General features: G+C 72.9%; 44 protein-coding genes and 4 pseudogenes. 31 read left to right on the top strand and 17 right to left on the bottom strand.

Translation table 11 applies throughout. The features are described 5' to 3' along the window. Positions 1–320 precede the first annotated feature (320 nt). The 3 genes from JNW91_RS09915 (at position 321) to JNW91_RS09925 (ending at position 3,052) form a co-directional block, all read left to right on the top strand. On the top strand, positions 321–1,298 hold the full coding sequence (locus JNW91_RS09915; RefSeq protein WP_238424694.1) for a hypothetical protein: 978 nt from the start codon (positions 321–323) through the stop codon (positions 1,296–1,298). A 73-nt stretch (positions 1,299–1,371) separates the two neighbouring features. Next, a complete protein-coding gene (locus JNW91_RS09920) occupies positions 1,372–2,343 on the top strand; it encodes a pirin family protein (RefSeq protein WP_203174589.1) in 972 nt (323 codons plus the stop codon). 40 nt (positions 2,344–2,383) lie between these two features. After that, positions 2,384–3,052: a hypothetical protein gene (locus JNW91_RS09925; protein ID WP_203174590.1), complete on the top strand. Its 669-nt coding sequence runs from the start codon at positions 2,384–2,386 to the stop codon at positions 3,050–3,052. 208 nt (positions 3,053–3,260) lie between these two features. Here the strand turns inward: JNW91_RS09925 and JNW91_RS09930 are convergent, their stop codons facing one another. The 3 genes and pseudogenes from JNW91_RS09930 to JNW91_RS34165 all read right to left on the bottom strand — a co-directional run. Beyond that, entirely contained in the window at positions 3,261–3,929 is a 669-nt protein-coding gene (locus JNW91_RS09930; protein WP_203174591.1) for a DUF1345 domain-containing protein, read from the bottom strand. A 7-nt stretch (positions 3,930–3,936) separates the two neighbouring features. Then, positions 3,937–4,074: a hypothetical protein gene (locus JNW91_RS32090; RefSeq protein WP_238424695.1), complete on the bottom strand. Its 138-nt coding sequence runs from the start codon at positions 4,072–4,074 to the stop codon at positions 3,937–3,939. Positions 4,075–4,104: 30 nt separating this feature from the next. Beyond that, positions 4,105–4,229 (bottom strand): annotated as a pseudogene (locus JNW91_RS34165) (DUF2795 domain-containing protein); the annotation flags it as partial. Positions 4,230–4,363: 134 nt separating this feature from the next. On the opposite strand from JNW91_RS34165, the gene JNW91_RS09940 reads away from it, so the two are divergent. The 5 genes from JNW91_RS09940 (at position 4,364) to JNW91_RS09960 (ending at position 7,793) form a co-directional block, all read left to right on the top strand. Next, a complete protein-coding gene (locus tag JNW91_RS09940) occupies positions 4,364–4,774 on the top strand; it encodes a DUF2267 domain-containing protein (RefSeq protein WP_203174592.1) in 411 nt (136 codons plus the stop codon). 218 nt (positions 4,775–4,992) lie between these two features. Further along, a complete protein-coding gene (locus tag JNW91_RS09945; protein ID WP_203174593.1) occupies positions 4,993–6,015 on the top strand; it encodes a TerC/Alx family metal homeostasis membrane protein in 1,023 nt (340 codons plus the stop codon). 75 nt (positions 6,016–6,090) lie between these two features. Next, the gene (locus JNW91_RS09950; RefSeq protein WP_203174594.1) at positions 6,091–6,690 is read left to right on the top strand and encodes a sulfite oxidase-like oxidoreductase; all 600 of its coding nucleotides are present in this window, start codon (positions 6,091–6,093) and stop codon (positions 6,688–6,690) included. A gap of 7 nt (positions 6,691–6,697) precedes the next feature. Then, positions 6,698–7,462 carry a ferredoxin reductase gene (locus JNW91_RS09955; protein WP_203174623.1) on the top strand — a complete coding sequence of 255 codons (765 nt, stop codon included), beginning with the start codon at positions 6,698–6,700 and terminating at the stop codon, positions 7,460–7,462. A gap of 37 nt (positions 7,463–7,499) precedes the next feature. Then, a complete protein-coding gene (locus JNW91_RS09960) occupies positions 7,500–7,793 on the top strand; it encodes a DUF6510 family protein (protein WP_203174595.1) in 294 nt (97 codons plus the stop codon). A 30-nt stretch (positions 7,794–7,823) separates the two neighbouring features. Here the strand turns inward: JNW91_RS09960 and JNW91_RS09965 are convergent, their stop codons facing one another. Beyond that, positions 7,824–8,852: a hypothetical protein gene (locus JNW91_RS09965; protein WP_203174596.1), complete on the bottom strand. Its 1,029-nt coding sequence runs from the start codon at positions 8,850–8,852 to the stop codon at positions 7,824–7,826. Positions 8,853–8,875: 23 nt separating this feature from the next. Here JNW91_RS09965 and JNW91_RS09970 point away from each other — a divergent pair, with 23 nt between their 5' ends. Both JNW91_RS09970 and JNW91_RS09975 read left to right on the top strand, forming a co-directional pair. Then, complete coding sequence (locus tag JNW91_RS09970; protein WP_309244304.1) at positions 8,876–9,628, top strand: TetR/AcrR family transcriptional regulator; 753 nt, start codon at positions 8,876–8,878, stop codon at positions 9,626–9,628. A gap of 240 nt (positions 9,629–9,868) precedes the next feature. Beyond that, the gene (locus JNW91_RS09975) at positions 9,869–10,597 is read left to right on the top strand and encodes a VOC family protein (RefSeq protein ID WP_407664299.1); all 729 of its coding nucleotides are present in this window, start codon (positions 9,869–9,871) and stop codon (positions 10,595–10,597) included. A gap of 14 nt (positions 10,598–10,611) precedes the next feature. On the opposite strand, the gene JNW91_RS09980 is transcribed toward JNW91_RS09975, so the two are convergent. Then, positions 10,612–11,181 carry a CGNR zinc finger domain-containing protein gene (locus tag JNW91_RS09980; protein WP_238424696.1) on the bottom strand — a complete coding sequence of 190 codons (570 nt, stop codon included), beginning with the start codon at positions 11,179–11,181 and terminating at the stop codon, positions 10,612–10,614. A 115-nt stretch (positions 11,182–11,296) separates the two neighbouring features. On the opposite strand from JNW91_RS09980, the gene JNW91_RS32095 reads away from it, so the two are divergent. From JNW91_RS32095 to JNW91_RS10020, 9 genes are all read left to right on the top strand, one after another. Continuing rightward, complete coding sequence (locus tag JNW91_RS32095) at positions 11,297–11,914, top strand: LacI family DNA-binding transcriptional regulator (protein WP_309244305.1); 618 nt, start codon at positions 11,297–11,299, stop codon at positions 11,912–11,914. After that, the gene (locus JNW91_RS09985) at positions 11,830–12,300 is read left to right on the top strand and encodes a LacI family DNA-binding transcriptional regulator (protein ID WP_309244307.1); all 471 of its coding nucleotides are present in this window, start codon (positions 11,830–11,832) and stop codon (positions 12,298–12,300) included. Before JNW91_RS32095 ends, JNW91_RS09985 begins: the two co-directional genes overlap by 85 nt. 463 nt (positions 12,301–12,763) lie before the next feature. Next, complete coding sequence (locus JNW91_RS09990; protein WP_203174598.1) at positions 12,764–14,443, top strand: S1 family peptidase; 1,680 nt, start codon at positions 12,764–12,766, stop codon at positions 14,441–14,443. Further along, entirely contained in the window at positions 14,440–16,668 is a 2,229-nt protein-coding gene (locus tag JNW91_RS09995; protein WP_203174599.1) for a serine/threonine-protein kinase, read from the top strand. The genes JNW91_RS09990 and JNW91_RS09995 overlap by 4 nt, the downstream gene beginning before the upstream one ends. Positions 16,669–16,713: 45 nt before the next feature. After that, complete coding sequence (locus JNW91_RS10000) at positions 16,714–18,144, top strand: vWA domain-containing protein (protein WP_203174600.1); 1,431 nt, start codon at positions 16,714–16,716, stop codon at positions 18,142–18,144. Next, complete coding sequence (locus JNW91_RS10005) at positions 18,141–19,256, top strand: hypothetical protein (RefSeq protein WP_203174601.1); 1,116 nt, start codon at positions 18,141–18,143, stop codon at positions 19,254–19,256. The genes JNW91_RS10000 and JNW91_RS10005 overlap by 4 nt, the downstream gene beginning before the upstream one ends. Further along, on the top strand, positions 19,253–20,593 hold the full coding sequence (locus JNW91_RS10010; protein WP_203174602.1) for an ABC transporter substrate-binding protein: 1,341 nt from the start codon (positions 19,253–19,255) through the stop codon (positions 20,591–20,593). Before JNW91_RS10005 ends, JNW91_RS10010 begins: the two co-directional genes overlap by 4 nt. 13 nt (positions 20,594–20,606) lie before the next feature. Beyond that, on the top strand, positions 20,607–20,939 hold the full coding sequence (locus tag JNW91_RS10015) for a CU044_2847 family protein (protein ID WP_203174603.1): 333 nt from the start codon (positions 20,607–20,609) through the stop codon (positions 20,937–20,939). A 59-nt stretch (positions 20,940–20,998) separates the two neighbouring features. After that, positions 20,999–22,300, top strand: coding sequence for an NAD(P)/FAD-dependent oxidoreductase (locus JNW91_RS10020; protein WP_203174604.1), 1,302 nt, complete (start codon positions 20,999–21,001; stop codon positions 22,298–22,300). Here JNW91_RS10020 and JNW91_RS10025 read toward each other — a convergent pair. From JNW91_RS10025 to JNW91_RS10035, 3 genes are all read right to left on the bottom strand, one after another. Beyond that, complete coding sequence (locus JNW91_RS10025; RefSeq protein ID WP_309244306.1) at positions 22,271–23,443, bottom strand: AI-2E family transporter; 1,173 nt, start codon at positions 23,441–23,443, stop codon at positions 22,271–22,273. The genes JNW91_RS10020 and JNW91_RS10025 overlap by 30 nt on opposite strands. Before the next feature lie 69 nt (positions 23,444–23,512). Then, positions 23,513–24,301: a spermidine synthase gene (locus tag JNW91_RS10030; protein WP_203174605.1), complete on the bottom strand. Its 789-nt coding sequence runs from the start codon at positions 24,299–24,301 to the stop codon at positions 23,513–23,515. 80 nt (positions 24,302–24,381) lie between these two features. After that, entirely contained in the window at positions 24,382–25,356 is a 975-nt protein-coding gene (locus JNW91_RS10035; protein ID WP_203174606.1) for a DUF2267 domain-containing protein, read from the bottom strand. A 201-nt stretch (positions 25,357–25,557) separates the two neighbouring features. On the opposite strand from JNW91_RS10035, the gene JNW91_RS10040 reads away from it, so the two are divergent. The 4 genes from JNW91_RS10040 (at position 25,558) to JNW91_RS10055 (ending at position 27,586) form a co-directional block, all read left to right on the top strand. Next, positions 25,558–25,872 carry a hypothetical protein gene (locus JNW91_RS10040; protein WP_203174607.1) on the top strand — a complete coding sequence of 105 codons (315 nt, stop codon included), beginning with the start codon at positions 25,558–25,560 and terminating at the stop codon, positions 25,870–25,872. 238 nt (positions 25,873–26,110) lie between these two features. Next, entirely contained in the window at positions 26,111–26,458 is a 348-nt protein-coding gene (locus JNW91_RS10045; protein ID WP_203174608.1) for an STAS domain-containing protein, read from the top strand. A gap of 68 nt (positions 26,459–26,526) precedes the next feature. Next, positions 26,527–26,973: a response regulator gene (locus tag JNW91_RS10050; protein WP_203174609.1), complete on the top strand. Its 447-nt coding sequence runs from the start codon at positions 26,527–26,529 to the stop codon at positions 26,971–26,973. A 118-nt stretch (positions 26,974–27,091) separates the two neighbouring features. Next, positions 27,092–27,586 carry an ATPase gene (locus tag JNW91_RS10055; RefSeq protein ID WP_203174610.1) on the top strand — a complete coding sequence of 165 codons (495 nt, stop codon included), beginning with the start codon at positions 27,092–27,094 and terminating at the stop codon, positions 27,584–27,586. Positions 27,587–27,607: 21 nt separating this feature from the next. Here the strand turns inward: JNW91_RS10055 and JNW91_RS10060 are convergent, their stop codons facing one another. The 3 genes from JNW91_RS10060 to JNW91_RS10070 all read right to left on the bottom strand — a co-directional run bounded on the left by JNW91_RS10060 (position 27,608) and on the right by JNW91_RS10070 (position 30,199). Further along, on the bottom strand, positions 27,608–28,456 hold the full coding sequence (locus JNW91_RS10060; RefSeq protein WP_203174611.1) for a hypothetical protein: 849 nt from the start codon (positions 28,454–28,456) through the stop codon (positions 27,608–27,610). Between the two features lie 309 nt (positions 28,457–28,765). Then, entirely contained in the window at positions 28,766–29,191 is a 426-nt protein-coding gene (locus tag JNW91_RS10065; RefSeq protein WP_203174612.1) for an OsmC family protein, read from the bottom strand. 69 nt (positions 29,192–29,260) lie between these two features. Further along, a complete protein-coding gene (locus JNW91_RS10070) occupies positions 29,261–30,199 on the bottom strand; it encodes a serine/threonine-protein kinase (protein WP_203174613.1) in 939 nt (312 codons plus the stop codon). A gap of 199 nt (positions 30,200–30,398) precedes the next feature. Between JNW91_RS10070 and JNW91_RS10075 the strand changes: the two genes are divergently transcribed. From JNW91_RS10075 to JNW91_RS10085, 4 genes and pseudogenes are all read left to right on the top strand, one after another. After that, positions 30,399–30,629, top strand: coding sequence for a hypothetical protein (locus JNW91_RS10075; RefSeq protein ID WP_203174614.1), 231 nt, complete (start codon positions 30,399–30,401; stop codon positions 30,627–30,629). Between the two features lie 103 nt (positions 30,630–30,732). After that, complete coding sequence (locus JNW91_RS10080) at positions 30,733–31,473, top strand: response regulator transcription factor (protein WP_407664302.1); 741 nt, start codon at positions 30,733–30,735, stop codon at positions 31,471–31,473. After that, positions 31,451–31,640, top strand: a pseudogene (locus tag JNW91_RS33915) (two-component sensor histidine kinase); the annotation flags it as partial. The gene JNW91_RS10080 and the pseudogene JNW91_RS33915, both read left to right, overlap by 23 nt. Before the next feature lie 232 nt (positions 31,641–31,872). Continuing rightward, positions 31,873–32,955 (top strand): annotated as a pseudogene (locus JNW91_RS10085) (sensor histidine kinase); the annotation flags it as partial. Between the two features lie 16 nt (positions 32,956–32,971). On the opposite strand, the gene JNW91_RS10090 reads toward JNW91_RS10085, so the two are convergent. Beyond that, positions 32,972–33,838 carry an arginase family protein gene (locus JNW91_RS10090; RefSeq protein ID WP_203174616.1) on the bottom strand — a complete coding sequence of 289 codons (867 nt, stop codon included), beginning with the start codon at positions 33,836–33,838 and terminating at the stop codon, positions 32,972–32,974. Between the two features lie 193 nt (positions 33,839–34,031). Between JNW91_RS10090 and JNW91_RS10095 the strand changes: the two genes are divergently transcribed. The 4 genes and pseudogenes from JNW91_RS10095 (at position 34,032) to JNW91_RS10110 (ending at position 39,085) form a co-directional block, all read left to right on the top strand. Then, positions 34,032–34,181: a hypothetical protein gene (locus JNW91_RS10095; RefSeq protein ID WP_167517342.1), complete on the top strand. Its 150-nt coding sequence runs from the start codon at positions 34,032–34,034 to the stop codon at positions 34,179–34,181. Positions 34,182–34,198: 17 nt separating this feature from the next. Beyond that, complete coding sequence (locus JNW91_RS10100; protein ID WP_203174617.1) at positions 34,199–35,623, top strand: methyltransferase; 1,425 nt, start codon at positions 34,199–34,201, stop codon at positions 35,621–35,623. After that, positions 35,616–37,627, top strand: a pseudogene (locus tag JNW91_RS10105) (sulfatase-like hydrolase/transferase). The gene JNW91_RS10100 and the pseudogene JNW91_RS10105 overlap by 8 nt, the downstream one beginning before the upstream one ends. 174 nt (positions 37,628–37,801) lie before the next feature. Further along, a complete protein-coding gene (locus tag JNW91_RS10110; RefSeq protein WP_203174618.1) occupies positions 37,802–39,085 on the top strand; it encodes a citrate synthase in 1,284 nt (427 codons plus the stop codon). 563 nt (positions 39,086–39,648) lie between these two features. On the opposite strand, the gene JNW91_RS10115 is transcribed toward JNW91_RS10110, so the two are convergent. The 5 genes from JNW91_RS10115 to JNW91_RS10130 all read right to left on the bottom strand — a co-directional run. Next, a complete protein-coding gene (locus JNW91_RS10115; RefSeq protein ID WP_203174619.1) occupies positions 39,649–40,293 on the bottom strand; it encodes a maleylpyruvate isomerase N-terminal domain-containing protein in 645 nt (214 codons plus the stop codon). Positions 40,294–40,345: 52 nt separating this feature from the next. Then, entirely contained in the window at positions 40,346–40,702 is a 357-nt protein-coding gene (locus tag JNW91_RS32100; RefSeq protein ID WP_238424699.1) for a nuclear transport factor 2 family protein, read from the bottom strand. Between the two features lie 11 nt (positions 40,703–40,713). After that, positions 40,714–41,160, bottom strand: a complete 447-nt coding sequence (locus tag JNW91_RS32105) for an SRPBCC family protein (protein WP_238424700.1) — start codon at positions 41,158–41,160, stop codon at positions 40,714–40,716. Next, positions 41,157–41,504, bottom strand: a complete 348-nt coding sequence (locus tag JNW91_RS10125) for an ArsR/SmtB family transcription factor (protein ID WP_203174620.1) — start codon at positions 41,502–41,504, stop codon at positions 41,157–41,159. Before JNW91_RS10125 ends, JNW91_RS32105 begins: the two co-directional genes overlap by 4 nt. 111 nt (positions 41,505–41,615) lie before the next feature. Continuing rightward, positions 41,616–42,469 (bottom strand): glycosyltransferase family 4 protein (locus tag JNW91_RS10130; protein ID WP_203174621.1); only part of this gene is annotated, 854 nt, incomplete at its 5' end.

The raw sequence follows: 42,469 nt of genomic DNA on the forward strand, positions 1-42,469 counted from the left end.
GACGGGTGGCAGGACATGCCGCTGACCGACGCCGCGCAGACGGTGCAGGTGTCGGCCTACCCGGACGCCTACGCCCAGTGGGAGCAGCAGGCCACCGACCTCGTCACCCAGCACTGGAACAGCTGACCACAGCAGCACAGCGATGGCCGGCACCCCGCAACCTCGGGGGCGCCGGCCATCGGCATGCCAGGCAAAAGCCGGCCGGCGGCACTGTCCACGGTGCGCGGACGCGACGTAGTGGAGTGGCGTGGTCGGCGCGGAGTGATCCGATCAGGGGGCGGGTACGTACCTTCCGGCGGGGACCGGCGGAGGGACGAGGCATGGCCGCAGTGGGGAACGGCGCCGAGCACGAAGCGGAGCGGCAACCGGAGGCGGAACCGCGACCGGCGGATGCCGAAGCGACACCCGGGCGCTGGTCGGTCGGCGCGCGCATGCTGTTGGCCGCTGCCGCGGTCGTGCTGGTCCTCGGTGCCGCGGCCGTGGCGGTCATCGTCGCGGACCCGCACCGCCTCGGCGTGGCCTACACGGGTGCACCCGACGGCACCGCACCCGACGGCCACGCACCCGACGGCACCCGACCCGACGCCACCGCACCCGACGGCACCCGGCCTGACGCCACCGCACCCGACGCCACCGCACCTGACGGCGCCCGGCCCGACGGGTCGGGTACCGCCGCGGCTGCCGAGCAGACGACGACCACGCCGCTGGCGGGTCGGCAGCGGGCCACCTTCGTGCTCGTGGACGGGCTGTCGTCGTTCGACCTGCGGGTCGCCGATCTGGGCGACGACCTCTACCAAATCAACACTCCGGCGGGCTCGGGCGTGGCGGCCCGGCCGGAGGTGCGGGGCGACACCGTGCGGCTTGGCCTGGCGGACACCGGTGCGTCCGGGGCGAAGGCGGCGCGGGTGCTGCTCAACGAGCGGGTCGCCTGGCGTCTCCACCTGATCGGCGGTGTGAGTGGTCAGGTGGTGGATCTGACCCGGGCCCGGCTGCTGGGCGTGGAACTCGCCGGCGGGTCGAGCCGTACGGAGGTCCTTCTGCCGGTGATCGACGGCACGATGACCGTACGGCTGACCGGCGGTACGAGTCAGCTCGACGTGCGGGTGCCCGGCCAACCTCCGGTACGGGTGCGGGTGGGCGCGGGTGCCGGCTCGGTCGTCGTGGGTGACGAGCGGTGGAACGGGGTGGGCGCGGGTTCGCTGCTGGGCGCGCCGGGCTGGGACCGGTCGACGGACCGCCTCTACCTCGACCTGGTGGCGGGGGCCAACAGCGTGACGGTGGACACCGGTCCCCGCTGAACTCCCGCCCGCGGGCGGGAGCGCCGGCGAGAAGCGCCGCAGCCGCGGGTGGGCGTGCGCGTACAGTCGGGCGGTGGAGCGTACTGAATCGATGCTGGCGCAGACCCGACCGCCCGGCGTGGCCGAAGCCGATCCCGGCAGCGTGCTGCTGCCTGGCCACGACGTGCCGCTCGGCCGCTACACGACCGTGCGGAGGCTGTTGCCGCAGCGCCCCCGCCGGATGGTCGGCGCGTGGTGTTTCGTCGACCATTTCGGCCCGGACGACGTGGCGCAGCGGCCCGGTATGGAGGTGCCGCCGCATCCGCACACCGGCCTGCAGACGGTGACGTGGCTGCTCGACGGCGAGATCATCCACCGGGACAGCCTCGGTAGCGTGCAGGCGATCCGACCCGGTCAGTTGAACGTGATGACGTCGGGGCACGGCATCGCCCACTCCGAGCGCTCGCCGGCCACTCATCCGCCGGTGATGCACGGCGTGCAGCTGTGGGTGGCGCTGCCGGATCCGGCGCGGGCCGGTGCGGCGGCCTTCGCCCACCACGCCGACCTGCCGCACTGGCGCGACGGGGAGTTGGACGTCACCCTGCTGGTCGGTGAGCTGGCCGGCGAGCGGTCGCCGGCGATGGTGCACACCCCGCTGATGGGCGCGCAGCTGGAGTTGGCCGGTACGTCGCCGACCACGCTGCCGTTGCGACCCGATTTCGAGTACGCCCTGCTGGCGATGTCCGGGTCGGCGGAGGCGGCGGGGGTGGGGTTCGAACCGGGGGCGCTGCTCTACCTCGGGTCGGGTCGGCGGGAGGTGACCGTGCGCGGCGGGGCGGGGGCGCGCCTGCTGCTGTTGGGCGGTACGCCGTTCGACGAGCCGCTGGTGATGTGGTGGAACTTCGTGGGCCGTTCGCACGAGGAGGTGGCCGCCGCCCGGGAGGACTGGATGGCGGGGCGGCGCTTCGGGGTGGTCGCCGACGATCCGGCGCCGCCGCTGCCGGCGCCGGCGCTGCCCACCACCCGTTTGAAGGCCCGTGACCGCACCGGGGGTCTGCACGGCTGAGGTGGGCGTGTGACCGGCGGTCGCGCGGGTAGTCGCGGGCATGCCGACCACTCTGATCACGCCCGTGGAGGACCGGAAACGCCTGGCCCGCCGGCTCGCCGGCAGCGGGCGGGGCTTCGCCGAGCAGTACGGCTTCCGGGTCACCAACAACCCGGCGAGCCTGTTCCAGGTGCTCTACCTCGCGGTGCTGCTGGCCCGCCGGGGCGACTTCCGCCGGGCGCTGGATGGCGCGCGGGCGCTGCGCGACGAGGGGTGGGACAGCGCCGCCCGGCTGGCCCGTTCGCTGCACGAGGACCGGGTGCGGGTGTTGCGCGACAGCGGTCAGCGTGGCGACGTGGGCGCGCTGGCCGTCGCGTTGGGTGATTTGGCCCGGACGGTCGTCGAGCGGTACCGGGGCGACCTGCGCCGGTTGCGGTCGGTGGCGCATCACGATCCGGCCCGGGAGCGGGCGTTGCTGGCCGAGCTGCCCGGCGTCGACGACCAGGTTGTCGACCTGTTCCTGCGGGAGGCGCAGGCGCTGTGGCGGGAGGTCGCCCCGGTGGCCGACCGGCGGGCCCTCGCCGCGGCCCGGCGGCTCGGGCTGGGGCGTTCCGCTGCTGACCTGGCTGGGCTGGCCAGCGGTGAGTCGGAGCGGTTGGCGTGGCTGGTGGGGGCGCTGGCGCGGGTCGACCTGGAGCACCGGTACGGGGAGCTGACCGGTCGGCCGTAACGTGCCCTGGCCCACAGTTCGGCAAAAACTGACCGTACGGAGGATGTTCTGTCGTAGGGTTGTACCCGGCAGTGCTGGCCGCTCGGTTCGAGCGAGCATCCACCGCCTGGTGGCCGCGACCCGGTTCGGGCGCGGTTCACCGCTTGGGCAGGTTTGGCGCCCCCCGGTCGCGGTTCGTGACCCGGGGGCGCCCGCCTGTCCCGGCCGTTCAGCGGGCCAGGCCCGCGATCAGGTTCACCGTGACGGCGATGATGAACGCGCCGAACAGGTACGACAGCATCGAGTGCCGCAGCACGGTGCGCCGCATCTCGTTGCTCGTCAGGTTCGTGTCGGAGACCTGGAACGTCGTCCCGATGGTGAACGCGACGTACGCGAAGTCGGAGTAGCGCGGCGGTTCGGGTTGGTTGAAGTTCACCCCGCCGTCCGGGCCGGTGTAGTAGATCCTGGCGTACCGGGCGGCGAACACGGTGTGCACCACCAGCCAGGAGAGCAGCACGCTGAGCACGCCCAGGCCGCCGTACAGGTCGCGGGCAAGGCCGGTTGGCGCCGCGTGTGCGCTGGCCACCACCAGCGCCACGGCCAGGAGGCTGGCGGAGCAGGCGACGAGCAGCAGCACGTCGCGGATGGCCCGGTTGGGGTCCTCGTGCACGGCGAGCGCGGCGGTGCGGTCGGAGTCCAGCGGCCAGATCTTGCGCCAGACCAGCACCAGCCAACTCAGCGCGGCCGCGTCCCAGCCGGCGAGGGGTGCGAGCGTCGGCGGCAGCACCAGAGCGAGGACGGCGCCCACGACGATGCCGACGACCCCCACCAGGGCGAGTTGCCCGGCGGCCGGAGTGTGCCCGTCCGGCGGGCGGGACAGCGGGCCGGTGCGGGTCACCGCCGGGTCAGATGCCGCGCAGGTGCTGCGAGACCCGGTTGTGCGTCTTGTCCCGGGCCTGCGCGGCCCGCTGCGACGGGCCCACCTCGGGGGCGGCCTCGATGCCGGCCGACCGGGCCACCTCGGTGCCGTTGGCGTAGTCCACCGGCGGCAGGGCACGCAACGCCTTCAGGACGTCCGGCGGGGCGCCTTCGCGTTCGCCTCGCGGACGACGTCGTCCTTCTCGGCCGGGTAGTCCAGGCTCGACAGGTACTGCAGGACGTCGGCGTAGCTCGCCATGGCAGCGGCTCCCTCGGGCATCGATGTGGTCACGACCGGCGGCGGTTACCCGTCCGCCGTCGCGTCACGCCCGCCCCGGTGGGAAATCCGGCGCGGTTTCCACCCGGCCGGCGCGGGTACCCGCAGGCGCCGACGCGAGCCCGAGGGAGTACGTGATGAACTACGACACCTTCATCGACCAGGTTTCCCAGCGCACGTCGACGTCGTCCGAGCGGGCGGTCGAGCTGACCCGGGCCGTGTTGGAGACGTTCGGGGAGCGGCTGACCGGCGGCGAGGTGCTGGACCTGGCCGCGCAGCTGCCGCAGCCGCTGCAACTGGTGCTCAAGCCGAGCCCGAGCACCGAGCAGGCGCAACGGTTCGGGGCGGCCGAGTTCGTGGCACGGGTGGCGCTGCGCGCCGGTGCGGAGGAGCCCGCTGCCCGGGACGCCGTACGGGCGGTCTTCACGACGCTGCGCGAGGCGATCACCGGTGGCGAGTTCGACGACGTGGCCACCCAGCTGCCGCGTGACTACCGGGGTCTGGTGGAGCAGGCGATGGCCCCGGGCGCGACGCTGCGCCGGTCCTGACAGCGACCGTCCCGGCCTTCCACAGCGGTTTACCAGGGCAACCATCGATGTCCCGCTTGGCGCGGCGATTCAGCCTGGCCTAACCTTGTGCGTGCGAGGGGAGTACTTCCCACGAATCATTCCGGTCAGTACGGCGCGCCCGGCGCGCCTCGGGTGATTGCCCATCATGTGGTGGGTGAAGGAGACCTCGAACATGACACGGTGTTCGAGGAGGCCCCATGACCGAAGTGTCGTACCTGTCCGCCGCCAGTGAGCTGTCGTCGGTGGGCACCCCCACCCTGTGGGCGGTGACCATCGTCGGGGTGCTGCTCCTGCTGGTGCTGGATTTCCTGGTCACGCGCCGCCCGCACGAGGTGTCCATGCGGGAGGCGATCGGCTGGTCGGCGTTCTACATAGCCCTGCCGCTGGCGTTCGGCGGCTGGATCTGGGCGCGCTACGGCTCTCAACAGGGCGTGGAGTACCTCACCGGCTACCTGGTGGAGAAGTCGCTCTCGGTCGACAACCTCTTCGTCTTCATGCTGCTGCTGGCCGCGTTCGCGGTGCCGGCCGTGCTCGCCCAGCGGGTGCTGCTCTACGGCATCGCCGGCGCGCTGGTGCTGCGGGCGGTCTTCATCGCCCTCGGTGCGGCGGCGTTGCAGACCCTCGACTTCGCGTTTCTGCTCTTCGCGATCATCCTCATCGCCACCGCGGTGAAGCTGCTGCGCGACGCCCTGTCCGGGCACCAGCAGGAAGTCGACATCAACAAGATGCGCTCGGTGAAGCTGCTGCGCAAGATCATGCCGGTGGTCGACGAGTACCACGGCACGCGGATGACCGTCCGGCAGGGCGCGAAGCGGGCGCTCACCCCGCTCGCCCTGGTCGTGGTCGCGGTGCTGGCCACCGACGTGGTCTTCGCCGTCGACTCGGTGCCGGCGGTCTACGGCATCACCGAGGACCCGTACCTGGTGTTCGCCACCAACGCGTTCGCCCTGCTCGGCCTGCGGGCGCTCTACTTCGTCCTGCACGCGGCGTTGAGCCGGCTGGTGCACCTCAGCTACGGCCTGGCGATCATCCTGGCGTTCATCGGCCTCAAGCTGGGTCTGCACTGGGCGCACGGGATCTGGGAGAGCGTTCCGCAGATCCCCACCCTGGCCTCGCTCGGCGTGATCATCGGGGTGTTGCTGGTGGTCACCCTGACCAGCCTGCGTGCCACCCGCGGCGGTGTGCCCGAGGAGCGCGAGGTCGTCACCGAGCGGCACTGACCGCGCCGCGCCGGGGGGACGAGGGGGTACGCGGGAAAGCTCCCGCCCCGGCCGGCGCGATGGTACGACTGTGCAATGGGAATCGTGTCACCGGGCTTTCAGGGCCGCCCCCGATCACAGGAGCCGGCCCTGCCACCCGGTCAGTACCTGACTGAGGACTTTCCGGTGCTGTCGGCCGGCCCGACGCCCCGGGTGTCGCTGGACACCTGGGAGTTCGTCATCGCCGCCGAGAACGGCAACGAGTTCCGGTGGTCGTGGCAGGAGCTGATGGCGCTTCCGCAGGAGACGCCGACGGTCGACATCCACTGCGTCACCCACTGGTCCAAGCTGGGCACCACCTGGCAGGGCGTCTCCCTGGACACCCTGCTCGACGGTGTGGACACCGGCGCGCACTTCGCCCTCGCGCACTCCTACGGCGGGTACACGACCAACCTGCCGTTGGACGACCTGCGCGGCGGGCGCGCGTGGGTGGTGCACACCTTCGACGGTGCGCCGCTGCCCGCCGAGCACGGTGGCCCGGCGCGGCTGCTGGTGCCGCACCTGTACTTCTGGAAGTCCGCCAAGTGGGTGCGCGGGATCCGGCTCAAGACGATGGACGAGCCGGGTTTCTGGGAGACCGCCGGCTACCACGACTACGGCGACCCGTGGCGCGAGCAGCGGTACCAGGGTGACTGAGCGCGCCGTGGCGACGGGCGTCCCGGCCCGTGCGCCGATCCGCTGGCAGGTCGCCCGACTGGTGGAGCGCCGGGTGGAGACACCGACGGCGCAGACGCTGGTGCTGGAGGTGCCGGACTGGCCGGGGCACCTCCCCGGGCAGCACGTCGACGTGCGGTTGACCGCGCCGGACGGCTACCAGGCCGCCCGGTCGTACTCCATCGCCGGGCCGGTTGTGGACGGCCCGGGCGGCCCGCGGATCGAGGTGACCGTCCAGCGGGTGCACGACGGCGAGGTGTCTCCGTACCTGATCGATGTCTTCGGCGACGGCGACCCGGTGGAGGTTCGCGGACCGCTCGGTGGCTGGTTCATCTGGCGGCCGGAGGAGACCGCGCCGGTGCAGCTGGTCGCCGGCGGCTCCGGCATCGTGCCGCTGATGGCGATGATCCGGTCGCGCCGGGCGACCGGCAGCAAGGTGCCGTTCCGGCTGATCTACTCGGTGCGCACCCCCACGGATGTGATCTACGCCGACGAGCTGCGCCGCCGGGTCCGCGACGACTTCGGCCTGGATGTGGCGTACGTGTACACGCGCGAGGCGCCCGAGGGCTGGCGCGGTGAGCCGCACCGGGTCGGGCTGGCCGACGTGAACACCCACGGCTGGCCGCCGGACCTGCAGCCGCTCACCTACGTCTGTGGCCCGACCGGGTTCGTGGAGGCCGTGGCCGACCTGCTGGTGGGGCTGGGGCACCCGTCGCGGCGGATCAAGACCGAACGCTTCGGCCCGACCGGCTGATCGCCCCGCTCGCTCACTGCAACGTCGAGGAGACCCGATGACCGAGATGTCGTACCTGGACGGCAACATGCTCGACGGCCCGATGCGCGAGCTGTTCACCGTCGACCTGAGCACCGCGATGGGCCGCTGCGAGAACTGCGGGACGACCGGCTCGATGGCCAGCCTGCGCGTCTACTCGCACGCCCCGGGCCTGGTCGCGCGCTGCCCGTCCTGCGACGAGGTGATGATGCGGCTGGTCCGCGGGCCCGATCGGGCCTGGCTGGACATGCGCGGCACCACCTTCCTGCAGGTGCCGATGCCGATGGAGCAGACCCTCCCCGGGCCGCTCTGACGCGGGGCTGACCTCCGCGACGGCCGTGGCTCAGCCGGCGTAGCGGGCGGCGACCGTGGCGAAGGCGGCCTTCGGCTCCCAGGGCATGTCCGGGTAGGTGTCGCCGTTGCGGCCGTCGAGGACCTTGACGATCCCGAGACTGGCGAGGTCGAGGTCGTCGCGGGGGTCACCGTCGGGGCGGTGGGGCAGGTTGGAGAGCGCGAAGAGGTGTACGAAGGCGCTGTCGACGCCCTCGCTGTCGAAGATGTCGAGCAGCTCCCCGAGGTACGCCGCCTGGCCGGCCTCGTCGCGCTCGTACTGGCCGTTCAGTCGCCGTGGCAGGCCGGTGGTCTCGTCGTACTCGATGATTTCCATGCTGCGGGGGGCGACGTCGCCGGCCCCACGCCAGGTCGCGGTGCCGAAGCCCGTGACGGCGACGGGCTTGGGGTGTGCCGCGACGAGATCGCGTACGCCGTCCCGGAATCGATCGGCGACCTGCGCGGACCGGATGAGTTCGAGGGTCACGACGTCGAACAGTTCCCAGTCGACGCCCTCGAACGGTATGGCGGCGTAGGTGACCTTTCCGTGGAAGCGTTCGCGGATCGCCGTCACGGCGGTGCGGAGGAAGCGGTCGAGCCGAGCGCGGACGTCGGCGATTCGGTCGGCCCGGCCGCCGGGTTCGGCCAACAGGTGGTTGAGGCGCTCGTCGATGCGGTCGCCGTCGATGAAATTCCGGTTCATGATGCTCAGCTCGACTCCGGCGACGAACACGACCTCGGCCCCCGCCGTACGTAGTCGCTCGGCCCGCTCGGCGCAGTCGAGGAACAACGCGAGGATGTCGTCGGGGGACAGGTCCAGCGGGTACGGCGAAAACCAGACCTCGAGTCCGAGGTCGGCGGCGGCGCGGGCGGCGAGTTCCAGGCGCTGCGGGTCCCCACCGACGATCTGAACGGCGGTGCAGTGCAGGTCGTCGCGGATGATGCCCAACTCCCGCCGGAGCACATCCGGATCTAAGCGGTCCAACGAGTTGTGGCCGTCCCGAACAAAGCCGGTGTCGTAGGTCATGCCCTTGGCGCGCATGTGGTCGTCCTTCCGGTAGGCGAGTGGGGTGTGGCTGCGGCGACGCTACCAAAAAATTGCGTGCACGCAATTTTGCGCTGCCGCACCATGTGTGTGACAGTGGCGACGTGACAGCTCGGCCGACGCTTCGGGAACGAAAGAAACAGGCCACCAGGGAGGCGCTCCAGGCGGCGGCGCTGCGCTTGGCGCTGGAGCATGGGCCGGACAATGTCCGCGTCGACGACATCGCCGAGGCGGCCGGTGTGTCGCCGAGGACGTACAACAACTACTTCCCCAGCCGGGAGCAGGCGATCGTCGCGGCGGTCACCGCAGAGCGGGCATCACGAGTCGCGGCGGCCGTGGCCGGCCGTCCCGCCGATGTTGGCCTCGCCGACGCCGTGATCGACGCCGTCGTCGGGCAGTACGCGGATTCGGACGACCACGCGCCCGAGGCGCTGCTGATGATCACGACGAGTTCCGCTCTGCGCGCCTGCTATGTGGACACTGTCACCACGATCGAGGGTCCACTCGCCGGTGCCCTCACCGAACGCTGTCCAGACCTGGATCGGCTGACCGCCCAGGTGTTGTCCGCCAGTGTCGGCGCGGGTGCCAGGGTCGCGCTTCGACAGTGGTTGGAGGCGGCGCGCGTGGCGCCATCGATGCCGGGCTTCGTCGTACCGTCCGGATCACTGCCGGACCTGATGCGAACCGCGTTGACGCCGCTCGTGCCGGCTCTCGACGCGGCCGCGACACGTGCGCGACGCGGAAGCCCGGCCCGCACCGAGGTCGACCACTGAGGCTCGGCGCTGAAGTGGGCTCGCGGCGCGTTCGACACCTCGGACAATCGACTCCGTTTCGCGGAAGTGGCAGTGTCCGAGCGCTCGTGACATCCCGATTTTGGCGAGGTCGAGTCGATCAACGCGCCGCCGGACGGCGACGGCGGATGGCGGCCGTCGAATACCCGGGTGCGGGCGATCCGGTTCGTCCGTAGGCTTCCGATCCCCGGGCCGGCCGGGCCTGCCGTCGACGGATCGGAGATGAGCGCAGAGATGACCAGCCGCCTGTTCGCGGTGTGTTTCGCCGCGAACGAACCCCTTCGTGTAGCGCGATTCTGGTCCGCGATCCTGGGTCGGGAGGTGGTGGACGACCCGCAGCACGGGGTCATGCTGCTGCCCAGGGACGAGACCGATTTCCGGCTCCGCTTTCCGTCGACCTCCGAGCCGAAGGTCGTCCAGAACCGGGCGCACATCGAGCTGACGAGCGACTCGCTGGAGCACCAGCGGCAGACGGTGGCCAGGGCGCTGGAGTTGGGCGCACGGCACGTCGACGTCGGTCAGCTCCCCGAAGAGAGTCATGTGGTGCTCGGCGATCCCGATGGCAACGAGTTCTGCGTCCTCGGTCCGGGCAACACGTTCCTCGCCGGCTGCGGCTTCCTCGGCGACCTGGCCTGCGACGGTTCCCAGGCCGTCGGGTACTTCTGGAGCCAGGCGCTCGGGTGGCCGCTGGTCTGGGACCAGGACCAGGAGACCGCGATCCAGTCACCACGGGGTGGTCCGAAGATCGCCTGGGGTGGTCCGCCGTTGATGCCGAACGGGGGCAGGGACCGGGTGACGTTCGATGTCGCTCCCGGAGTCGGCGACGAGCCGCGGGCGGAGGTCGACCGCCTGCTCTCCCTCGGGGCGACAAGGGTCGGCGAGGGCCACGACGGCACGGTGGTGCTGGCCGACCCCGACGGCACCGAGTTCCGGGTGTTGACACCCCGGTAGGGCGGCCCGGGTCTCTAGGAGGGTGCGCGGCCCGTACGGACCGCGTACGCCCGCTTCATCTTCACGAAGTTGCCGCAGCCGGCCATGGAACACCAACGGCGGGCCTGGTTGCGGGAGGCGTCGTAGTACGCCCACCGGCAGGTGTCCCGGGCGCAGACCTTGAGTCGCCGCCAGGACCCGTCCTCACCGCACCGGCGGACGGCGTCGACCAGCCCGGCCACCGCCTGGTCCAACGGCGTGCCGCCGACAGCGACCAACCGGTGGCCGTCGTCGGTGAAGCGGGGCGCGACCGGCATCCCCGCCAGGGCGTGATTGAGGCGATCGAGCGCGGCAGGGTCGGCCCGGTGACCGGCATGGCCGAGCAGCACCGCCCGCAGCCCCTCCCGGACCGCCACGGCCGCGTCCAGGTCGAGCGGCCCGAGGTGTACGCCGGCCGGCACCAGGCGCCGCTCGACGAACCAGTCGCGCAGCCGGTCCGGGCTGGTCAGCGTCTCGTCGTCGACCTGCGGCTCGAAGGTGTTCACGAAGTCCCGAATGAGTCGGGCAGCGGCCGGCACCGCCGCGTCGTCGTCCACTGCGGCCATCCTCTCACTTTCACACCACCGTACCGCCTTGACAGGTGTGAAACCGCCTGCGAGGGTCGGAACTACACCGGTGAGGCCGTTTTGCTGGTGTGACATCGGTCGGGGAGGGCGGGTCGTGGCTTCCACGCTCAAGGACGTGGCGCGGCTCGCCGGGGTGTCGGTGAAGACCGTCTCCAACGTGATCAACGACTACCCGCACGTCAGCGCCGACGTCCGTCGCCGGGTCGAGGTCGCCGTCGCCCAGCTCGGCTACCGGCCGAACGCGTTCGCCCGGACCCTGCGTACCGGGCGCACCGGCGTGCTCGCCCTCGTGCTGCCCGACGCCGACCTCCCGTACGCCGACGACCTCACCCGCGAGGTCGTCCACGCGGCCGGACGTCGGGGTTACCGGGTCGTCGTCGAGCGGGGGCCCGACGAGGAACGCAACCCGTCGGGCCTGGACGACGCCCGCCCGATGCCCGTGGACGGCGTCCTGGTCGGTGCGCCCGGCGAGCTGGCCCCGGCGCTGACCGCGGCCGGTCGTCCCGTCGTGCTGATCGGGGGCAGAGCCTCCGACTCGCGGTGCGACCGGGTCGGCGTGGACATCGCCGGGGCGCCGAGGACGCCACCACCCACCTGCTGCGCACCGGCCGTCGACGGATCGCCGCGATCGGTGCGTACCACCCGGGACCCGCCGGTGCGCCGCAAGCGGGCACGGTCGGCTACCACCGTGCGCTGCGCGGGGCCGGGTTGACGCCGGTGCCCGGGCACCTGCTGCCCGCCCGGCCCCACCGCAGGGCCGACGGATACCGCGCGGCCCGCGACCTGTTCGCGGGCCCGGACCGCCCGGATGCGATCTTCTGCTTCTCCGACCCTCTCGCGATCGGCGCGATGCGGGCCGCCTTCGACGTCGGGCTGCGCGTCCCCGCCGACGTCGCCGTGATCGGCGTCGGCGACATCGAGGAGGGCCGCTACTCGCGGCCCACCCTGAGCACCGTCGCCGTCGACACCGGGTTTCTCGCCCGGGAGGCCGTGGCCCGCCTCACCGCCCGGATCGGCCAGCCCGACGCCGCCATCGCCGAGGTCGTCGCGCCGCACACCGTGCTTCCCCGGGAGAGCACCGACGTTCCGGCGCGCTGACCGATGCCACCACATCCTCGTCCGCGCACGATCAGGCCGGGGTCGGAGAGGCACGGCGGCGGCCGGCTGGACAACCGTCCCGGGGGTCGTTCAGAGTGGTCCGCCGTGAGATACCTGCGTACCGGTGGTCCCGCCGCGATCCGGCGGCCCAGGCCCACCGACGCCGACGAGTTCGTCGCCGCCGCGCGACGCAGTCGGGACCTGCACCACCCGTGGTTGGTCGCGCCGGCGAGCCCCGAGGAGTACGACCGCTACCTGGCCCGGATCCGTCGCCGGGACAATGCCGCCGTCTCAAGATCCGCGCAACGTCGGGGAAACTGCTGCCTCGCGAGCCGGTGGGACAGCAGGATCGGTGACGTTGCGCGGATCTTGGCACCGTCGGTGTCGGCAACACGACCGGACAGCGGCGCCCGTCGATCAGTCGGGGCACTGGAAGTTATGCGCCTCGATTACTCTCGGACAGGTGACGGCAACGGTCGACCATGGCAACGAGCCGTGGCCGGTGCGCATCCGTGGCCGTGGCCCCCAGGGCGAGGTCCTGGGCGCGGGGATGCTGGTCGACGAGCGTCGCGTCCTGACCTGCGCCCACGTCGTCGCCGGTGCGTCGGATCAACCCCACACCGCCCCGGCGGGGCCGGTCGACGTCGACCTGATCGGTCAGCCCGGCTCCCCGCGTGTGTCGGCGCGGGTCGTGCCGGGCTGCTGGGTGCCACCGACCGACGGGGGAGGCGGCGACGTCGCCCTGCTGGAGCTGGCGCGACCGCTGCCGCCCGGTGCGTACGCGCCGCTGCGCCGGATGCGTCTGTGGGACCGGCACGTGGTCGTCCGGGGATTTCCGGACACTCTGGAGCACGGCCTGTACGTCCGGGCGCGGCTCGCCGGCCCGTCGGGCACGCGACGGGAACGGGTCCAGATGGACGCGGCGACCACCGGCCCCCAGATCAGCCCCGGCTTCAGCGGCGCAGCGGTGGTCGACGACATCACCAGGATGGTCGTCGGGATGGTGGTCAGCACCTACCTGGACAGCGACGACGCGCCTCCCGTGGGCGCCGGCAACTCCCCGGGCAGCGGCCTGTCCTGGATGATCCCGGTCGAGACGATCCTGCACCACCTTCCTGTGCTCGGCGACCTGGTCCCCGGGACGCCGTCGGTCGACCGGGGCTTCCTGGTGGCCAACCACCTTCCGGTGGACCCGTCGGTCGCCCGGCGGATCACGGACCTGTTCACCCAGCAGCTCGACGCCAACGTGCTGATCGTCGTCACCGTCCACCCCGGGTCCGCCTCGGCGGCGGCGGTGCGTCAGGCCGCCGTGCGCTCCAGCCGGGAGCTTCGCCCCACCGCAGGCCCCACCGTCGGGGACGACCGCGCCGACGTGCCGCCGGTGGGCAGCATCGACCTGGCCGTGGACGTCACGGGTCGGCAGACCGAGGCGGTGTCCCAGCGGATCGCCGAGTGGACCGGCGCGGCCGACGACGCCGCCGAGGGCCACGCCACCGCGCTGCCCCCACGATCGTCGATCATCGACAACATCGACGAGGCGAGCGACCCCGAGACGCTGCTCTCCGACGTCGTGATGCCCCTGGTCGACCAGGCCGCCACCCGTGACCTGCGCGTCCTGCTGACCTTTCGCGGCGAGGCCGTCGGGTTGCGCCTCGCCCTGCTCGCGCGCCGAGTCGCCACCCTCGCGGCCACCGAGGCCGCCGCCGAGAGGGCGTACCGCTCGGTGGCCACGCTGGTCGCCGGCCCGCCGCGGGTGCCGTCGCGGTCGACCAGGCTGCGGATACGGCTCACCGCGCTGCGCGCCATGGCCGACTCGGCCGACCAGGGCGCGCTGGCCGCCCGGCTCGCGTCGACCGAGCGGGCCACCGACCGTGCGGTACGCGAGGCCGAAGCGGTCCGGCGACGGCTCGTCGCGCTGGAAGCCGACTGGTCCGAGCTGCGCGGCCGCCTGGACGGCTTCCTCGCCATGGCCGTCGACCACGGGCTCGACGAGGACGCCGGGCTGAGCCCGCTCTACCGCCGGGCGTACGAGCAGCTCACCGGCGGGGGCTGCGACCTGGTGGCCGCCGCGGCGGCGGTGCGCCGGTACTCCGACGCGGTCCTGTACGAGGTCGACGCCCGCAGCGGCAGGGGTGTGTCGTGACGCCGTGCACCCGGACGCCGGGCTGCGCCGGCACCGTCGACGACACCGGCTACTGCGACGTCTGCGGGCTCGCGCCCCTGCCCGCCTCCGTACCGGGCGGAGCCACGGCGGCGGTGGTGACACCCCTCGCGAGCACCCGGGACAACTGGACGGTCGCCAGCCTCGTCTCCCTGCCGGTGCTGGCCTTCTCGACCGACGGCGACGCGACCCAACCGCCGCGGGTGCCGGAGGAGGCCCGTTTCTGCCCCGGTCCGGGTCGCCACCCGGTCGGTCGCGGCCGGGGCGGCCGGCCCGGCCTGGAGAAGGGCTTCTGCCCCCGCTGCCGGACGCCGTTCAGTTTCCTGCCCAGCCTCGGCGCCGGTGACCTCGTCGCCGACCGGTACGAGGTGGTCCGCTGCCTGGCGCGCGGCGGCCAGGGGTGGGTCTACCTCGCCCGGGACACCCATCAGGACGACCTTGAGGTCGCGCTGAAGGGCGTGCTGCACGCCAACGACGAGGCCGCCCTCGCGGCGGCGATCCAGGAACGGCAGTTCCTCAACACGCTGGACCACCCGAACATCGTGCGCAGCACCGACTTCGCCACCCACGACGATCCGGTGGCCGGGCCGACCGGCTACATCGTGATGGACTATCTCGACGGCATGTCGCTGCGCCGGCTGCTGGTCGCCGCTGGCGACGTCCGGCAGCCGGACGTCTCGCTCCCGCTGGACCACATCCTCGCCTACGGCCACGAGATCCTCGCGGCACTGGACTACCTGCACCGGCGCGGGCTGCTCTACACCGACATGAAGCCCGACAACGTGATGCGCACGGCCGACCGCATCAAGGTGATCGACCTGGGTGGGGTCCGCCGCAGCGACGGCACGTACGAGAATCTCGTCGGGTCCGCCGACTTCCTGGTCAGCATCGAGGAGCTCCGGGCGCGGGGTGCGACGCCCCGCTCCGACCTCTTCGCGCTCGGCCGGACACTGGCGGAGCTGTTCGAGCACCGTACGCCCGGGCCGGACACGCCGGGGGCGGCGGCCGGCGCGCTCGGCGTCGAGTCATTCCGTCGTCTCGTCGCCCGGGCCGTCCACCCGCAGTGGGACCGGCGGTTCGCCTCGGCGACCGAGATGTCGGAGCAGCTGCTCGGGGTGCTGCGGGAGATCCTGGCCGGCCAACCGGACCGGCGGCAGCCCGAACCGGTGTCGCTGTTCCAGCCGTCCGCGCAACTGCTCGACGCCGGCCTCGGGCTGGTGCCGCCGTTGCACACCTGGATCGACGCCTCCGACACCACACTGCTCGACGATGGCCGTCCCGTCGCGCACGTGGTGGCTCTCGGCCTGCCGACACCCCGCCCCGACCCGGACGATCCGGCCGCCGACGACCTCGCCGCCGTCGGCGCACCGGACGCCCGCAGCCTGCTCGCCAAGCTCGCCACGGTGGGTCAGGTGTCGGTGGAGGTCGAACTCGGTCGCTGCCGGGCGTACCTCGCGCTGGACGATCGCCGGTCGGCGGCGGAGGCGTTGGCCGAGGCCCGGATGATTCTCGGCGAACGGGCCGACGCGGACTGGCGGATCGCCTGGCACCAGGCGCTGCTGGCGCTCACCGACGACCGGATCGCCGAGGCGCGGCGACAGTTCGACGCGGTGTACGGCGACATCCCGGGGGAGATCGCCCCGAAACTCGGGCTCGGCTACTGCGCCGAACGCGCCGGCGACACCGTGCTGGCGTCCCGCTTCTACGCGGCGGTGTGGCGGCGCGACCCGTTCCAGGCCAGTGCGGCGTTCGGGTTGGCGCGGCTGCGGCTCGCGGCGACCGACCGCGTCGGGGCGGTCGCCATCCTCGACGAGGTCCCGGCGCTGTCCCGACACCACGACGCCGCCCGGATCGCCGCGGTGCGCGTGCTCTCCTCCCGGCTGGCCGGTGGGCCGCCCACGGTGGCCGAGCTGGAGCAGGCCGTCGGGCGGCTGGCGACGCTGCACCTCGACGGCGGCGAGCGGCAGGGCGAGTCACGCGACCGGCTGACCACGGCGATCCGGGAGATGGCACTCGACCTGTTGCGCTCCGGCGCCGCCGATTCCCTGGCCGGGAGCCCGGTGCTGGGCGAGCCGCCGACCGAGCGCGCGGTGCGCGTGTTGCTGGAGCGCTCGTACCGGGCTCTGGGGCAGCAGGCGCACCGCCCGGACGACCACGACGTGCTGATCGACCGGGCGAACGCGGTGCGGCCCCGTACCCGATGGTGACCGAGACGACGACCCGGAACGGAGCGTGAATCGGTGGACGCCGGCATGGAATTCAGCCTGCAGCTCAGCCAGAACAAGTACCTGCCGGCGAACGGCCGCGAGATGCACGCCATCCTCTCGGTCGTCGGGGAGCCGTTGGGGGCAGAGAGCGCCGGGCCGGTCCGTGCGGATCCGCAGCGGCTGGTCGAGGTGCTGGTGATCGACTGCTCGGGATCGATGGCGAACCCCCCGACCAAGATCGCGGCGGCTCGGCGAGCCACCGCCGCGGCCATCGACGTGCTGCCCGACGGCGTCCGGTTCGCGGTGATCGAGGGGACGCAGCAGGCCCGCATGGTCTTCCCGTCGGCGTCGACCCTGACGACCGCCTCGGCGCAGACCAGGGAGCAGGCCAAGTCCGTGGTGTCCCGGCTCAGTCCCGGCGGTGGCACGGCGATGGGCAGCTGGCTGGCGGCCGCCCGGGACCTGCTGCCGGACGACCCGTCGGCGATCTGCCACGTGCTGCTGCTGACCGACGGCATCAACCAGCACGAGACCCCGGAGGAACTGGACCGGGTCCTCGAGACATGCGCCGGCCGGTTCGTCTGCGACGCCCGGGGCATCGGCGACGGGTGGCATCCCCGGGAGCTTCTGCGGATCGCCGGCGCGTTGCGCGGCACCGCCGAGGCGGTCCGCCGCCCGGCCGAGCTGGAGGCGGGTTTCCGGGAGACCATCGACGCCGCGCTGGGCAAGCTGCTGCCCGACCTGCGGATCCGGGTGCAGACCATGCCGTACTCGGCGGTGGCCTTCTTCAAACAGGCCAGCCCCACCCTGACCGACCTCACCGGGTACGCCGGCAGGATCGACGGCCGGACGGTGGAGTTCGCCACCGGTTCCTGGGGTGCGGAGCGACGGGACTACCACCTCTGCCTGACCGTCGACCCCGCGGTGGCACAGCTGGAGGAGGACCAGATGGCCGCCCGGGTCAACCTGCTCGTCGACGGGGAGGTGCGGGCCGGCCCTGCCCCCGTCCTGGTGCACTGGACCGACGACCTGGTCAAGTCGTCCCGGCTCGACCCCCGCGTCTCGCACGTGACCGGGCAGGAGGAGGTGCGTGAGGCCATCAACGCGGGCTGCGACGCGTACGACCGGGGTGACCGGGTCGAGGCCCACGCACAGTGGACGCGTGCGGTCGAGCTGGCCCGGCTGGCGCACGACGAGAAGGCGCTGGAGCAACTGCGCTACCTGGTCGACCTGGAGCCCGACGGCCTGGTCCGGCTCAAGCCCAACCTGAGCAGGGTCGACGTCAACGTCAGCCTGCTCTTCTCCAGCCAGACCGTGCACGCGAAGGGCACACCCGAGCCGGTTCTCGACACGCCGGTGGGCGAGGACCGGCGCTGCGCCGCGTGCGGCCACCTGTCGCCCCCCGACGCGGTGTACTGCGAGCAGTGCGACGCCGTCCTGGACGACCCGGGCGAGAGCGGGGAGGGGGCGACGTGACGGTGGCGGACCCCGGCGGTCGTCCGTCGCGGCAGGTCAGCACCACCCGCCGTACCCTGCTGCGGCTGCGGGCGGCCCTGCTCGCGGCCACGGCCGTCGCCCTGGTCGCCTGCCTGGCGGTCTTCCTCGGCGTCGCCCGCACCGCCGACGCGGCGGCCGACCGGTCCGTGCCGGCGATCCTCGCCGTGTACGACGCGCAGCACGCGCTGCGCAGCGCGCACGCGGCGGCGGTGCGCAACCTGGCCGACGGTGGACTGGTCCTGGGTGGCCCGGGGGTGGACTACCAACGCCAGATCGCCGGCGCCGGGCAGTACCTGACCCTGGTGGCCGAGAACAACGCCGCCGGTGACGACGGCACCCGCGACATCCAGACGGTCGAGGCGCTGCTGGTCACGTACACCGGTCTGATCGAGCAGGCCGACGCGCGGTACCGCGACGCCAGCCTGCGGGCCCTCGGCGTCGCCGCACTGCGGGACGCGGCGAGCCTGATGGACGACATCCTGGGTCTGCTCGACGAGCTGCTGGCCAAGCAGGTGTCCGTCCTGGACGAGCAGCGGGACAACGGCTGGACGCACCGGCTGACCCCGGCCGTGTGGCTGCTGCCGCTCGTCGTCCTCGGCGCGCTGCTGGTGCCGACGCAGATCTACCTGTCCCGCCGCTTCCGCCGGGCTCTGAACCTGCCTCTCCTGCTGGCCACCGCGGCGACGGTGGGGATGGTCGCGCTGACCTCGCTGAGCCTGCGCTCGGCGGCGGACCTCGACCAGATCCGCCGCGATGTCGCGGCCGTGAACGAGAGCCGGCAGGGACAGTTCCACCAGGTGCGCCACGAGGCCGCCGACGGGCTCGCCGACGAGGTGCAGAAGCAGTGCCCGGAGGCCTGCGCCCGTACGGTGGCGGGTCTGCGTGCCAGCGCCCCACCGCCGTCGCCGCCCGCGTCGGCGGCTTCCACACCGGCGCGCGGCGCGGAGACCGAAACCCTGACCCACGCAGCCCGCGCCGCCGACAGCAACTCCGTCGAGTTCGTCCTGCCCCTGTTGGCGTTCGGCATCGGGGTGCTCATTCTCGCGGGGTTCCAGCCCCGCCTGGCCGAATACGGATACCGGTCGACATGAGACACCGCGGACGCCCCTCGTGGCCGGCGCTGGCGTTGGTCACCGTGCTGCTGGCCGGCGCCGGCCTCAGTGGATGCTCCGGCGACGAACCGGCCGGTGAGGTGACCATCCTCGCCTCGTGGACCGGCGCGGAGAGGGCCGCGTTCGACGCCGTCCTGCGCGGCTTCGAGGCCGAAACCGGCATCCACGTCGACTATCAGGGCCACCGGGACGTCAGCCAGGTGCTCCAGGCGGGCATCGAGCGTGGCCGCCCGCCCGACATCGCCGTCCTGCCCCGCCTCAACGACCTGCAACGCTACGTCAACGAGGGCCAGCTGCAGCCGCTCGACGAGATCGTCGACGGTGACGCGGGCGCCGCCGCGCAGGTGATCCGCCTCGCCCGCAAGACCGAACCGGCCGGCGAGCAGCGGGCCTACGCGGTCGCCGTCGCCACGCACCTCAAGAGCCTGTTCTGGTACGAGCCGGGCGAGCTGGCCGCCCTCGGCTATCGGCAGCCCCCGACGACCTGGGCCGAGCTGGTCACCCGGAGTCGGGGCGTCGCCGCCGGTGGCCGGGTGCCCTGGTGCCTGGGGATGAGTTCCCCGCCGGTCTCCGGCTGGCCCGGCACGGACTGGATCGAGGACATCCTGCTGCACCAGTCCGGTCAGGCGTCGTACGAGCAGTGGACCCGGGGCGAGCTGCCCTGGCGCACGGGACCGGTCCGCGACGCCTGGACGACGTGGGGTGACCTGCTCGGCGTGTCGTCCGCCGGGACGGCCCGGGCGGGCCTCTTTACCACCTGGGCGGACGCGGGCAGCGGCCTGCTCACCGCACCGCCCGGGTGCTACCTCGACCACCAGGCCTCGTTCGTGCTGCGCACCTACCGCGACGCGATGCCCGACGGAGGCGGCCCGGTCGACTTCTTCCCCACCCCGCCGGTCGGTCCGTCGGACACGTCGTCGCTACAGGAGGTGTCCGACGACATCGCGGCCATGTTCCGGGCCACCACGCCCGCCCGCGAACTCATGGCGTACCTCGCGTCCGAGCCGGCGCAGCGGATCTGGCGCGAGTCCAGCGACGAGCTGTTCTTCAGCCGCCGCGCACAGTCGGGCGACTACGCCGACCCCGTCGTCGGCAGGGTCGCGAGCCGGCTACGCACCGGGACGCTGTGCCGCGACGGATCGGACCTGCTGCCGACGGCGATGGCCACCGCCTTCGAGCGGGCGGTCCTGGTCTACCTACAGGACCCGGGCCGCCTGGACGCGCTGCTGGCCGAACTCGACGCCGTCCACAGCTCGGTGCCGCCGGCGGAGTACATGGACCTGGGCTGCGAACCGGCAGCGCCCCCGACCAACTGACAAGGGACGAAGGATGACCGAACTGCGCAGGTTCGACCTCGACGGTGGCGGCTCGGTGGTGGTCGAGGTCGACGGTAGGCCCGGTGTGACGCACGCGGGTACCGCCGGCAAGGTGGTCCGGGAGGCGCGGGAGACGTTCGACCGGGCGCTCACCGAGGTTCGCGACGCCGCCTCCGTCGCTCTGGGCCAGTTCCAGTCGATGGCGCACCGACCCGACGAGGTCGAGATCACCTTCGGGGTGCAGTTGACCGCCGAGGCCGGTGCGGTCATCGCCCGGACCGGTGTGCAGGGCCAACTCACGGTCACGGTCCGCTGGCACCGGTCACCGGACACACCGCAGACCTGACCGTCAACGGCCACGACTGTTGGACGTTTGTCCCGGGCCTCGACGGGAAACGGCCCGCAATGACGAAACCTCGTGTGGTGATCGTGGGGGCCGGGTTCGCCGGTTACCACGCGGCGAAGACGTTGAGCCGGATCGCCAAGGATCGGGCCGAGATCGTGGTGTTGAACTCCACCGACTACTTCCTGTACCTGCCGCTGCTGCCCGAGGTGGCCGCCGGGGTGGTCGAACCCAAACGGATCGCCGTGCCGCTGACCGGGACGCTCAAGGGTGTACGGGTGGTGATCGGCGAGGCGGACCACGTCGACCTGCAGAACCGCTGGGTCGGTTTCACGCAGCCGGAGGGGGACAAGAACCGGCTGGCGTACGACCGGTTGGTGCTCGCCGTGGGCAGCGTCAACAAGCTGCTGCCCATCCCCGGGGTGACCGAGTACGCGCACGGCTTCCGCGGGCTGCCCGAGGCGGTCTACCTGCATGACCACATCGTCCGGCAGATCGAGCTGGCCGAGCAGGCTGAGGATCCGGCCGAGCAGCAGGCCCGGTCCACGTTCGTGGTGGTCGGCGCGGGCTACACCGGCACCGAGGTCGCCGCGCACGGGCAGTTGTTCACCGACGCGCTGCACGCCCAGCGGCCCCGGCTGACCGTCCGTCCCCGCTGGATGCTGCTCGACGTCGCGCCCCGGGTGCTGCCGGAGCTGGACAAGCGGATGTCGGACACCTCGCACAAGGTGCTCAACAGGCGTGGGGTGGACGTCCGGATGGGCACCTCCGTGGCGGAGGCGACCTGCGACGGCGTGAAACTCACCGACGGCGAGTACGTGCCCACCTGCACCCTCGTGTGGTGCGTGGGGGTGCGGCCCGACCCGTTCGTCAACGAGCTGGGCCTGCGCACCGACCGGGGCCGGTTGGTGACCGACGAGTTCCTCAACGTTCCCGGCTACCCGGAGGTGTTCGCCTGCGGCGACGCCGCCGCGGTGCCCGACCTGGTCAATCCGGGGCAGATCTGCGGGATGACGGCGCAGCACGCGCAGCGGCAGGGCAAGCGCGTCGCGCACAACATCGCCGCGTCGTACGGCTTCGGCCGGCGCAAGCCGTACAAGCATCACGACCTGGGCTGGGTGGTCGACCTGGGCGGCAAGGACGCGGCGGCGAACCCTCTGCACGTCAACCTGGCCGGGCTGCCCGCCAAGACGGTCACCCGGGCGTACCACCTGATGGCGATGCCGGGAAACCGCACCCGCGTGGGTGCCGACTGGGCGTTGGACGCCGCGCTGACCCGGTCGGCGGTCCAGCTGGGGCTTGTTCCGGCGACCGCGGTCCCGTTGGAGAGCACCTCACCCGAGGTCGCGGCCCGGGCCCGCTGAGCGGTCCCGGCCCGCTGGGCGGTCCGGGACGGCCGGGCGGTCCGGGACGGCTGGGTCGCTGGGGACCGCTGGGTCGGTCGGGACGGCCGGGTGGCGCAGGCCGGTCCGGCGCAACCGGCTCGGCCCGTACTCACGCAGCAGCGTCTGGACGATGCCGGCGGCGGGGATGGCCAGCAACGCGCCCAGCAGGCCGGCCAGCTCCGCCGCGAGCAGCACGCTGACCAGCACGGTCAGCGGGTTGAGCCGGACCGCACGGGACAGGATGAGGGGCTGGAGCAGGTGGTTCTCGACCTGCTGGTAGACCACGAAGAAGACCAGCACCACCACGCCGGCGGTGGGGGAGTGCAGGAAACCCGCACCGGCCGCGATCACCGCGCCGATGGTGGCGCCGACCAGCGGGATCAGATCGGCCACCGCCACCAGCAGGGCGATCACGGCGGCGAAGGGCACCCCGGTGAGGGCCAGCACCAGGTAGGTCAGGGCGCCGCAGATCACGCTGATCAGCAGGTTGCCGGTGAGGTAGCCGGTGACGCTGCGCGACACCTCCCGCCCCACCCGGCGCAACCGTTCGCCCTGACCGTCCCCGGCCGCCGCGAGCAGACCGCCGGTGATCCGTGGCGATTCCAACACCATGAGGTACGCCAACACGACGACCGTGAGCAGCCCGGCCACGGTCTCCACGACGCCGCGCAGCACCCCGACCGCGGGCTGGCGCAGCCGGCTGCCGAGGTCGCGCAGTTGGTCGGAGTGCTCGGAGGCGTAGCGACGCGCGCCGGTGCGCTCCAGCATCTCCCCCAGGGGGCCACGGCCGGCACGTGCGTCGCGCAGCAGCTCCGGGGCCCGGTCGGCGAACCGGCCCAGCTCGGTGAGCAGCGGCACCACGATGACGGCGGCCAGGATCGCCAGCACCGCGAGAGCGGCGAGGAACACGAGCAGCGTGGCGAGCGCCCGGCGCCGCACGAGCCGGCGTTGCAGCCGGTCCACGAGGGGTTTGAGAGCGACGGCGAAGAAGGCGGCCACCACGCCCCACACCAGCACCCGGCGGGTCGCGTACACGAAGGCCAGCGCGAACGCCGTGGCCAGCACCAGGCCGATCACGATCAGCGTTCGGCGGGCGGTCACCCGATCGTCGGCAGCACTCACCCGCGCGGCCTTCCCCGCCCTCGCCGTCGGAAACCCGGCATCCCCGGTGAGGAGGGGACGACTCGTCGGTCAGCGGGCGTCTTCGTCGTCGCTGACGGGTCGGGCGCCCGCGACGAACATGTCGAGGGCGCTGGCGTGCAGCAGACCGCCGGGCACCGGGTCGCGCAGGGCGGCCACGGCCAGCCTGCCGACCGGCAGCCCGCCGGGCCGCGGCGTCGCGGCGAGCACCAGATTGCCGTAGCGCCGCCCACGCAGCATCCGCCGGTCACCGAGCACGCACACGTCGCCGAAGGTCGCCCGCAGGGTGGCCACCTGCACACGAGTGCCGACCAGCGGCGGCAGATCCGTGACGTTGACCAGGTACAGGCCGTCCGGGCGCAGCGTCCGGGCCACCTGCGCGGCGAACTCCACGGTACGGACGTGCCGGGGCATCCGCGCCGCCCGGTAGATGTCGGCGATCACCAGGTCGTAGCTGGCCGTCGGCGTGGCGGTGATCGCCTCCCGGGCGTCGGCGACCTCCACCCGCACCTCGGGCGGCAGCGGCGGCAGCTCCCGGGCGACCAGCTCGACCACCGCCGCGTCCCGTTCGACGACCCGCTGCGCGGAGCCGGGCCGGGTGGCCGCCAGCCAGCGGGGCAACGTCAACGCGCCCCCGCCCAGGTGCAGGACGTCCAGTGGGGTGCCCGCCGGTGCCGCCAGCTCCGCCGCGGCGGCGATCCGCCGGACGTACTCGAAGTGCAGGTGCCGCGGATCCTCGACGTCCACGTACGACTGCTCGACGCCGGCGGAGAGCAGGGTCCGCCCGGTCCGGCGGACCGGATCGGTCACCAGCTCCAGCCGGTCGGCGGCGCGGTTCATGACCGGCACGCTAGCCGAGCGGGCCGGCGGCGCGGGGGCCTGCCCCGCGTCCGCCGGCCGTGGTACGCCGCGCTGGCCGGTCAGCCGGCCATCCCCGCGCCCACCTCGTCGATCGCGTCGTCGATCCGGTGGGCGAGGTCCACGTCGAGCGCGGTGACCCCGTCGGCCTGGTTGGTCCGTACGGTCAGCACGGCGGCCGTGCCGCCGGGGCGACCGATGCTCGGGGCGCGTCCGGTCTCCTGGCGCAACCGGTCGAGCCGGTCGAGCACCCGGTCCAGGTTGTCCGGTGGCAACGCGACCACGCGGTACAGGCCGTCGCTGTCACCGGCCCAGTACGGCAGGTCGTCCAGCGCCGCCTCGACCTGGCCCGCGTCCAGTCTGGGTGTGGTGGTGGAGGCGCCGACGATGCCGCCGCCGGCCTCCGGCGGGTCCAGCAACTCGCGCAGGCCATCGGGTACGTGCAGCGACTCGACGAGGTCGCCGTCCTGGTCGGCGAGCGCGGCGAGCGTCGCCTCCGCCTGGTAGCGGGCCTGCTCCGGGGTGCGGCCGCTGATCCGGCCCACCTCGGCCAGGAAGCCGGGCAGGTCACGGTGCCGCTCGACGCCATCGACGGGCAACACGTCGTGCAGTGAGTTCGGCACCGCGTCGAGCAACATCTGCCGCTCCGCCGCGTCCAGGGCGAAGGCCAGGACCAGGACGGTCGCCTCGGCGCCGACCTTGGCCGTCTTGAAGTCCACTCCGGCCCGGCGCCCCACCTCGTCGACGAGGTCGTGGTAGCCGACGCTGCTCACCCCGGCCGCGCCGTTCCTGGCCGACGGCTGCGGTCGAGGATTGTCCGGGGTTCCGACCGCGGGCGGGGCTGGTCCGCCGCGCGTGGAGTCCTGCTTGTGCTGTCCGGCCGGCGCCGGGCCGGCCCGCTTGCCCTGGTCCAGGCTGGTGATCTGCTTGGACGCGCTCAGGCTGGCGCCGATCTCGCTGGGCTGGCGACCCTGCTCGCGGGCCTGCCGGGCCAGCGTCCGGCGTCGCTGGTTGTCGCCCTCCATCTGCTTGCGCATGGCGTGACACCCCTTCCGCTGGGGATCGTGGCTGCGTCCGTCGCCTTCCCGCCGTCCCGGGAGCCGAAACGGACGCTGCCGGCCGGGCCGGCGGGGCGTCGACGGGCTTCATCCGCCACGGGTGAGGGGTGTTCACCCGCACCTGGCGCACGATCGGCTCAGGACCGGAGTTCTTCCGAGGTACGCGGAAGGAAGGTCGTCATGAAGCGGATCGTCGAGATCATCCCCGCCCGACCCGGCTGGTACGCCCGCTGGCAGCTCACGCCCGATGCCACCCGGTGCTACCCGGTGAGCCTGTGGGCGTTGCTGGAGGAGGCCGACGGAACCGGCCGCGAGGTGGTCGGCATGGACTGTATCGGCCAGTGGCCGGGCGCGGACGACAACGAGGCGGGTGGGGATTTCGTCCGCTACCTGTATCAGACGCCCGATTCGGGTGCTCCCGACGACGTCGACGCGACGCCGATCGGCGAGCCGCGCGACGACAGGCCCCGGCTCCAGCCCCTGACGGCACCCTAGACATTCCTCCGGCCCCCGACCCCAGGTCCCAGGGTCGGGGGCCACCCCCGCACCTCCCGCGCGCGGCGCACGCTCGCGCTGAGCCGGCCGGGTGCGGCCGCGGCCGAGTCCCGCGCCCCCGCTGGACGTCCGACCGGCGGCTCTGTTGATCACCTCGCCCTGCGGCCGGCGACGTGCCCCTGCGTATACTTGCCGCACTGCAAACGTCCCACCCCAGCGGTGGAGCGAGGGGGGAACGGTGACGTTCAGCGTCAGGTACGCCGGGCGCGACGGCGGTAGCGCCTGCCTGCGACTCGCCGGTGAACTGGACCTGAGCACGGCCCCCGAGCTGACCGCCGCGATCGACCGGCTCAGCGAGGCTGGCGAGAGCCGGGTGCTGCTCGACCTCACCGACCTCACGTTCTGCGACTCCACCGGGATGGCCGTGTTCGTCCGGGGGGACAACCGGGCCGCGGCCGAGGGCGGCTGGTTGCGGGTCACCGGTGCCAGTGGTCGCGTCGAGCGGGTGTTGCAGGTCACCGGTCTGGCCGACGTGTTGCGCTACGAACCGGACACTCTCGACCCGGCGTCCCACAGCGCCCCCTGATGGGCTAGATTTCCCCGCCAACGCGGTGACCGTGAGGTCCCGTCTCCGCCGACCCGAGGCAGGTAGTGATGGGCGCAGACAGCCCGCAGCCGGTACGCATCCTGGTGGTCGACGACGACCCGGGTGACGTGCTGATGATCGAGGAAGCGTTGGCGGACTCGGACGTCGACAAGGTCATCGACGTGGTCAGCGACGGCGAGGAGGCGATGGAGTTCCTTCGCGCCGAGGGCCGCCACGAGCAGGCGCGACGCCCCGACGTCATCCTGCTGGACCTGAACATGCCCCGGATGGACGGGCGGCAGGTGCTCGGCGCCGTGAAGCAGGACGAGGACCTGCGCACCATCCCGATCGTGGTGCTGACCACTTCCAACGCGGACACCGACATCGTCGGCAGCTACACGCTGCAGGCCAACGCGTACGTCACCAAGCCGATCGACCTGGACGACTTCAACGACGTGGTGCGCCGCATCGACGAGTTCTTCGGACGGGTGGTCGTCCTGCCCAAGCGCCTCTGATCCGAGCCGCGCCCGCACCCTCGGATGCTGACCATTTTTCCCGAACCCCCTCGGTCGCTGTCGTCGCGGTCGAGGATCCAGTGGGGAAGTAACAGCAGCTGCCTGGGGGGCGACAGTCATGAGGTTCTCCGTCGTTGAGACCGGTTACGACCAGCGGCAGGTGGACTCCTGCCTGGACGAGCTGGGGATCCGCCTGGCGCGGCTCGCCGCGCGGGCGGAGAGCGCGGCAGGGGCCGCGCGGGAGTGGGACGAGATCCGCGAGGAGGCGACCTGGCTCAGCGGCCTGCTCCAGCGGCTGGATCTGGGCGACGCCGCGGTGACCCGGCACGCCGGGGACGCGGTGCGTCGTGAGGCGGCCGAGATCCTGGCCCAGGCACGCTTCGAGCTGGACCAGGCCCGCGCCGAGGCGCGGCAGGTGCGCGAGCGGGCGTACGCCGAGGCCGTGCAGGCCCGCCGCGAGTTCGAGGCGTCGCTGCACGCCCGCCGGCGGCGTGCGACGCGGGCGGACGAGATCCTCACCGGGGTGACGGTCGACGATGCTGCGACCGCCGAGCCGGTGCCCGAAGACACCCCGACGGCGGCCGCCGGAACGGGCGTACCGGCGACCCGGTAGGCGCCGCGCGCATGGTGCGGCTCAGGTGGCGAGGGCTGTCGCGACGGTGGTGGCCCGCTCCTCGTGCTGGGCGTACGCGTCGGGGTAGGCGGAGATCTGCACCGACTGCGCGGCGGCGGTGACGCTCATGTCCTGCCAGCCCGGGATCTCGTTGAGCGCCGAGTAGAAGGCTCGGGCGGCGTACGACGGGCGCATCAGTTCGGCCACCGTGCCCCAGCCGCTGCTGGGCCGCTGCTGGAACAGCCCGACCGAGTCGTGGTCGGAGCCGCTGCCCTGGTTCGGGTACTGCGCCGACTCGGGCAGCACGTCGCTGGCCAGGTTGTAGAGGTTGCTCTCCTGCATCGCCGTGGACAGCGCGACGACCAGGGCGCGACGCGGCATCTTCATCTCCAGGCCGACGTCGACGATGATTTTGGCGTTGTCCATCTGGGCCTGGTCGAGGCCGGCGACCGGGCGTGGTCGGCGTGGCTTGACCGGCTTCTTCGGGGCCTTGCGTACCGCCGGGCGGCTGGGGGTGGGCGTCGCCACCGGGCTGGGGGTGACCCGGGCGGGTGCGACGTCGCGGTCCAGCGAGCGGGAGGCGCGGTCATCGGCGATGGCGGCGCGGTCGGCGACCGCCTCGGCGAGCGGCTCCACGGGGCGGGCGTTGTCCTCGCTGCCCCGGGCCGTGACCACGGCGGCCAGGCCGAGGCAGCAGGTGACACCGGTGGCCAGGGCCACCCGGACCGGGGTCGAGCCCAGCAGGCTCCGGCGGGGCGGTTCGAGGGCCCGGTGACGGCCGATCGTCCGTTCGGTTGATGCGGCGTCGCCCAAGAGGGTGGTCGGGCGCGCGTCGGTCAGCTTATGGTCGGCGGGTTCGTCGGGATGCACCCGACGAGGTTAAAGACCCGGGTGCCCGAAGCCATTGGTCCGTAGGGTGGCATGCGCCACAATTTGCCCTGATCGTGACCGCGATAAGGGGCAAAGATCGCGCAACGGGATGCAACCTCGCCGATCGGGCCAGACGGGTATTTCCGATTGGCCCGACGAAATGAGGTCACTCAGTCCAGCCCCGACCCCGATCCGAGGCGTTCCGCCACCATCACCCGTTCGACGGATGGTGGCTCATCCCAACGACCGAGCACCGCTCGCCCCTATGCGGGGCCGACCGGACGCTGACCCGCCACCGGCGTGACCGGATCAGTGGCGGCCGTTCTCCGCCGGCGTCACGGTCAGCCGGTGCCGACTGTTGTCACCGCTGGAGAACGGCCAGAGCCGATCGGCGTACTCGACCAGGTGGGCGAGTTGATCCCGACTGAGACCGGCCGAGGAGATCTCGGCGTGCACGTCGGCCCGGTAGAGGCCGTCGTTGTCGCGTCCCAGCTTCGCCTCCGCCCGCACCTGGACGGTGTGCGCCTCGTCGGTGATCTCCCCGGCCACCTCCACCGCCGCGTGGTGCAGGCAGGACGCGAAGGCGGCCGCCAACAACTGCTCCGGAGTCAACCCGGTGCAGTGCGGCGCCAGCGGTGAAGCCAGCGCGGTGGAGAGCCCGCCATCGTCGGTGCGTACGTGACCGCCCTCGGCGGTCGCGGTGGCCTCACGCAGCCAGGAACTCTGATCCGGCATCGCGTTTCTCCCGTCGCTCACGGCCCGGCTACCCGGCCGCGGCCCGGCGAAACGCCGCGAGCGCCCCGGTCAGCGACCGTCCCGCCCGTCGGTGACCGCCACGGCCTCGGTGGCCTCCATCGCCGCCCGCTCGGTCCACGGCGACGTCGGAGCCGGCTCACGGGCGCTCGGCACCAGCATGGGCACGTACACCCGGGCGTCCACGGCCTCGGCCAGCAGCAGCGCGGCGACCAGGCTGGTCGGGCGTTGCGCCGGGTCGTCGGCCAGGCAGGAGTGGCACAGCTCCGCCACCTCCGGCGGCAGCCCGTCGATCTCGGGCAGCCGGTCCGGCGGGCGGCGTCGACGCGCCCCGAGCAGCTCGCTGGTGCTGTCCGCCCGGTACGGCAGGCGGCTGGTGAGGCAGTAGTAGAGCAGCACCCCGAGGGCGTACATGTCGGCCGCCGGGGTGGCCGGCGCGCCGTCGAGCTGCTCGGGCGCCAGGTACGCCGGGGTGCCCATCAGCATCCCCTCCGGCATCGGGTCCGGTGCGCCGGCCGGGGTGGCGATGCCGAAGTCGAGCACCTTCACCCCGGCCGGGGTGAGCATGACGTTGGCCGGCTTCACGTCGCGGTGCACGATGCCGCTGGCGTGCGCGGCGGCCAGCGCCGCGGCGACCTCCGCGCACACCCGCGTGGAGATCCGCCAGTCCAGCGGACCGGCCCGCAGGTGCGCGGCGAGTGTCTCGCCCTCGGCGAGTTCCATGACGATGTACGGCACCAGGCGACCGGGCAGTGTGGAGGAGGTGCCGAAGTCGTGCACGCTCGCCACGTTGGGGTGCACCAGACGGGCCGCCGAGCGGGCCTCCGCGCGGATACGCTCCACCGGGTCGTGCTGCCCGTCCCGGCCGGGCACGATCAGCTTCACCGCGACCGGCCGGTCCAACACCTGGTCGTGGGCCTGCCACACCTCAGACATCCCGCCGACACCGATGCGCTGTTCGAGCCGGTACCGCCCGTCCAGCGTGCGCATCGACCACTCCTCGCCCCGACCCGCCCCACGCGGGTGCTTCGATTCGCGGTACCCGGGCTCCAAGCTGGGCAAACCGGAGAGGGGATCGCGCTCGGCCGTTCCCGCCGTACCCCGCTGCGGGCCGACGGTGGGTGCGGTAGTTTGCGAGCCAGGGTCGGCTCACCCAGCGTGCCGGCACGGTCACCGAGGGGGCGCCGCGATGAGCGAGGTCACCGTACGCTTCGTCGGCGGGCCCGCGGACGGCCTGGTTCGCCAGGTGCCGGCCGAGCCGGACGGCACCCCGCCGCGGCGTTGGATCATGCGGCATCCGGACGGCACCGGCCCGGTGCAGCCCGGCCCCGACCACCTCTACGAACGCGGCCAGCCCGACGGTCTGGGCGGCTGGAGCATGCGGTTCGTCCGCACCGACGCGTTCGGGGTGTCCGAGTGAACCGGCGGTGACGCGCACCGGCCGCCGGCCCGGCCGCACAGCTGGCACACAGGTGCCGCAGGGGCGGAGCACAGGTGCCACGCCCACGATGGGGGGCATGGTCATGGACGGGCAGGTCGCGTCGGGTCGGATCGAGCTGCGTCGCCCCGACGGCGAGCCGGTGCGGGTGCTGGTGGTCGACGACGAGGCGACGTTGACCGACCTGCTGTCGATGGCGCTGCGCTACGAGGGCTGGCAGGTGCGCAGCGCCGGCAACGGCATGGCGGCGCTGAGCACCGCCCGGCAGTTCCAACCCGACGCGGTGGTGCTCGACGTGATGCTGCCCGACCTGGACGGCTTCCAGGTGCTGCGCCGGCTGCGCGAGCACGCCCCCACCGTGCCGGTGCTCTTCCTGACCGCCCGCGACGCGGTCGAGGAACGCATCGCCGGCCTGACCGTCGGCGGCGACGACTACGTCACCAAGCCGTTCAGCCTGGAGGAGGTGATCGCCCGGCTGCGGGCGCTGCTGCGCCGCTCCGGCTTCGCGGTCGCCGCCCGGGAGGACGCGGTGCTCACCGTCGGCGACCTCAGCCTCGACGAGGACAGCCACGAGGTACGCCGGGACGGCCAGCTCGTCACCCTCACCGCGACCGAGTTCGAGCTGCTGCGCTACCTGATGCGCAACCCGCGCCGGGTGCTCAGCAAGGCGCAGATCCTCGACCGGGTCTGGAACTACGACTTCGGTGGCCAGGCCAACGTGGTCGAGCTGTACATTTCGTACCTGCGCAAGAAGATCGACGCCGGCCGGGCACCGATGATCCACACGTTGCGCGGCGCGGGCTATGTCCTCAAACCCGCCGAGTAACCGGCGACCGGTGCGCGCCGCCCGCCGGTGGTTGGCCGGCCGGTCGCTGCGTACCCGACTGGTGCTCGCCCTGGTCGCGCTGCTCGCCGTCGTCAGCGTCGCCATCGGCGGGCTGACCACCATCGCGTTGCGGCACTTCCTGATCGACCGGCTCGACGCCCAACTGGCGCCCGCGACGGCCATGCGGGGTGAGCGTCCGGGCCGCCGGCCTTCCCGGGTAGCGGACCGGCCGTCCCACCCGGCTCGCCGTCCGGCACGGTGGTCGCCGTGATCACCAACGGCCGGGTGACGAGCGCGCGAACCCTGACCAACAGCCCGTCCAGCGACGATCCGTTCCCCGACGAGCAGTCCGTCCCGGTCGGGGAGATCGCCACACTGGCGGACCTCCCGGTCGGCGTCGCCCCCCGCACCGTCGACCTCGGCGCCCGCGGCGACTACCGGGCCGTGGCCCGGCAGTACTGGGACGGCCGGGTACGCGTCGTCGCGATCCCGCTGTCCGGCGTCCAGGAGACCGTCTGGTGGATGGTCGCCGCCCAGGCCGCGGTGGCCGCCGTCGGGCTGGTCATCGCAGGAGCCGCCGGCGCGCTGATCGTCCGCGCCACGCTGCGTCCACTGAGCCGGATGGCCGCCACCGCCACCCGGGTCACCGAGCTGCCGCTGGACCGCGGTGAGGTGGCCCTCGCCGTCCGCGTCCCGGCCGAGGACACCGACGCGCGTACCGAGGTCGGCCAGGTCGGCGCCGCGCTGAACCGGATGCTCGGCCACGTCGCCGACGCGCTCGCCGCCCGGCAGGCCAGCGAGACCCGGGTACGCCAGTTCGTCGCCGACGCCAGCCACGAGCTGCGCACGCCCCTGGCGGCGATCCGGGGGTACGCCGAGGTTGCCCGACGCGGCCGCGACGAGGTCCCCGCCGACGTGGCGCACGCGTTGCGCCGCGTCGAGTCCGAGAGCACCCGGATGACCAGTCTCGTCGACGACCTGCTGCTGCTGGCCCGCCTCGACACCGGCCGACCGCTCGCGGTCGAACCGGTCGACCTGACCGCCCTGGTGGTCGACGCGGTCAGCGACGCCCACGTCGCCGGCCCCGGACACCACTGGCAGCTGGACCTGCCGAAGGTGGTGATCCGGGTGCCCGGCGACGCCGCCCGGCTGCACCAGGTGGTGGCGAACCTGCTGGCCAACGCCCGTGTGCACACCCCACCGGGCACGACGGTGACCACCACGCTGAGCGTCCAGGGCGACGCCGCCGTGCTCGCCGTCGCCGACGACGGGCCGGGCGTGCCGGCCCAGCTGCGACCGGAGCTGTTCGAGCGGTTCGCCCGCGGCGACAGCTCCCGGTCCCGGGCGCACGGCAGCACCGGCCTCGGCCTGGCCATCGTGGCGGCGGTGGTGGAGGCCCACCACGGCACCGTCGCGGTGGACAGCCGACCGGGACGGACCGTGTTCACCGTCCGGCTGCCGAATCCCACAGCTGACGCATAGGGGGCGCGCCGGCCGGTCAGCCGGCGGGGGAGCCCAGCACCTCCGCGAGGACCTCGACGACGCGTCGCGTGTGGCGCCCGTCGGGGTCCTCGTCGACGTTCAGGTCCGTCACGCTCACGCCGAGCAGCCGGTCGGCGCGGGCCAGTGGCGTGACCAGCGCGATCAGGTCCGGCCAGCGCAGCCCGTCCGGCTCGGGATAGGTCACCGCCGGCAGGTCGCGCGGGTCCACCGCGTCCAGGTCGAGGTGCAGCCAGGCCGGCCCGTCCCCGTCGACGGCCAGCCGGGCCCCGACCGCCGCGGCGCCCTCGCTCAGCAGCTCGGCGGCGGGCAACTGGTGGATCGCCGGGTCGATCCGGGCCGCCTCGACCCGGCCGCTGTCGTCGGCCGACGGGCGGTGCCCGAGCAGGTGGACCCGACCGGGGTCGAGCAGCGCGCCGTCGCACCCGATCGCGGCGGCCGGACCGTGCCCGGTGACGACCGACAGGTCCATGTCGGCGGCCTCACCGCTCGGCGACGTCACGCCGTCGAGGAAGTCCGGATGCGCGTCGACGAACCACAGCTCCGTCGCCGGCGGCAGGGCACGGCAGATGCCGGGCAGGATGGCGCAGTCCCCGCCGAGCACCAGCGGCCGCCGCCCGTCCGCGATCAACGCCACGATCCGGGCGGTGATGGCCGCGCCGGCGCGGACCAGGCCGGCGGCACTGATCACGCGGCTCGCCGGATCCCGGACACTGTCGCGCAACCACGCCTCGTCCACCCGGCCACCGTCGTCGGCGGCCAGGGCGTCCAGCAGGCCGGCGCCGCGCAGCGCGGCCGGGGCCCGCTCCTCGCCGCGCCCGGCCCCGGAGGAGTCCAGCGGAGCGTCCACGATCGTCCAGCGCACGTCCGCAGCGTACCGGCGGGGAACGGACGCCCCGGCCACATTCTGTGGCGAGGCTGGGAGTACGCCGATGTGCCCGCGACGGCGCTGACGATCGGCGTACGGTGGCAGACAAGTCCGGCTTTCTGGGTCAAAAGCCTCAACGCTGTACGCCCGGGACGCCGGTGTCGAGACGGGCGAGGACAAGGAGCGATCGGTGATCCATCTGGCCTACCTGGACGCGGGGTCCGGCAGCCTGATCGTGCAGGCGGTCGTCGGCGGGGTCGCCGGCGTCGCGGTCGCCGCCAAGCTCTACTGGCGGCGCCTCGTCGACCGGTTCCGCCGGCAGCCCACCGACCAGCGGTGACCCGGTCCGTTCCGGCGATGCCGACCGCGCCCGTCCGGGTACGGCCCGAGCCGGCCTCCTTCCGCGACCCAACCAACCGGGTCTTCCACGTCGGCGACGAGGTGCTGCGCGGGCTGGACGCCCAGGCCGCCGAACACTGGCGGGCGCTCACCGCCAGCACTTTCTTCCCCGCACTGGTTGCCGCGGGCAAGGTCTGCGCCACCGAGGACGCCCCACCGACGCTGGTGCCCGCCGGGGTCCCCTGGGCCGCGGTGCTGCGCCACGAACGGATCCCGTTCGTCTCCCACCCGTACGAGTGGTCCTTCACCATGCTGCGCGACGCCGCGCTGCTGCACACCGAGATCCTGCGGGCGGCGCTCGCCGACAATTTCACCACCAAGGACGGCTCCGCCTACAACGTGCAGTGGCACGGCGCCCAGCCCGTCTTCATCGACATCGGCTCGTTCGAGCCGGTCCGCGACGGCGAACCGTGGGCCGGCTACCGGCAGTTCTGCCAGACCGTGCTCTACCCGCTGCTGCTCACCGCCCACCTGGGCGTGGACTTCCAGCCGTGGCTGCGCGCGCAGGTCGACGGCATCGAGGCCGAGCAGCTCCGGCCGCTCTTCGACGGGACCCGCCGGCTGCGCCCCGGCGTACTGACCCACCTGCACCTGCACGGCGCCATGCAGCAGCGCAACGCCGCCGCCAGCACCACCGACGTACGCGCCCAACTGCGCGCCGCCGGCTTCTCCCGCGAACTGCTGCTGTCCACCGTGCGTGGCATCGAGAAGCTGCTGCACCGCCTCGACCGCCGTCCAACCGACAGCCACTGGGCGGACTACCAGCGCACCTGCGGTTACTCCGCGCGGGACCGGACGGCCAAGGAACAGTTCGTGACCGCCGCGCTGACCGCCGGCACCCGGCCCCGTCTGGTGCTCGACCTGGGCGCCAACGACGGCCGGTACTCCCGGCTGGCCGCCGCGTACGCCGACTACGTGGTCGCCGTCGAGCAGGACCCGGCCGTCGTCGACGACCTGTACCGGGCGCTGCGCGCCGAGGGGCAGCACCGCGTCCTCCCGCTGGTGCTGGACCTCGCCGACCCGTCACCCGGCGGCGGCTGGCGGGGCGTCGAACGGGCCGGTTTCGCCGAGCGGGCCGACGCCGACGCGGTGCTCGCCCTCGCGGTGGTGCACCACCTGGCGATCGGACGCAACGTGCCGCTGCCCGAGGTCGTCGACTGGCTGGCCGGGCTGACCGCGCCGGGTGCGACGGTGGTGGTGGAGTTCGTCCACCCCGAGGACCCGATGGCCCGGCGGTTGCTCGCCAACAAACCCGAGGGCCTCTTCCCCGACTACCGGCGTGACGCGTTCGAGGCGCTGCTCGCCGCCCGGGGCCAGATCACCGACCGTCTGGAGCTGCCCTCGGGCACCCGAACCCTCTACCGGGCGGTGCTGGGTGACTGAACCGGCGGCGCGGCGGTGGGACCGGGGCTGGCGCGGTGAGCTGGGCCGCCTGCTGGAGGTCGTGGCGCTGGTCGGGCTGGTGGTCACCCAACCGCTGCTGGACGTGCTGGGTCGCAGCCCCGACTTCTTCCTGTTCCACCGCGCGGCCCGGGGCAGATCCTGCTGCTGACGGCCCTGGTGGCGGTGGCGCCCACCGTCGCGGTGGCGCTGCTCGGCGTCCTCAGCCGACTTGCCGGCCGTGTCGTCCGGGCCAGCACCCACACCGGGCTGGTCGGGCTGCTGTTGGCCGCCCTCGCCGTGCAGGTGGGCCGGCACGTGACGCCGCTTCGGGGCGTACCCCTGCTGCTCGTCGCCGGTCTGGCCGGCGCGGCCGGTGCGGCCGCGCACCGGCGGTGGCGGGCGCCCGGTCGGGTGTTGCGGCTGGCCGCCGCCGGACCGGTGGCCTTCGTGGCCCTCTTCCTGTTCGTCTCACCCACCTCGGCGGTCGTGCTGCCGCGCGGCGACACCGGCGCGGCCGGGACCGCGCAGGGTACGGGCGTGCACCCGCCGGTGGTCATGGTGATCCTCGACGAGTTGCCGCTGGTCAGCCTGCTCGGCGCCGACGGGCGCATCGACGCGGCCCGGTACCCGAACTTCGCCGAGCTGGCCGGCGCCTCGACCTGGTACCGCAACGCCACCGGCGTCAGCGGCTGGACGCCCAACGCGCTGCCGGCAATGCTCACCGGCCGCTACCCGGCGCGGCCGGTGGCCCCGCACTACTCGCAGTACCCGGACAACATCTTCACCGCCTTCGGCGGCCTGTACGACATCCGCGCCGAGGAGAGCATCACCCGGCTCTGCCCGCCCAGCCGCTGCGAACAACCCGTCGCCCCCGAACAGGGCCTCGGCGTGCTGGTACGGGAGACCGGCAAGCTGCTCGGGCAGGTCGCAGGGCCGACACCCAGCCGGGTCGACCCGGAGGACTCCTACCGGGAGAAGACCCGCGCCGAGGCCGGCCTGGACGCCGCCGAGCCGGTGCCGGCCGACCCGAAGTTCCGCTGGGACAGCCTCGACGACAACCAGCCCGCCCGGTTCACCACCTTCCTGGCCGGGCTGAAACCCGAACCCCGACCCGTCCTGCACTTCCTGCACCTGCTGATGCCGCACTCGCCGTGGGCGTACCTGCCGTCCGGCGCGCGCTACGACGCCCCGGAGGACCTGCCCAACGACGGCGCCGGCTGGGTCGACCTGGCCCGGCAACGTCACCTCGCGCAGCTCGGCTACACCGACCGGCTGATCGGCGAGACGCTGCGGACGCTGCGCGCCAGCGGCCTCTTCGACCAGGCCCTCGTGGTGGTGACCGCCGACCACGGGGTGAGCTTCCACCCGGGCGCCCAGGGGCGGGGCATGGACGCCATCAAGGCCGCCGCCGGCGAGGTCGCGTGGGTGCCGATGTTCGTCAAGGAGCCCCGGCAGCAGACCGGCCGGGTGGACGACCGCAACTGGGAACACGTCGACCTGCTGCCGACCGTCGCCGACGAGGCCGGCATCCGCCTGCCCTGGCGGGTCGACGGCCGATCCGCCCGGCAGACGCCGCGCACCGACGGTACGAAGCACTTCTACGACCGGCCCGGCGAACCGGTCACCTTCCCCGGCGGTGTGCCCGCCCCGCCGCCGCTGCCGACGCCACACCCCCTAGTCGGCACGGAGGTCCGCGCCGGCGCGACGGAGGGCAACGCGCGGGTGGCCGACCTGGCCGCGTTCCGGTCGACGGACCCGGACACCGGCACCCTCCCGGCACTGGTCTGGGGCGACGTTCCGGACCGGATACCGGACGGCGCGCTGCTGGCGGTGGCGGTCAACGGCCGGATCGGGGCGGTCGTCCCGGTGGTGCCACCCGATCCCGGTGGACGCCGGTTCGCCGCCCTGCTCGCCGACGACCGGCTGTTCCGCGCCGGCACCAACCAGTTGGACGTCTACCAGGTCGCGGGGGACGGTACGCTGCGACGCCTCGCGCTGTCCTGAGCCTGCCCGGAACCCGGTCCCGCCCACCGGGAACAGGGTTTCCCGACCATCCGGTCGGGAATCGGGTGACGCAGACCTCACCGCCGAACCACGGCGGCCGTTGTCCCCCGAGCCGCAATTACGGTAGAAGCGAAGGCAATTCAACGTAGATCTGCCGGCGAAGCGAGGAACCACATGACGGAAGTCAAGCTCGATCACCCCGGTGGGCAGCTGTCGATGCCGGTACATCCCGCGGTCGAGGGCCCCGCCGGTATCGGGGTGAGCAAGCTGCTGAAGGAAACCGGGATGACGACGTACGACCCCGGTTTCGTCAACACCGCCGCTGCCTCATCCGCGATCACCTACATCGACGGCGACGCGGGGATCCTGCGTTACCGGGGATACCCGATCGAGCAGCTGGCCGAGAAGTCCTCCTTCCTGGAGGTCTCGTACCTGCTCATCTACGGTGAGCTGCCGACCGAGCAGCAGCTGACCGAGTTCACCGAGTGGATTCGGCGGCACTCGCTGCTGCACGAGGAGATGCGCCGCTTCTTCGAGGGCTTCCCCCGCGACGCCCACCCGATGGCCGTGCTGTCGTCGGCGGTGAGCGCGCTCTCCACCTTCTACCAGGACAGCCTGGACCCGTTCGACTCCGAGCACGTGGAGATCTCCACGGTCCGGCTCATGGCGAAGGTGCCCACCATCGCCTCGTACGCGTACAAGAAGTCCATCGGGCAGCCGCTGCTCTACCCGGACAACTCGCTGGGGTACGTGGACAACCTGCTGCGGATGACCTTCGGCGTGCCGGCGGAGCCGTACGAGGTCGACCCGGTGACGTCGAAGGTGCTGGACATGCTCTTCGTCCTGCACGCCGACCACGAGCAGAACTGCTCCACGTCGACCGTCCGGCTGGTGGGCTCCAGCAACGCCAACCTGTTCGCCTCGGTGTCCGCCGGCGTGAACGCGCTGTTCGGCCCGCTGCACGGCGGCGCCAACCAGGCGGTGCTGGAGATGCTCCAGCAGATCCAGGCCGGCGACGACGACGTCCGCTCCTTCGTCCGCAAGGTCAAGAACAAGGAGGACGGCGTCAAGCTGATGGGCTTCGGCCACCGGGTCTACAAGAACTACGACCCGCGGGCGGCGATCGTCAAGAAGGCCGCGCAGGACGTGCTGGGCCGGATGGCCAAGCCGGACCCGCTGCTGGACATCGCCATGGAGCTGGAGGAGATCGCGCTCGCCGACGACTTCTTCGTCTCCCGCCGGCTCTACCCGAACGTGGACTTCTACACCGGCCTGATCTACAAGGCCATGGGCTTCCCCACGAAGATGTTCACGGTGCTGTTCGCGCTCGGCCGGCTGCCCGGCTGGATCGCCCAGTGGCGCGAGATGATCAACGACCCGGAGACCAAGATCGGCCGTCCGCGGCAGGTCTACGTCGGCGCCGCCGAGCGGGACTACGTCCCCTTCGCCGAGCGCTGACCTCCGCTTTTTCGCAGCACGCCGACAGGCCGTCGACCCCTCTCGGGTCGGCGGCCTGCGGCCTGCGGCCTTACCGGCCGGGCGGGCGGCGACCCACCCGGCCTGCGGCTCACCCGGCCTGCGGCTCACCCAACCTCACTCCGGGTCCCTGTCCTCGCCCCTGTAGAGCTGCCCCGCATGTGGGGCGGCCGTGTCGGTTGTGGGGCCGCGGTGTCGGTTGTGGGCCGCGGTGTCGGTTGTGGGCCGCGCCGTCGGTCGGGCGGCCGGCCCGTCGATGATCGACTCGACATCGCTGATATCGGGGTATCCCGCGCGGGGGGACACCCCGATGTCGGCGAAACGGAGTCGATCAACCGACCGTCCCAGCCTTTGGGCGGCTTCCCCGACCGACACCGCCGACACGGCCTCCGCTCGCTCTCCGGTGGCCGCCGCCGCCCCATTTCTGGGGCAGGTCTACAGGGCCTGCCTCCTAAAGAGGGGGAAGGGTAGGCGGGCGGCAGCCGGGACACCCGGCGAGCCGTTGGCCGCCGGAGCACCGGCGAGCCGCGCCCGACGTCGGGGCGTCAGAAGGCGGAGATGTCGCGCGCCCGCTCGGTGCGGCTCAACGCGCTGATCAGCGCGGACTGGCCGTGCCGACGTACGGCGAGCCGAACCAGCAGGTCGCGCACCGGGTCGAAGACCTCCGCCGGGAACACCGGCGTGGGCACGCCGACGCTGACCGCGAGGTCGTCGGAGTGCACGACGATCTCCAGTTGGCGCGTGAGCAGGAATTCGCCGCGTCGCAGGGACCAGCCCTGCCACGGGATCGGCACGACGTCGCGGGCGGCGCCTCGCGACAGCAGGTCGCTGACCTCGTCCAGCGCGCGGGCGGAGCGGGCGTGCAGGTCCGCTGGTCCGCGTAGCGCGTCGGCCTCGTCCGGGCCCGCGGCGACCGACTCCTCGTCCGGGGTTCCCTCGGTGACCCAGGCGGCCCGCTCGTAGTGGCTGTCCGCGGTCTCCAGCGTGGGCAGGTCGGAGGGTGCCGGCAGCAGTTCAGCCGCCCGCACCGCCTGACGTCCCAGGTGGCACGCCAGGGCTCCCACGGACATGTGCGGCAGGGCACTCGGGTTCGACCACTGCTCGGACACCTCGGGCCGCCGGATCAGGTCCAGCGCGATCGAGGCGGCAAGCGGGAAGGAGGAGTCCAGGGAATCGGCAGGACGAGACATCCGCACATTCTGACAGGCCGGGCAGGCCGCCGCCGACCTCGCAGGCCCGAGGTCAGGGCAGCGGGACGACGTACGAGTCGACGCGGGCGATGAGATTGTCGCGGAACGTGAACAGGTCGTTGAAGGCGAATCGGAGCGGCCCGTGCTCGACGCTGACCCCGCGGCCCTCGCCGGTGGTGACGACGACCGGGCCGTCCTCGTGGACGCAGTGGACGTCGAGCTGCGGGCTGCCGCTGAACGCCGGGTTCTCGATCTCGCCGTCGAACTCGGCCTTGCCGCGGGTGGTGCGGTGGCCGTGGATGACCCACTCGACGTCGTCGGTGAGGGTCGCGAGGATTCTTGCGTGGTCGCTGGTCCGGAATCCGGCGAAGTACTCCGCGACGAGGTCGCGTTGGGTCGTCTGCGTCATGGCGTTCTCCATCAGGGTGTTGTCTCGTCGAGGTGCGCGGCGAGGGCGTCGAGGATCGAGCCGAGCCCGTCGGCGGCCTGGGCGCTGCGCAGCTCCGGGGGAAGCCGACGCTGGTGGACGGTGAGATCCACGCCATCGCCGGCGGGCTGGACCGTGACGGTCGTGCGGAGCCCGGTGACGGGTTCGTCGAACACGAGCTGGTGAGGGGCGGCGACGCTCACGTAGACGAAGCGGAGCGGGCGGGTCGCGCCGTCCGGCGCGCGGGTGACGAGCGTGAACTCGCCGCCGGGACGCAGGTCGACGGTCACCGATTCGGCGGGCACGGTGGCGTGCGAACCGCCCCAGAACGCCGCGATGCTCGCCGGCGAGGTGAAGGCGGCCCAGACCCGCTCCGGGCTCGCCCGGAAGTGGCGTCGGGCAATCAGCTCGTCGCCGCGCAACCGCGCGCCGGCGCTCATCGGGCCGCTTCGCCGTCGGTGAGGTGCCGTTCCAGAGCGTCGAGCCGGTCGTCCCAGGCTCGGCGCTGCTCGTCGATCCACCCGCCGAGCAGGGACAGCTGATCGGCGCGCAGCCGGCAGGGACGTTTGGTGCCCTCGCGTCGTTGCTCGACCAGGCCGCACCGGCGCAGGACGCCGACGTGGTGGGAGATCGCCTGCGGGGTCAGGTCGAACGGTGCGGCCAGCTCGCCCACCGTGGCGTCGCTCTGCGCGAGACGGGCCACCAGGGCGCGGCGGACGGGGTCGCCGAGGGCGGCGAAGGCCGCGTCGAGGTTCGGGACGGGCGCCGCGAGCGAGGAGGGCACGGGCCCACCCTAGCGCAAACACCCGTTTGCGCAAGCGATGGTTTGCGTATCAACGGCCGACGTCGGGGCGTCCCAGAACAGGGACACCCCGACGTCGGTGAAACGGAGCGGTCAGCGCAGGCCGGCGGCGGCGAGCAGGTTGCCCTCGGGAAGCGCCGGGAGGCCCCGCCCGTGGGCCATGCGCCGCTCGGCCCGCTCGGCGGTGAACGCGGCGTCGGTGGCGATGGCGGCGGCGTAGCTGGCGGCGGTGCGCTGCGCGATGGCCGCCCAGCCGTACTGGTCGTGGACCATCCGGCGGGCACGGCGGGCCATCACGCGGGCGCGGTCGGAGTCCGACAGCAGCGCGTGCACGGCTTCGGTGAGCCCGTCCGGGTCGTGCGGCTGGAAGGTCATCCCGGTGACGCCCGGCTCGACGATCTCGGCGAGGCCGCCGGTGGCGGCGACGGCCAGGGGCGCGCCGGCCGCGGCGCCCTCCAGGGCCACCATGCCGAACGGCTCGTAGATGCTCGGCACCGCGAAGCAGTCGGACGCGGCCATCAGCGCCGGCAGGTCGGTGCCGCCCAGGAAGCCCGGCATGGTGACCATGCCGCCGAGCCCACGGCGGTGCACCTCGGCCTCCAGCTCGGCGCGGTACGGGCCGTCGCCGGCGATCACCGCGCGCAGCCCGGGGTGCCGCTCGCGCAGCCGGGGCAGACCGGCGATCAGGTGCTGGACACCCTTCTCGTACACCAGGCGGCCGGCGAAGGTGACCAGCGGGCCGTCGCCGGCGAACCGGGCGCGGGCGGCGGCCACCGCGCGTGCCGGCACCCGCCAGCGGTGCGGCTCCACGCCGTTGGCGACCACGTCGACCCGTCCGGCCGGTACGCCGAACAGGGCGTTCACCTGGTCGCGCATGTATCCGGAGCAGACGATGACCCGGCCGGATTCGTTGCTGAGCCATTGTTCGACGCCGTGGATGGTGCGGT

The sequence above is a fragment of the Micromonospora parastrephiae genome, from assembly GCF_016802865.1.
Classification (GTDB): domain Bacteria; phylum Actinomycetota; class Actinomycetes; order Mycobacteriales; family Micromonosporaceae; genus Micromonospora; species Micromonospora parastrephiae.

Coding starts and splice junctions, on each gene's coding strand:
- JNW91_RS09915 (WP_238424694.1), top strand. CDS start 321: ATGGCCGCAGTGGGGAACGGCGCCGAGCACGAAGCGGAGCGGCAACCG.
- JNW91_RS09925 (WP_203174590.1), top strand. CDS start 2,384: ATGCCGACCACTCTGATCACGCCCGTGGAGGACCGGAAACGCCTGGCC.
- JNW91_RS09940 (WP_203174592.1), top strand. CDS start 4,364: ATGAACTACGACACCTTCATCGACCAGGTTTCCCAGCGCACGTCGACG.
- JNW91_RS09945 (WP_203174593.1), top strand. CDS start 4,993: ATGACCGAAGTGTCGTACCTGTCCGCCGCCAGTGAGCTGTCGTCGGTG.
- JNW91_RS09950 (WP_203174594.1), top strand. CDS start 6,091: ATGGGAATCGTGTCACCGGGCTTTCAGGGCCGCCCCCGATCACAGGAG.
- JNW91_RS09960 (WP_203174595.1), top strand. CDS start 7,500: ATGACCGAGATGTCGTACCTGGACGGCAACATGCTCGACGGCCCGATG.
- JNW91_RS09965 (WP_203174596.1), bottom strand. CDS start 8,852: ATGCGCGCCAAGGGCATGACCTACGACACCGGCTTTGTTCGGGACGGC.
- JNW91_RS09975 (WP_407664299.1), top strand. CDS start 9,869: ATGAGCGCAGAGATGACCAGCCGCCTGTTCGCGGTGTGTTTCGCCGCG.
- JNW91_RS09980 (WP_238424696.1), bottom strand. CDS start 11,181: ATGGCCGCAGTGGACGACGACGCGGCGGTGCCGGCCGCTGCCCGACTC.
- JNW91_RS10000 (WP_203174600.1), top strand. CDS start 16,714: ATGGAATTCAGCCTGCAGCTCAGCCAGAACAAGTACCTGCCGGCGAAC.
- JNW91_RS10010 (WP_203174602.1), top strand. CDS start 19,253: ATGAGACACCGCGGACGCCCCTCGTGGCCGGCGCTGGCGTTGGTCACC.
- JNW91_RS10015 (WP_203174603.1), top strand. CDS start 20,607: ATGACCGAACTGCGCAGGTTCGACCTCGACGGTGGCGGCTCGGTGGTG.
- JNW91_RS10020 (WP_203174604.1), top strand. CDS start 20,999: ATGACGAAACCTCGTGTGGTGATCGTGGGGGCCGGGTTCGCCGGTTAC.
- JNW91_RS10030 (WP_203174605.1), bottom strand. CDS start 24,301: ATGAACCGCGCCGCCGACCGGCTGGAGCTGGTGACCGATCCGGTCCGC.
- JNW91_RS10035 (WP_203174606.1), bottom strand. CDS start 25,356: ATGCGCAAGCAGATGGAGGGCGACAACCAGCGACGCCGGACGCTGGCC.
- JNW91_RS10040 (WP_203174607.1), top strand. CDS start 25,558: ATGAAGCGGATCGTCGAGATCATCCCCGCCCGACCCGGCTGGTACGCC.
- JNW91_RS10050 (WP_203174609.1), top strand. CDS start 26,527: ATGGGCGCAGACAGCCCGCAGCCGGTACGCATCCTGGTGGTCGACGAC.
- JNW91_RS10055 (WP_203174610.1), top strand. CDS start 27,092: ATGAGGTTCTCCGTCGTTGAGACCGGTTACGACCAGCGGCAGGTGGAC.
- JNW91_RS10065 (WP_203174612.1), bottom strand. CDS start 29,191: ATGCCGGATCAGAGTTCCTGGCTGCGTGAGGCCACCGCGACCGCCGAG.
- JNW91_RS10070 (WP_203174613.1), bottom strand. CDS start 30,199: ATGCGCACGCTGGACGGGCGGTACCGGCTCGAACAGCGCATCGGTGTC.
- JNW91_RS10075 (WP_203174614.1), top strand. CDS start 30,399: ATGAGCGAGGTCACCGTACGCTTCGTCGGCGGGCCCGCGGACGGCCTG.
- JNW91_RS10080 (WP_407664302.1), top strand. CDS start 30,733: ATGGACGGGCAGGTCGCGTCGGGTCGGATCGAGCTGCGTCGCCCCGAC.
- JNW91_RS10100 (WP_203174617.1), top strand. CDS start 34,199: ATGCCGACCGCGCCCGTCCGGGTACGGCCCGAGCCGGCCTCCTTCCGC.
- JNW91_RS10110 (WP_203174618.1), top strand. CDS start 37,802: ATGACGGAAGTCAAGCTCGATCACCCCGGTGGGCAGCTGTCGATGCCG.
- JNW91_RS10115 (WP_203174619.1), bottom strand. CDS start 40,293: ATGTCTCGTCCTGCCGATTCCCTGGACTCCTCCTTCCCGCTTGCCGCC.
- JNW91_RS32100 (WP_238424699.1), bottom strand. CDS start 40,702: ATGACGCAGACGACCCAACGCGACCTCGTCGCGGAGTACTTCGCCGGA.
- JNW91_RS32105 (WP_238424700.1), bottom strand. CDS start 41,160: ATGAGCGCCGGCGCGCGGTTGCGCGGCGACGAGCTGATTGCCCGACGC.